The sequence below is a fragment of the Thermobispora bispora DSM 43833 genome, from assembly GCF_000092645.1.
GTDB lineage: Bacteria > Actinomycetota > Actinomycetes > Streptosporangiales > Streptosporangiaceae > Thermobispora > Thermobispora bispora.
Map to the genome: position 1 here is coordinate 229,565 of NC_014165.1, position 56,539 is coordinate 286,103.

The 56,539-nt window shown below is 71.8% G+C and carries 54 protein-coding genes and 1 tRNA gene (2 of these 55 cut by a window edge); 33 read left to right on the top strand and 22 right to left on the bottom strand.

From position 1 onward, the window contains the following. Positions 1-750, bottom strand: the 5' portion of a protein-coding gene (locus TBIS_RS00965; RefSeq protein ID WP_013130455.1) for a transcriptional regulator. The gene continues 525 nt to the left of window position 1, outside the view; the window shows 750 of its 1,275 coding nt (coding positions 1-750); its start codon is at positions 748-750; its stop codon lies beyond the left edge, outside the window. A gap of 620 nt (positions 751-1,370) precedes the next feature. Here TBIS_RS00965 and TBIS_RS00970 point away from each other — a divergent pair. After that, a complete protein-coding gene (locus TBIS_RS00970) occupies positions 1,371-3,647 on the top strand; it encodes an ATP-binding protein (protein ID WP_242384292.1) in 2,277 nt (758 codons plus the stop codon). A gap of 3 nt (positions 3,648-3,650) precedes the next feature. Here TBIS_RS00970 and TBIS_RS00975 read toward each other — a convergent pair whose 3' ends face one another. The 3 genes from TBIS_RS00975 to TBIS_RS00985 all read right to left on the bottom strand — a co-directional run bounded on the left by TBIS_RS00975 (position 3,651) and on the right by TBIS_RS00985 (position 5,785). Then, the gene (locus tag TBIS_RS00975; RefSeq protein ID WP_013130457.1) at positions 3,651-4,184 is read right to left on the bottom strand and encodes an ATP-binding protein; all 534 of its coding nucleotides are present in this window, start codon (positions 4,182-4,184) and stop codon (positions 3,651-3,653) included. Positions 4,185-4,733: 549 nt separating this feature from the next. Beyond that, a tRNA-Pro gene (locus TBIS_RS00980) sits at positions 4,734-4,810 on the bottom strand. Positions 4,811-4,840: 30 nt separating this feature from the next. After that, positions 4,841-5,785: a metallophosphoesterase gene (locus TBIS_RS00985; RefSeq protein ID WP_050760599.1), complete on the bottom strand. Its 945-nt coding sequence runs from the start codon at positions 5,783-5,785 to the stop codon at positions 4,841-4,843. A 73-nt stretch (positions 5,786-5,858) separates the two neighbouring features. On the opposite strand from TBIS_RS00985, the gene TBIS_RS00990 reads away from it, so the two are divergent. Further along, a complete protein-coding gene (locus TBIS_RS00990) occupies positions 5,859-6,314 on the top strand; it encodes a GatB/YqeY domain-containing protein (protein ID WP_013130459.1) in 456 nt (151 codons plus the stop codon). A gap of 90 nt (positions 6,315-6,404) precedes the next feature. Here the strand turns inward: TBIS_RS00990 and TBIS_RS00995 are convergent, their stop codons facing one another. Then, on the bottom strand, positions 6,405-8,546 hold the full coding sequence (locus tag TBIS_RS00995; RefSeq protein ID WP_241019804.1) for a transglycosylase domain-containing protein: 2,142 nt from the start codon (positions 8,544-8,546) through the stop codon (positions 6,405-6,407). A gap of 335 nt (positions 8,547-8,881) precedes the next feature. On the opposite strand from TBIS_RS00995, the gene TBIS_RS01000 reads away from it, so the two are divergent. Continuing rightward, positions 8,882-9,190, top strand: a complete 309-nt coding sequence (locus TBIS_RS01000; protein WP_013130461.1) for a WhiB family transcriptional regulator — start codon at positions 8,882-8,884, stop codon at positions 9,188-9,190. A gap of 182 nt (positions 9,191-9,372) precedes the next feature. Here TBIS_RS01000 and bagB read toward each other — a convergent pair whose 3' ends face one another. Both bagB and bagA read right to left on the bottom strand, forming a co-directional pair. Continuing rightward, entirely contained in the window at positions 9,373-10,500 is a 1,128-nt protein-coding gene (gene bagB / locus TBIS_RS01005) for an ATPase BagB (RefSeq protein ID WP_013130462.1), read from the bottom strand. A 51-nt stretch (positions 10,501-10,551) separates the two neighbouring features. After that, positions 10,552-11,580, bottom strand: a complete 1,029-nt coding sequence (gene bagA / locus TBIS_RS01010) for an ATPase BagA (protein ID WP_041431064.1) — start codon at positions 11,578-11,580, stop codon at positions 10,552-10,554. Positions 11,581-11,755: 175 nt separating this feature from the next. Here bagA and sp36 point away from each other — a divergent pair, with 175 nt between their 5' ends. The 5 genes from sp36 to TBIS_RS01025 all read left to right on the top strand — a co-directional run bounded on the left by sp36 (position 11,756) and on the right by TBIS_RS01025 (position 14,604). Continuing rightward, the gene (gene sp36 / locus TBIS_RS19395; RefSeq protein WP_013130464.1) at positions 11,756-11,911 is read left to right on the top strand and encodes a Sp36 family protein; all 156 of its coding nucleotides are present in this window, start codon (positions 11,756-11,758) and stop codon (positions 11,909-11,911) included. Further along, positions 11,908-12,369 (top strand): RidA family protein, encoded by a 462-nt coding sequence (locus TBIS_RS01015; RefSeq protein WP_013130465.1) that lies wholly within the window; start codon positions 11,908-11,910, stop codon positions 12,367-12,369. The genes sp36 and TBIS_RS01015 overlap by 4 nt, the downstream gene beginning before the upstream one ends. 116 nt (positions 12,370-12,485) lie before the next feature. After that, positions 12,486-12,659, top strand: coding sequence for a DUF4177 domain-containing protein (locus TBIS_RS18805; protein ID WP_013130466.1), 174 nt, complete (start codon positions 12,486-12,488; stop codon positions 12,657-12,659). A 190-nt stretch (positions 12,660-12,849) separates the two neighbouring features. After that, positions 12,850-13,737 carry an NUDIX hydrolase gene (locus TBIS_RS01020; RefSeq protein ID WP_013130467.1) on the top strand — a complete coding sequence of 296 codons (888 nt, stop codon included), beginning with the start codon at positions 12,850-12,852 and terminating at the stop codon, positions 13,735-13,737. A 75-nt stretch (positions 13,738-13,812) separates the two neighbouring features. After that, positions 13,813-14,604, top strand: a complete 792-nt coding sequence (locus TBIS_RS01025; RefSeq protein WP_013130468.1) for an MBL fold metallo-hydrolase — start codon at positions 13,813-13,815, stop codon at positions 14,602-14,604. Between the two features lie 87 nt (positions 14,605-14,691). On the opposite strand, the gene TBIS_RS01030 is transcribed toward TBIS_RS01025, so the two are convergent. Continuing rightward, entirely contained in the window at positions 14,692-15,351 is a 660-nt protein-coding gene (locus tag TBIS_RS01030; protein WP_050760600.1) for a Crp/Fnr family transcriptional regulator, read from the bottom strand. Between the two features lie 102 nt (positions 15,352-15,453). Here TBIS_RS01030 and nth point away from each other — a divergent pair, with 102 nt between their 5' ends. The 3 genes from nth (at position 15,454) to TBIS_RS01045 (ending at position 18,299) form a co-directional block, all read left to right on the top strand. Beyond that, on the top strand, positions 15,454-16,173 hold the full coding sequence (gene nth / locus TBIS_RS01035; RefSeq protein ID WP_013130470.1) for an endonuclease III: 720 nt from the start codon (positions 15,454-15,456) through the stop codon (positions 16,171-16,173). A gap of 103 nt (positions 16,174-16,276) precedes the next feature. Continuing rightward, complete coding sequence (locus TBIS_RS01040) at positions 16,277-16,924, top strand: NUDIX hydrolase (protein WP_013130471.1); 648 nt, start codon at positions 16,277-16,279, stop codon at positions 16,922-16,924. A gap of 190 nt (positions 16,925-17,114) precedes the next feature. Beyond that, positions 17,115-18,299, top strand: a complete 1,185-nt coding sequence (locus tag TBIS_RS01045) for a MarP family serine protease (RefSeq protein WP_013130472.1) — start codon at positions 17,115-17,117, stop codon at positions 18,297-18,299. Positions 18,300-18,417: 118 nt separating this feature from the next. Here the strand turns inward: TBIS_RS01045 and TBIS_RS01050 are convergent, their stop codons facing one another. From TBIS_RS01050 to acs, 4 genes are all read right to left on the bottom strand, one after another. Continuing rightward, complete coding sequence (locus tag TBIS_RS01050) at positions 18,418-18,864, bottom strand: DUF309 domain-containing protein (protein WP_242384293.1); 447 nt, start codon at positions 18,862-18,864, stop codon at positions 18,418-18,420. A gap of 416 nt (positions 18,865-19,280) precedes the next feature. After that, on the bottom strand, positions 19,281-20,186 hold the full coding sequence (locus TBIS_RS01055) for an alpha/beta fold hydrolase (RefSeq protein WP_013130474.1): 906 nt from the start codon (positions 20,184-20,186) through the stop codon (positions 19,281-19,283). A gap of 4 nt (positions 20,187-20,190) precedes the next feature. Beyond that, positions 20,191-20,661: a phage holin family protein gene (locus TBIS_RS01060; RefSeq protein WP_013130475.1), complete on the bottom strand. Its 471-nt coding sequence runs from the start codon at positions 20,659-20,661 to the stop codon at positions 20,191-20,193. Positions 20,662-21,236: 575 nt separating this feature from the next. Further along, entirely contained in the window at positions 21,237-23,216 is a 1,980-nt protein-coding gene (gene acs, locus TBIS_RS01065) for an acetate--CoA ligase (protein ID WP_013130476.1), read from the bottom strand. Positions 23,217-23,502: 286 nt separating this feature from the next. On the opposite strand from acs, the gene TBIS_RS01070 reads away from it, so the two are divergent. The 8 genes from TBIS_RS01070 to TBIS_RS19250 all read left to right on the top strand — a co-directional run bounded on the left by TBIS_RS01070 (position 23,503) and on the right by TBIS_RS19250 (position 32,045). Beyond that, positions 23,503-24,279, top strand: coding sequence for a Fic family protein (locus TBIS_RS01070; RefSeq protein ID WP_013130477.1), 777 nt, complete (start codon positions 23,503-23,505; stop codon positions 24,277-24,279). A gap of 1,427 nt (positions 24,280-25,706) precedes the next feature. Further along, complete coding sequence (ssd, locus tag TBIS_RS01075) at positions 25,707-26,747, top strand: septum site-determining protein Ssd (protein ID WP_013130478.1); 1,041 nt, start codon at positions 25,707-25,709, stop codon at positions 26,745-26,747. Positions 26,748-26,797: 50 nt separating this feature from the next. Beyond that, on the top strand, positions 26,798-27,991 hold the full coding sequence (locus TBIS_RS01080) for a TadA family conjugal transfer-associated ATPase (protein WP_050760601.1): 1,194 nt from the start codon (positions 26,798-26,800) through the stop codon (positions 27,989-27,991). Positions 27,992-28,450: 459 nt separating this feature from the next. Continuing rightward, positions 28,451-29,242: a type II secretion system F family protein gene (locus tag TBIS_RS01085; RefSeq protein ID WP_013130480.1), complete on the top strand. Its 792-nt coding sequence runs from the start codon at positions 28,451-28,453 to the stop codon at positions 29,240-29,242. 169 nt (positions 29,243-29,411) lie between these two features. Beyond that, positions 29,412-30,044 carry a type II secretion system F family protein gene (locus tag TBIS_RS01090; RefSeq protein ID WP_242384294.1) on the top strand — a complete coding sequence of 211 codons (633 nt, stop codon included), beginning with the start codon at positions 29,412-29,414 and terminating at the stop codon, positions 30,042-30,044. Positions 30,045-30,561: 517 nt separating this feature from the next. Beyond that, positions 30,562-30,987 (top strand): DUF4244 domain-containing protein, encoded by a 426-nt coding sequence (locus tag TBIS_RS19660; protein ID WP_241019807.1) that lies wholly within the window; start codon positions 30,562-30,564, stop codon positions 30,985-30,987. Between the two features lie 7 nt (positions 30,988-30,994). Further along, positions 30,995-31,369: a TadE family type IV pilus minor pilin gene (locus TBIS_RS01100; protein ID WP_148231423.1), complete on the top strand. Its 375-nt coding sequence runs from the start codon at positions 30,995-30,997 to the stop codon at positions 31,367-31,369. Positions 31,370-31,616: 247 nt separating this feature from the next. After that, positions 31,617-32,045, top strand: coding sequence for an Rv3654c family TadE-like protein (locus TBIS_RS19250; protein ID WP_273369847.1), 429 nt, complete (start codon positions 31,617-31,619; stop codon positions 32,043-32,045). Positions 32,046-32,167: 122 nt separating this feature from the next. On the opposite strand, the gene TBIS_RS01110 is transcribed toward TBIS_RS19250, so the two are convergent. After that, the gene (locus TBIS_RS01110; protein ID WP_041431843.1) at positions 32,168-34,618 is read right to left on the bottom strand and encodes a DEAD/DEAH box helicase; all 2,451 of its coding nucleotides are present in this window, start codon (positions 34,616-34,618) and stop codon (positions 32,168-32,170) included. Positions 34,619-35,022: 404 nt separating this feature from the next. On the opposite strand from TBIS_RS01110, the gene TBIS_RS01115 reads away from it, so the two are divergent. From TBIS_RS01115 to TBIS_RS01130, 4 genes are all read left to right on the top strand, one after another. Next, positions 35,023-35,373 carry an STAS domain-containing protein gene (locus TBIS_RS01115; RefSeq protein WP_013130486.1) on the top strand — a complete coding sequence of 117 codons (351 nt, stop codon included), beginning with the start codon at positions 35,023-35,025 and terminating at the stop codon, positions 35,371-35,373. A gap of 17 nt (positions 35,374-35,390) precedes the next feature. Then, positions 35,391-35,819 (top strand): ATP-binding protein, encoded by a 429-nt coding sequence (locus tag TBIS_RS01120; RefSeq protein WP_013130487.1) that lies wholly within the window; start codon positions 35,391-35,393, stop codon positions 35,817-35,819. A 370-nt stretch (positions 35,820-36,189) separates the two neighbouring features. Further along, on the top strand, positions 36,190-38,526 hold the full coding sequence (locus TBIS_RS01125) for a sodium-translocating pyrophosphatase (protein WP_013130488.1): 2,337 nt from the start codon (positions 36,190-36,192) through the stop codon (positions 38,524-38,526). 455 nt (positions 38,527-38,981) lie between these two features. After that, the gene (locus TBIS_RS01130) at positions 38,982-39,446 is read left to right on the top strand and encodes a SixA phosphatase family protein (RefSeq protein WP_013130489.1); all 465 of its coding nucleotides are present in this window, start codon (positions 38,982-38,984) and stop codon (positions 39,444-39,446) included. A gap of 269 nt (positions 39,447-39,715) precedes the next feature. On the opposite strand, the gene serB is transcribed toward TBIS_RS01130, so the two are convergent. Next, on the bottom strand, positions 39,716-40,936 hold the full coding sequence (serB, locus tag TBIS_RS01135; protein ID WP_013130490.1) for a phosphoserine phosphatase SerB: 1,221 nt from the start codon (positions 40,934-40,936) through the stop codon (positions 39,716-39,718). Positions 40,937-41,057: 121 nt separating this feature from the next. After that, positions 41,058-41,606, bottom strand: a complete 549-nt coding sequence (locus tag TBIS_RS01140) for a hypothetical protein (protein WP_148231425.1) — start codon at positions 41,604-41,606, stop codon at positions 41,058-41,060. Between the two features lie 570 nt (positions 41,607-42,176). On the opposite strand from TBIS_RS01140, the gene TBIS_RS01150 reads away from it, so the two are divergent. From TBIS_RS01150 to TBIS_RS01170, 5 genes are all read left to right on the top strand, one after another. Beyond that, positions 42,177-43,316, top strand: a complete 1,140-nt coding sequence (locus tag TBIS_RS01150) for a GAF domain-containing sensor histidine kinase (protein ID WP_242384295.1) — start codon at positions 42,177-42,179, stop codon at positions 43,314-43,316. Beyond that, positions 43,313-43,933 carry a response regulator gene (locus TBIS_RS01155; protein ID WP_013130493.1) on the top strand — a complete coding sequence of 207 codons (621 nt, stop codon included), beginning with the start codon at positions 43,313-43,315 and terminating at the stop codon, positions 43,931-43,933. The genes TBIS_RS01150 and TBIS_RS01155 overlap by 4 nt, the downstream gene beginning before the upstream one ends. Before the next feature lie 604 nt (positions 43,934-44,537). Then, positions 44,538-45,326, top strand: a complete 789-nt coding sequence (locus TBIS_RS01160) for an ABC transporter ATP-binding protein (protein ID WP_013130494.1) — start codon at positions 44,538-44,540, stop codon at positions 45,324-45,326. A gap of 110 nt (positions 45,327-45,436) precedes the next feature. After that, positions 45,437-46,183: a sulfite exporter TauE/SafE family protein gene (locus TBIS_RS01165; RefSeq protein WP_013130495.1), complete on the top strand. Its 747-nt coding sequence runs from the start codon at positions 45,437-45,439 to the stop codon at positions 46,181-46,183. A 6-nt stretch (positions 46,184-46,189) separates the two neighbouring features. Next, a complete protein-coding gene (locus TBIS_RS01170; RefSeq protein WP_013130496.1) occupies positions 46,190-46,441 on the top strand; it encodes a hypothetical protein in 252 nt (83 codons plus the stop codon). 224 nt (positions 46,442-46,665) lie between these two features. On the opposite strand, the gene TBIS_RS01175 is transcribed toward TBIS_RS01170, so the two are convergent. Then, positions 46,666-47,577 (bottom strand): Rieske (2Fe-2S) protein, encoded by a 912-nt coding sequence (locus TBIS_RS01175; protein WP_013130497.1) that lies wholly within the window; start codon positions 47,575-47,577, stop codon positions 46,666-46,668. A gap of 142 nt (positions 47,578-47,719) precedes the next feature. Next, entirely contained in the window at positions 47,720-47,926 is a 207-nt protein-coding gene (locus tag TBIS_RS01180; protein ID WP_148231426.1) for a hypothetical protein, read from the bottom strand. Positions 47,927-48,138: 212 nt separating this feature from the next. Here TBIS_RS01180 and TBIS_RS01185 point away from each other — a divergent pair, with 212 nt between their 5' ends. Then, a complete protein-coding gene (locus TBIS_RS01185; RefSeq protein WP_013130499.1) occupies positions 48,139-48,996 on the top strand; it encodes a helix-turn-helix domain-containing protein in 858 nt (285 codons plus the stop codon). Between the two features lie 60 nt (positions 48,997-49,056). Further along, entirely contained in the window at positions 49,057-49,263 is a 207-nt protein-coding gene (locus TBIS_RS01190; RefSeq protein ID WP_041431078.1) for a DUF397 domain-containing protein, read from the top strand. Positions 49,264-49,403: 140 nt separating this feature from the next. Here TBIS_RS01190 and TBIS_RS01195 read toward each other — a convergent pair whose 3' ends face one another. Both TBIS_RS01195 and TBIS_RS01200 read right to left on the bottom strand, forming a co-directional pair. Continuing rightward, entirely contained in the window at positions 49,404-50,852 is a 1,449-nt protein-coding gene (locus TBIS_RS01195; RefSeq protein ID WP_013130501.1) for a catalase, read from the bottom strand. A gap of 10 nt (positions 50,853-50,862) precedes the next feature. After that, entirely contained in the window at positions 50,863-51,348 is a 486-nt protein-coding gene (locus TBIS_RS01200) for a Fur family transcriptional regulator (RefSeq protein WP_013130502.1), read from the bottom strand. Positions 51,349-51,425: 77 nt separating this feature from the next. Here TBIS_RS01200 and TBIS_RS01205 point away from each other — a divergent pair, with 77 nt between their 5' ends. Both TBIS_RS01205 and TBIS_RS01210 read left to right on the top strand, forming a co-directional pair. Then, complete coding sequence (locus TBIS_RS01205; protein WP_013130503.1) at positions 51,426-52,559, top strand: CapA family protein; 1,134 nt, start codon at positions 51,426-51,428, stop codon at positions 52,557-52,559. A gap of 32 nt (positions 52,560-52,591) precedes the next feature. Continuing rightward, positions 52,592-53,281 (top strand): TetR/AcrR family transcriptional regulator, encoded by a 690-nt coding sequence (locus tag TBIS_RS01210; RefSeq protein WP_013130504.1) that lies wholly within the window; start codon positions 52,592-52,594, stop codon positions 53,279-53,281. 36 nt (positions 53,282-53,317) lie between these two features. On the opposite strand, the gene TBIS_RS01215 is transcribed toward TBIS_RS01210, so the two are convergent. Then, on the bottom strand, positions 53,318-53,719 hold the full coding sequence (locus TBIS_RS01215; protein ID WP_013130505.1) for a hypothetical protein: 402 nt from the start codon (positions 53,717-53,719) through the stop codon (positions 53,318-53,320). A gap of 155 nt (positions 53,720-53,874) precedes the next feature. On the opposite strand from TBIS_RS01215, the gene TBIS_RS01220 reads away from it, so the two are divergent. After that, complete coding sequence (locus TBIS_RS01220; protein ID WP_148231428.1) at positions 53,875-54,414, top strand: tetratricopeptide repeat protein; 540 nt, start codon at positions 53,875-53,877, stop codon at positions 54,412-54,414. A gap of 396 nt (positions 54,415-54,810) precedes the next feature. On the opposite strand, the gene TBIS_RS01225 is transcribed toward TBIS_RS01220, so the two are convergent. Together TBIS_RS01225 and clpB are read right to left on the bottom strand one after the other, a co-directional pair. Then, positions 54,811-55,935: a hypothetical protein gene (locus TBIS_RS01225; RefSeq protein ID WP_041431083.1), complete on the bottom strand. Its 1,125-nt coding sequence runs from the start codon at positions 55,933-55,935 to the stop codon at positions 54,811-54,813. Positions 55,936-56,176: 241 nt separating this feature from the next. Continuing rightward, a protein-coding gene (gene clpB, locus TBIS_RS01230; RefSeq protein ID WP_013130508.1) for an ATP-dependent chaperone ClpB crosses the window boundary here: on the bottom strand, positions 56,177-56,539 show its 3' end. 2,223 nt of this gene lie beyond the right edge of the window; only the last 363 of its 2,586 coding nucleotides appear in the window; its start codon lies off the right edge, out of view — the gene reads right to left on this strand; it ends in the stop codon at positions 56,177-56,179.

The window sequence follows — 56,539 nt, forward strand, 5'->3', positions numbered from 1 at the left end:
CGTGACCGGGAAACCGATCCTCCTCCGCCCGGATCCCGGCGGCGTGGGCGAGCCGGCCGCGCCGTCCGGCCCGGACGGCGCCTGCCCGGCGGCGTGCTCCGCGGGTACGGCGGCGTATGGAGGCCGTTCCGGGGAATTCGGTGCGTTCCCTGCGGCGTACGGCCGGGTCGCGGGCTCGGCGGCTCCGGCGGCGTCCGGACGGCCTTCGGCCGGGCGCTGCGCGGCTTCGCCGGAGACCGGCCGGTCGCCGGTGGCGTGCCCGGCGGCCTTCTGATCGTCTCCGGTGGTCCGCCCCACGGCTTCGCCCGGGCCGCGCTGGTCGTGCTCGGTGCTCTCGCCGGTGCTCCGGTGGTCCTGCCCGGGGGCCGTGCCGGTGCTCGCCTGGCTCCCGGTGGCCTGTTCCGCGGCTCCGGCGACGTGCCGCGCCTGCTCGGCCGGCGGTTCGCCGGCGGCGTCCCGCCGCTCCGCGGGAGCCGGCCGGGCGGTATCGGCCTCCTGGATATCGCGCCAGCGGGCGCGCCACGGCCCGGGATCCGCTCCGCACGCCTTCACGTAGCGCTCGACGAAGTCCCACGGCGGCAGCTCCTTGGGATTGAGCCGCCGGGAGATCGTGCTGGGGTGGTACCCCATGCGGCTCCCGATCGCCTCCAGCGACCGGTCGCCCCGCAGCCGGCGTAGGTCGTCGACGAACTCGGCGATCGGCCCCAGTCGCCGGTCGATCGGCTGATCCCTACGCCCACTCCGTGCCATGTGACCTCCGCCAGATACCGGCTCGTTCCCGGCCCGTTGCTCGGCGTTTTCCCCGCAGCCGATTCACGGGGTCAAAGGGTGCGAGGAACTGAACACATGCGCTGTTCGTGGACCGCCGGGCCCGCGACGTCATGATCTCATGTTTCGCGGAGAGAAGGACGTCCTCTGTGCAAGTCCGGGCCCTATTCGCCCGGAAACCCGGCGGTATTCGCACAGGCCCGGACTTCCATGCCTGCCTCGTCCCCGGCCGCCGTTCCGCGGCCACGTGGAAAAGCGGTCTTTGCGAGAACCCGTCATGCCGCTTTCCGGAAATCCGGAAGCCCGGGGCGGGCCGCCCGCCGGAGAACCTTGATCTCGATCGAGGTGGCCGGCCGTACGTGGGACGACGCCGCGGCGATCGCCGGAGCGGTGCGGAGCATGGGCCGCCCCTGGCCTGCCCGTTGATTCGCCCTTCGGAGCAAGCCGAAATTTTTGCTAAAGAGCACCAATCTTGGGGAGATAGCACGGTAGCGCGGTTTTTGGGGGTAGCGTAGGCCGGTCCGAACATCCGCGACGGGGGGCGGAAGGCCATGGCCGTGGTTCCGCTGAGAGCGGGCGCAGAGCACCGGCTACCGGCCGAGGTGACGAGCTTCATCGGGCGGCGGCGGGAGACCACCGAGGCCCGGCGTCTGCTCTCGGTCGCCCGGCTGGTCACCATCACCGGCGTGGGAGGGGTGGGGAAGTCCCGCCTCGCCCTCCGGGTCGCCCTCGACGTACGGCGGGCCTTCCCCGGCGGGGTGTGCTTCGTCGAGCTCGCCGATGTGGACGAGCCCGCGCTGATCGGTCAGGCGCTCGCCGACACCCACAGCATCCGGATCCCCCCGTCCCAGTCGCCGGTCGATGTGCTCATCGAGCACCTGGCGGATCGGCGGATGCTCATCGTGCTCGACAACTGCGAGCACCTCCTCGAGGACTGCGCCGTGCTCGCAGACGGGCTGCTGCGCGCCCTTCCCGACCTGCGGATCCTCGCCACCAGCCGGCAGCCGCTCGGCATCGCGAGCGAGCAGACCCTGGAGCTCGCCCCGTTGCCGGTCTCCGGGGCCGGGCCGCTGACGTGCTCCGCGGAGTCGGACGCGGTCCGGCTCTTCGCCGAGCGGGTCGCCGCCGTACGCCCGGATTTCGCGGTGACCGAGGCGAACCTGCCGGTCGTGCTGGAGATCTGCCGCCGCCTCGACGGGCTGCCCCTCGCGATCGAGCTCGCCGCCGTCCGGCTGCGCGCCCTCTCCGTTGAGCAGCTGCTGCAGCGGCTGGACGACCGCTTCCGGCTGCTCACCACGGGATCGCGCGCCGCGCCGCCCCGCCAGCGGACGCTGCGCGCGCTGATCGACTGGAGCCACGACCTGTGCACCGCGAAGGAGCGGCTGCTCTGGCAGCGCGCCTGCGTGTTCAGCGACGGCTTCACCCTGGAGACGGCCGAGGAGGTCTGCTCCGGCGACGGCATCGGCAAGGCCGAGGTCATCGACCTGATCACCGGGCTGGTGGAGAAGTCCGTGCTGATCAGGGAGGAGGGGTATCACGAGGCACGGTACCGGCTGCTCGACACGATCCGGCAGTACGGCAGGGAGCGGCTCGCCGAGTCCGGGGAGGAGGCGATCTGGCGGAGGCGGCACCGGGACCACTATCGCGACCTCGCGCGGAAGGCGTGGGAGCGGCACTTCGGGCCGGCCCAGCTCGACTGGCACGTACGGCTGCACGCCGAGGACGGCAACCTGCACAAGGCGCTGGAGTGGTCCTTCGCGGAGCCGGGCGAGGCCGAGACCGGCCTGGCCATGGCCACCCACCTCCTGCACCACTGGATCAGGTACCACCCGCGCGAGGGCCGGGGCTGGCTCGCCCAGGGTCTGGCGCTCTGCACGGCGCCGACCGTGCTCCGGGCCCGGGCCCTGTGGGGGTGCGCCTGGATGTCCCTCATGCAGGGGGACGAGGCGCCGGCCGCCGCGATGCTCGCGGAGTGCCGGGAGATCGCCGCCCGGACCGGCTCCGATTACGACCTCGCCTACGCCGACCTCTGCTCGGGCATGCTCGCCATGAGCCGGGGCGAGGCGGCCACGGCCGCCGTGCTCTACCGGAAGGCGGCGGACCGGTGCCGGCGGCTCGGCGATCACGTTGGGGTGGCGCTCGCGCTCATCCGGCTCTGCCTGGCGCGTTCGGTGCAGGGCCGCGGGGAGGAGGCCCAGGCCCTCGGCGAGGAGGCCGTGGCGGTCTGCGAGGCGCACGGGGACGTCCGGTACCGGGCGTACGCGCTGATGGTGCTCGGCATCGAGGCCTGGCGGCGGGGGGAGCTCCAGCGCGCCGCGGCGCTCCAGAAGCAGAGCCTGGAGAGCAACCGGGTCATGGACGACTACACCGGCTGCGGCATGAACCTGGAGGTCCTCACGTGGATCGCCGGGAGCGAGGAGCGGTACGCACGGGTCGCCCGCCTCCTCGGCATCCTGAAGAGCCCGCCGTGGTCGGACGACGTGTCGATGGTCGAGTTCCGGTGGCTCCGCCGGCACAGCAGGGTGTGCGAGGCCGAGGCGGTGAAGGCCCTGGGCACCAAGGCGTTCTCGGCCGAGGTCACGCGCGGCGCCCGGCTCGCCCCGGACGAGGCGGCCGGTTTCGTCCTCGAGCTGGAGGCCCCCGAGGAGCCGGTGCCCGCGGCGTCGAACGGGCAGGTGCCGCCGCTCACCCGCAGGGAGACGGAGATCGCCCGGCTCGTGTCGCGCGGCCTGAGCAACAAGGAGATCGCGTCGACGCTGGTCATCTCCCCGCGCACCGCGGAAGGGCACGTCGAGCACATCCTCGACAAGCTGGGCTTCAGCTCCCGAACCCAGATCGCCACATGGCTGAACGAGCAGACGAGGAACGGCAAGGCGTGACGGTCACCGCAGCCGGTCCGCCCTCAGCTCGAACCACATGACCTTGCCCGCGGCGGTCGTCCTGCCGCCCCACCGGCTGGAGAGGATGTCGATGAGCATCAGCCCACGGCCCCCCTCCTCCTCGAGGGTGAGGTTCTCGCTCGTGTCACAGCGGGGGATCTCGCCGCCGCTGTCCGCCACCTCGCAGCGCACGACCCCGTCCATGCGGGTGATCGTGAGCGAGATCGGGCCGGGCGTGTACCGCAGCGCGTTGGTGACGAGTTCGCTGACGAGCAGCATCGCCGTGTCCGAGAGGTGGCCCAGGCCCCAGGCGATGAGCTGGTCCCGGGTGAGCCGCCGGGCTCGGGCGGCCGCGTGCAGGTCGGCGGAGAGCCGCCACGACTCGGTCTGCACCCTGGAGCCGCCCATGATGCGGAGGACGAAGCGGCTGAACCGCCGGTAGAGCTCTGTCATGCCGAGCCACGCGGACCTGGGTTCACCGGCCGTGGTGAAGTGCTCGGCCATCTCCAGCCTGGGTGTGGTGGCGATGTGGCTCATATGGCACACCTCGCGATCCCCGGGCGGCGCGGCGCGTTCCGCGGGCCCGGCGGCCGGCCGTCACCGGCGCGCCCGGCCGCGTCGTGGGGTCTCCGCCCATGCCGTGACCGGAGTGCGAGCGAGAAGGCGGCTTCCCGGGCCTTCGTGGACGGTGGCTCATGGGACATGGGCGTCCCCTCTCTGCCATGACTCGATGACTCTTCCAGAGTGCCTGTGCGCCCACCGGAAGGGGGACCGGGAAATCCCCTAGATGTGTACCTATTCGTTCGCCTGCGTATGGGTAGTGCACGGGTCAACCGCGACGGGACACGGGTAGATCCGGCAAACGAGAGCACCGCTCTTGCCGTACGGCCCGCCGTCCCGGCGCGGAATCGATGGGCGAGGCCGGCGGGCGGCCGTCGCCCGGGGACCGGACCCGGCGAGCCGGGCCGGCCGGAGGAAAACCCGTAGGTGCCGGACCGGGCCCGCCCCGCGCCGGGGCCGGCGCGTACGGTTCCGTCCGCGACCACGACGAAGGCCCTGCCCGCGGTGCGGGCAGGGCCTTCGAGCTGGTCGGGGTGGCCGGATTTGAACCGACGACCTCTTCGTCCCGAACGAAGCGCGCTGCCAAGCTGCGCTACACCCCGGTGGGCGCGTCGCCCTGTGCCACGGCAAGTCTAGCGAACTTTGGCGGTACTTGTGCCACGCGCGCGGCCGACCGGCCGCCGGGGCACCAGAGTGAGCAGAGATGCCTCGGGCGGGCAGGCGAACCGGACCGGCGCGTACGGCGAGGTGCCGAGGCCGGCCGAGACGTGCAGCCACGCGCGGCCGTGCCGGCTGAGGCCCTTCACCCGCGCGGTGTCGAGCCCGCAGTTCGTCACCAGCGCGCCGTAGAACGGGATGCAGATCTGGCCGCCGTGGGTGTGCCCGGCGAGCAGCAGGTCGTACCCGTCGTCGGCGAAGCGCGTCAGGTTCCGCGGCTCGGGCGAGTGCATGACGCCGATCCGGAGGTCGGCGTCGGCCGGGGCCTGCCCGGCGATCTCGTCGTACCGGTCCCGGTCGATGTGGGAGTCGTGGATGCCGCCTACGTGCACGTCGAGGTCGCCGACCTTGAGCCGGGCGGTCTTGTTGTTCAGGTCCAGCCAGCCGGCGGCGGTCATCGCCGCGCCGAGCTCCTCCCAGGGCAGGTCCGGGGTGTTCCGCCGCACGTCCCCCTTGGAGGTGCGCCACAGGTAGCGGGCCGGGTTCTTGAAGTGGGGCGCGTACAGGTCGTTGGACCCGTACACGAACACGCCCGGCCGCTCCAGCAGCGGCTCCACCGCCCGCAGGTACGCCTCGACCGCGTCGGGGTGCGCGATGGTGTCGCCGGTGTTGACGATGAGATCCGGGTTGAGCAGGTCCAGGGAGCGCACCCACTTGATCAGCCTGGTGCGGCGGGGCGTGAGGTGCAGGTCGGAGATGTGCAGGATCCGGATCGGGCGCTGGCCCGGTTCGAGGACCGGCACGTCGAACCGGCGAAGGCGGAACCAGTTCCGCTCGAACACGGCGGCATAGCCGAGCCCGGCGGCGCCGAGCCCGAGCAGCGAGAGCGAAGCCGCGGCAGCTCTTCTCACACTGCACATCATGCCCGACACGGGAGAGGCCTCCCGCCAATCGCCTGTGAAGATCGGGTTGCGCTGGCGGCAAGATGGACGCATGAGTGCGTTGAAAGACAGGCTCCAGGCCGATCTGACGGCGGCGATGAAGGCGCGGGACGAGGTGCGGATGCGGACCATCCGCATGGCCCTCGCCGCCATAAACGTCGCCGAGGTCGCGGGCGAGAAGGCGCGCGAGCTCTCCGACGACGAGGTCATCAAGGTGCTGACGAAGGAGGCGAAGAAGCGGCGCGAGGCCGCCACCGCGTTCTCCGACGCCGGCCGTGCCGACCGGGCCCAGGCCGAGCTCGACGAGCTCGCCGTCCTGGAGGAGTACCTGCCCGCCCAGCTCTCCGACGAGGAGCTGAACAAGCTGATCGACGAGGCGATCGCCGAGACCGGGGCGCAGGGGCCCAAGGCCATGGGCCAGGTGATGAAGGTGCTCACCCCGCGGATCGCCGGCAGGGCCGAGGGGGCGCGGGTGGCCCAGGCGGTCCGGGCTCGCCTCTCCGGCTGACCGGCCCGCTGACGGATGAGCCGGTCCGGGCGGGACCGCGCTCATCCGCCGCGGCGGCCTCGCGGCCGCGGGCGCCGCGGCGGGCCGGCGTCACTCGAACGGGTTGTCGCCGCCGAAGAGGTCGAGCCTGTCCCCGGGGCCGCGGCCCCGCTCCCGGTCGCCTCCGCGGCCGCCGCGCTCATCCCCGCGGCCGTCCTTGTCCCGCTTCTTCGGCGGAGGCGCGCACTGCTTGCTGCACCCGCCGAACCGCGACATGTCCGGCGGCACGAACGACGACGGGGGAACGCCCTTGAGGGCCTCGAGGAAGGTCTCCTTCCAGATCGGGCCGGGGATGGTCGCCCCGTACACGGAGCCGTACCGGCGGCCGCCCATGACCTGCCCGCTCAGCGGGTAGCGCACCGGGCCGCGCGGGTCACCGAGGCTGACCGCACCGGCGAGGTCGGGGGTGTACCCCGCGAACCACGCGGTCCGCGACACGTCACCGGTGCCCGTCTTCCCGGCCGCGTCCCGGCCGATGCCGCCGACCCCGGCCATGGTGCCCTTGGTGAACACGCCCTGGAGGATGTAGGTCGTCGCGTCCGCGACCTCCGGCTCCACCACCTGCTTGCACTGCGGCTTGAACTTCGTCGACCGGCCGTACCGGTCGATGATCTCGGTGATGGCCATGGGCTTGCAGTACTTGCCCCGCGCCCCGAGCGTGGCGTAGGCGGCGGCCACGGTCACCGGGTCCATCTCGTTGAAGCCGAGGGTGAACGGCTCGAACTCCTGGAGCTTCTGCCCGTCGGCGCGCTTGATGCCGAAGTCCTTGGCGGTCTTCACCACGTCGCAGAGGCCGACCTTCTGCTCCAGGGTGAGGAAGAACGTGTTCACCGACTTCCAGGTGCCGGTCTGCAGGGTGAGGAAGCCGCCGCGGCCGCCCTCCGAGTTGTGCAGCGGGGTCCGGGTGTCGCCGACCGAGTTGCCCTGGCAGTCCTTGAAGTCGTGCGGGCTCCGCGCCACATAGGTCGGGCCGACGTTGAAGCCGTCGTTGAACTTGTAGCCCTTCTTCAGGGCGGTGACGAGCGTGAACATCTTGAAGGTCGAGCCGGCCTGGAAGCCCGTGCCGCCGCCGTGCTCGGCATCGGCGACGACGTTGATGGACATCTCCTTCTTTTTCCGGTTCGTCCCGAACTTCCGGCTGGCCGCCATCGCCTTGATGGCGCCGGTGCCCGGCTCGACGAGCGCCTCCGCGGCGACCGGGTTGTCGGTCGGGTGGACGTACTTGCGGATCGCCTTCTCGGCGGCGCGCTGCATCTTCCGGTCGAGCGTGGTCTTGATGGTGAGCCCGCCCCGGGCGAGGAAGTCCGAGCGCGCCTTCTGGGTCTTGCCGAACTGCGGGTTGTTGAGGATCTCGTTCCGTACGTAGAGGCAGAAGTACGGGAACTCGCTCTGCTCGCAGCCGCCGGGGATCGGCACGTCCTTGTAGCCGAGCTTCTGCGCCTTGGCCTTCTCGGCCTCCTCCGGCGTGATGATCTTCAGCTCGGCCATCCGGTCGAGCACCACGTTGCGCCGGGCCAGCAGGCGGTCGCGGAAGCGCTTGCCGCGGTTGGGGTCGGTCGCGTTCGGGTTCTGCACGGCTCCCGCGAGCGTGGCCGCCTCGGCGAGGTTGAGCTGGGAGGCGTGCTTGCCGAAGAACCGCTTCGCCGCCGCCTCGATGCCGTACGCGCCGGCGCCGAAGTACGCGATGTTGAGGTACCGCTCGAGGATCTCGTCCTTGGTGTACTTCTGCTCGATCGCCATCGCGTACCGGATCTCGGTGAGCTTGCGCGAGAGCGTCGGCGCGACGGCGGCGGCCTTCTCTTCCTCGGTCTCGGCCTTGTTGTAGAGAACCTGCTTGACGTACTGCTGGGTGATCGACGACCCGCCCTGGGTGACACCGCCGGAGACGATGTTCTTGATGAGCGCGCGGGCGGTGCCCTCCAGGTCCAGGGGCCCGTGTTCGTAGAACCGGTAGTCCTCGATCGCGACGATCGCCTTGCGCATGATCGGCGCGATCTTGTCGAGGGTCACCGACTCCCGGTTCTGGTAGTAGAACTGTGCGAATGGCTTGCCGTCGGCGTCCAGGAGGACGGTCTTCTCGGGCAGCGGTGGCTCGTCGAGCTCCTCGGGCGCGAGGTGGAGGGCCTCCGTGGCGGACTTGGCGGTCATGCCGACCGTGCCGACCGCGGGCAGCGCGATGCCGGCGGTCAGCACCCCCGCCACACCGGCGGCGCCGAGGAGCCGCAGTACTCCGCCTCGAACGGACGCTTTGGGTTTGCCGTTGGTTTGCACGTTTTCCAGGTTACGCCGGGTTCGTGACCGTATTCGAACTCACTGGACGACCGCAGATTACCCGGACGCGGGGGTAACTAGTCCATCCCGGCCATGTGGCCTGACATGACCATGTAAGAATTTGGTCCCCGTGGGGCCTGTCGCCTCAATCGGGTCCTTGCGTACGTTCTTCAGTGCGGCAACTGCAAAGGAGGCTCGACGCCCGCGCCCGTCGGCCGACACAACGACTGACCACCGAAGGGGAGTGGGGTCGAAACATGTGGATTACGGATTGGACCTCCCGTGCGGCCTGCCGAAATGCGGACCCCGATGCGCTGTTCGTGCAGGGAGCGGCCCAGAACCGGGCGAAGTTGATCTGCCGGGGATGCCCTGTCCGTACCGAGTGCCTTGCCGACGCCCTCGATAACCGGATCGAGTTCGGGGTCTGGGGCGGCATGACCGAACGGGAGCGCCGCGCACTGCTCCGGCGTCGGCCCGACGTCACTTCCTGGCGTGACCTGCTCGCGGCGGCCAAGGAAGAGTACGAGCGCAACCTCGAGCGTTCCAAGGAGCTCATCGCCGGCTGAGCGCCACAGCGTCGTGGCCTGCCGGCCCGGCCGATGAGATGGGAGGCTGACGGCGTGCTCAGCCTCCTCGTCCTGACCGCGAGCTCGCCATGACCACGAGCTCCTCGCCATGGCCGCGAGCGGTTGTCCGGTGAACCGGAGCGCCCGCCCGGAACGCGGGCGAGGGGGCGCGGGCATGCGCGTCACATCGCGAGCAGTTGCCCGATCTGACGCAGCCCATCCAGATCGTGCACGTCCTCGGGCATCGCCGGAACCCTGGCGACCGGGACGGTCGGGTGGGCGGCGGTGAAGTGCTCCTGCTCCCGCTGCTCACGCGCGGCGAGCTGCATCCGCTCGGCGTGCAGCCGGAGCACGGCGGCGGTGAGCTCGTGCTCGCCCCGCGCCTCCAGCTCCTCGGCGGCGGCAATGCTCCGCTCGGCGGAGAGCGCGGCCGCCGGGGACGCATGGACCCGGTTCACCACCAGCCCGGCGAGCGGCATCCGGTCTTCGGCGAGCCGTTCCACGAAGTAGGACGCCTCCCGCATCGCGTCGCGCTCCGGTGCGGCGACCACGAGGAACGCGGTGCCGGGCGCCTGCAGGAGCCGGTAGGTCTGCTCGGCGCGCTGCCGGAAACCGCCGAACACCGCGTCGAGGGCGGAGACGAACAACTGGATGTCCCGGAGCACCTGGGCGCCGATCACCTTGGTGAGGATCCCGGTCATCACGTTCAGCCCCAGGTTGAAGAGCTTGAACGCGCTCCGGCCTCCCGCCTTCGCCGGGGCGGTGAGGATCCGGATGAGCCGTCCGTCGAGGAAGCGGCCGAGCCGCTCCGGCGCGTCGAGGAAGTCGAGCGCCGACCGTGACGGCGGGGTGTCCACCACGATCAGATCCCAGTCGCCGGTACGGCTGAGCTGGCCGAGCTTCTCCATGGCCATGTACTCCTGCGTGCCGGAGAAGCTCGAGGAAAGCGACTGGTAGAAGGGGTTCGTCAGGATCTGGTGCGCCCGCTCCGGGTCCGCGTGGGCCTCGATGATCTCATCGAAGGTCCGCTTCATGTCGAGCATCATCGCGTACAGCTCGCCGCCCTTGGCGGTGTTGCCCAGCACCAGGCGCGGGGTGTTGTCCAGCTCGGTGAGGCCCATGGCCTGGGCGAGCCGCTTGGCCGGGTCCACCGTGAGCACCACCACCGACCGGCCGCGCTCGGCGGCCCGCAGGCCGAGGGCCGCCGCCGTGGTGGTCTTGCCGACTCCGCCGGCCCCGCAGCACACGATGATCCGCGTGCCGCGGTCGTCGAGGATCGCGTCGATGTCCAAGGTGGGCGCGGTCTTCACAGCTCACCCTCTCACTGCCGGAACCTGCTGAACGCCCTCACCCGGCCTCGGTCACGCGGCGCCCTGCGCGCGCAGCGCCTCGGCCAGCTCGTAGAGCCCGGCGCGGTCCACGCCGTCGGCGAGCAGCGGCAGCTCGTAGCAGGGGACGCCGGCCGACGCGAGCATCTCGCGCTCCCGCCGCTCCAGTTCGACCCGCTTCGCGTGCTCGATCACCTCTTGGGTGAGAGCCTCGGCGATCAGTGAGGCGTCGCCGCTCTCGTCGACGATCCCGGCGGCCTTGAGCCCCAGGGCCAGCTCACCGCTGTCGAACCGGTTCTCCCGGGCCGCGGCGAGCACCGGCTCGGACAGGAAGACCGGCCGGACCATGTTGATGACGATGCCGCCCACCGGCAGGCCCGCCGCCCGCAGCTCGGCGATGCCGTCGAGCGTCTCCTGGACCGGCATCTCCTCCAGCAACGCGACGAAGTGGACCGCGGTCTCGGGCGAGGCGATGACCCCGCGGACCATCTCGGCGTGGTTCTTGATCGGCCCCACCCGGGCCAGCCCGGCGACCTCGTGGGTCACGTTGAGGAACCGCACGATCCGCCCGGTGGGCGGGGCGTCCATCACCACGGCGTCGTACGCCCGCTTGCCGGACCTGTCGCGCCGCCGCACCGCCTCGCTGGTCTTGCCGGTCACCAGCACGTCCCGCAGGCCGGGGGCGATGGTGGTGGCGAAGTCGATCATGCCGATCCGGTCGAGCGCCTTGCCCATGCGCTTGAGGCCGTAGAACATCTCGAGGTACTCGAGCAGGGCCTCCTCCGGATCGATCGCCAGGGCGTACACCTCTCCCCCGCCCGGCGCGACGGCGATCTTCCGTTCCGCGTAGGGAAGCTGCGGGAGATCGAAGACCTGGGCGATGCCCTGGCGCCCCTCGACCTCGACCAGCAGGACCTTCCTCCCGCCCGCGGCGAGGGCGAGCGCGAACGCCGCGGCCACCGTCGTCTTCCCGGTGCCGCCCTTACCGGTGATGACGTGCAGCCGCACGCCCTCCCAGTCGGTGTCCCGGGCGCTGCCCGCCGCCGTCGGGTCGTTCACCATTCCTCCACGTCTCACCCGCCCTAGGGAAGGCTACCCAACGGTCAGCTCGCGATTCGCCCGCGGTTCCCCGGTCCCCGGGGGCCGGGCCGCCCGTGCCGGCCGTACCCCGCGGCGCGCCGGTCAGGCGGCGGTCAGGCGGCGGCCGGGACGGGGCGAGTCGCTACCCTGTGTACCCATGACGAAGTGGGAGTACGTCACGGTGCCATTGCTCACGCATGCCACCAAGCAGATCCTCGATAACTGGGGAGACGAGGGCTGGGAGCTCGTCGCGGTCGTTCCCGGCCCGAACCCGGAGCAGCTCGTCGCCTACATGAAGAGGCCGAAGCAATGAGCGCCCCGGAGCAGCGGCTCGCCGAGCTCGGCCTGGCCCTCCCCGAGGTCGCGGCCCCGCTCGCCGCGTACGTGCCGGCCGTCCGGTCGGACGCCTACGTCTACACCTCCGGCCAGCTCCCGCTGGTGGAGGGCAAGCTCCCCGTCACCGGCAAGGTGGGCGCCGAGGTGCCGGTGGAGGAGGCCCAGCGGCTCGCCCGCATCTGCGCCCTCAACGCCCTGGCCGCGGTCAAGTCCGTGGTCGGCGACCTGTCGTCGGTCGTGCGGATCGTCAAGGTCGTCGGCTTCGTCGCGAGCGCGCCGGGCTTCACCGGCCAGCCGCAGGTGGTCAACGGGGCGAGCGAGCTGCTCGTCGACGTGTTCGGCGAGGCGGGCAAGCACGCCCGGAGCGCGGTCGGCGTGGCGGTGCTCCCGCTGGACGCGCCCGTCGAGGTCGAGCTCATCGCCGAGGTCAGGTGACCGTCCCCGCCCGGACCGGGCCCCCGCGGCGCCTCACCGGGCGCCGCGGGTGGGGATCATGAAGGTGTCGTCCAGGGGAATGCCGCGCCACCCGCCGTCCGCTTTACCGTGGGCCCATGGCGAGGTGGGAGTACGCCGTGGTGGGCTTCGACTTGGGCACTTACCGTGGGGCCCAGCAGGTCCTCGATGACTGGGGGAGCGCCGGCTGGGAACTCGTCACAGTCATTCACCTCTACAACACGGAGTACAACTCCTCGTTTGTCGCGTTCCTGAAGCGGCGGACGGGGTGAGGGCCTCGGAGCGGCGCCTCGTGGGTCCTGCCTGATCCTCCCCAGGGTCTCTTCCGCCGGACGAGCCCGCCGAGGCCGGGCCCATCGCGGACGCCCGGCGGCCGGCCCCCGCCCAGGGCCATCCCGGCGTACGAGCAGTCCACGGGCAGGAGTAAGCTCCCCGGGACGGCTGGGATCAGAGGAGGCTGGAGTGCGTCTTCCCCTGCGGGGCGCGGCGGGGGAGCGGGCCAGGGACGTCCTGGCCGGGCGGGCGCCGGTGGTGCCCGCGCGGGACGCCGCGACCGTGGTGCTGCTCCGCGACGACCCCTTGGAGACCTTCCTGCTCCGGCGGAAGCAGACCCTTGCGTTCGCCGCGGGCGCGTACGTCTTCCCCGGAGGCGCGGTCGATCCCCGGGACGCCGACCACGCGATCGCCTGGGCGGGTCCGTCCCCCGCCGAGTGGGCGGAGGTGCTGCGGACCGATGAGCGGACCGCCCGTGGCCTGGTGTGCGCGGCGGTCCGGGAGACCTTCGAGGAGTCGGGCGTGCTCCTCGCCGGGCCGGACACCGGCTCGGTGGTCGCGGACACGAGCGGGGACGACTGGGAGGCCGACCGCCGCGCGCTCGTGGACCGCACGCTCTCGTTCGCGGAGTTCCTGGAGCGCCGCCGGCTCGTGCTCCGGTCCGACCTGCTTAAGGCGTGGGCGCACTGGATCACCCCGGAGGTCGAGCCGCGGCGGTACGACACCCGGTTCTTCGTGGCCGCCCTGCCGGCCGGGCAGCGGACCCGGGACGTGGGCGGGGAGTCCGACGGGGTGGTCTGGATGGAGCCGAAGACCGCCCTGGCCCGGGCCGCGGCGGGCGAGATGCACCTGATGCCGCCGACATTACGGACATTGACGGAGATCGCGGCCTTCGAGACGATCAGTGAGGTGCTCGCGCACGAGCGCGAGATCGTGACCATCATGCCTCCGGCCGTCGAGATCGACGGGGAGGTGGTCCTGCTCATCCCCGGCCCGGAACCCGGCTCGGAGACCGGCCCGGAGGCCGGCGGGGAGCCGGGCCCGGCGGAGGGCCGGCCTGCGGCGGAGCGGCCCTGACCGGGGCCGATCCCGGCCGGAGCGGCGCGCCGTGCCCCCTACCGGTGCGCCCCGCACCCACAGCGAGGAGACCACATGAGCGGCTTGCGGATACCGCTGGACGGCCCCGACGGGGCGGGCACGGAGCACGTGACCAACCTGCTGGCCCCCAACCCCTCGCCCTGGACGCTCGACGGCACGAACACGTGGGTGATCGGCGGCGGGGAGACGGTGCTGGTCGTCGACCCGGGCCCGGACGACGAGCAGCACCTGAAGCGGGTCGTCGAGCACCTCGGCGACCGCAGGGTGGCCGCGATCCTGCTCACCCACGGTCACCGCGATCACAGCGCGGGCGCCCCGGCGCTCGCCGAGATGGTACGGGCCCCGGTGCGGGCCCTCGACCCGAAGCACCGGCTGGGCGAGGAGGGCCTGCAGGACGGGGACGTGCTCACCGTGGACGGGCTGGAGGTCAGGGTGGTCGGCACCCCGGGGCACTCGTTCGACTCGCTCTGCTTCTGGGTGCCGGAGGACCGGGCGATGCTCACCGGGGACACGATCCTGGGCCGGGGCACCACCGTGATCGCCTCGGACGGGCACCTCGGGGACTACCTGCGCAGCCTCGACCGGCTCCGGGCGCTCGCCGAGACCGTGGAGGCGAGCGCGCTGCTCCCCGGCCACGGGCCCGTGCTGCCCGATCCGATCGCCGCGCTCGACGGGTACATCGCGCACCGGCGGAAGCGGCTGGATCAGATCCGCGAGGCGATCCGCCGGGGCGCCAAGGACGTCGCCGAGATCGTCGACATCGTGTACGCGGACGTGGACCCCTCGCTCCGGCGCGCGGCCGAGTGGTCCGTGCGCGCTCAGCTCGATTACCTCGAGGGCCGCTGACCCGGGGCGGGCCGCGGCGGTGACCCCGCCCCGGGCGTACCGGGCGACCGCTCCGCGCACCGGAGCCGGCGCGCGTCCGGGCGCCGGTCAGCGCGAGCGGTGGTGGAGCCGATCCCGGTCGAGGATGACCACGGCCTTGGCCTCGATGCGGAGCCAGCCGCGCTGCGCGAAGTCGGCGAGGGCCTTGTTCACCGTCTCCCGGGAGGCGCCGACGAGCTGCGCGAGCTCCTCCTGGGTGAGGTCGTGGTGCACCCGGACGCCGTCCTCGGTCTTCGTCCCGAACCGGTCGGCGAGGTCGAGGAGCTGCTTGGCCACCCGGCCGGGCACGTCGCTGAAGACCAGGTCGGCGATCACGTCGTTGGTACGGCGGAGCCGCTGGGCGAGGGCGCGCAGCAGGTGGACGGCGACCTCGGGCCGCCCGGTCAGCCAGGGCCGCAGATCGTCGTGGCCGAGGCCGGCGAGGCGGACGTGGGTGAGCGCGATGGCGGAGGCGGTACGCGGCCGCGGGTCGAAGAGGGACAGCTCGCCGAACATCTCCCCCGGCCCGAGCACGCTGAGCAGGTTCTCCCGGCCGTCCGACGAGGTGCGGGCGAGCTTGATCTTCCCCTCGAGGACCACGTAGAGCCGGTCGCCCTCTTCGCCTTCACTGAAGACCGTTTGCCCCTTGGACAGCTCGATCTCGGTGATGCTGGCGCGCAGTGCGGCGGCGCTCTCGGGATCGAGCGCGGAGAACAGGGGCGCCTTCATCAGGATTTCGTCGGTGCTCACGGTGTCTCCCTACCTCGCTTGCGCTCGTCACCGCCTCGGGCGCCAGCCAGAGTGACCCGTCTCCTCGCTTAGGCTTACGGCGTGTCCCGTAACCGCTCTGCGGCAGGAGAGTCCCGGCTCGCGCTCGTGCGCCGTGCCCGCAGGATCGACAGAATCCTGGCCGAAACCTACCCCGACGCCCATTGCGAGCTGGACTACAGCAGTCCTCTGGAGTTGCTGGTCGCCACGATCCTTTCAGCGCAGTGTACGGATAAAAGAGTAAATACGGTTACTCCGGTATTGTTCGCCAAGTACCGGACGGCGGCCGACTACGCCGCGGCCGACCAGGCCGAACTCGAGGAGATCATCCGGCCGACGGGCTTCTACCGCGCCAAGGCGTCCAACATCATCGCCATGGCCCAGGCGCTCTGCGAGCGCCATCATGGCGAGGTGCCCGATCGGCTGGAGGATCTGGTCCGCCTGCCCGGCGTGGGCCGGAAGACCGCCAACGTCGTGCTGGGTAACGCCTTCGGCATCCCCGGCATCACGGTGGACACGCATTTCCAGCGACTCGCGAGGAGGTTCGGCTGGACCAAGGAGACCGACCCCGTCAAGATCGAGCACGAGGTCGGTGAGCTGTTCCCCAAGTCGAGCTGGACCATGCTCTCCCACCGGCTCATCTGGCATGGACGACGCATCTGCCACGCCCGCAGGCCAGCCTGCGGAGCGTGTCCCATCGCCACGCTCTGCCCATCGTACGGTACGGGTCCGACGGACCCGGAGGAGGCTCGGAAACTGGTCAAGGCGGGCCCCTTTTCCTGAGCGTCACAAAGCTCGGCTACAACGATGGGAACAAGGCGTTCGAGCCTCGACGTTGTCCACGGCGCGATGATCGCGCCGCTGGAGGCGCACTGGAGGTGATGGCGTGGCTCCCGGGTGGTTGACGGATCTCGCGATCAAGGCCCGGCGGCAGCCGGTACCGCCGGCCCTGCGGCCACCCGCGGACGGAGCCGGCCGGTCCGCCGCGGTCCTCCTGCTCTTCGGCGAGAGCCCGGTGGGCCCGGACATCCTGCTCATCCAGCGCAGCACCAAGGATCGGGTGCACGGCGGCCAGCCCGCGTTCCCCGGTGGCGGCGTGGACCCCCAGGACGACGGCCCGGTCGCCGCCGCCCTGCGCGAGGCCGCCGAGGAGACCGGGGTCGACCCCAGCGGCGTCGAGGTCGTGGGCACCATGCCCGAGGTGTACGTCTGGCGCAGCCGGTACCGGGTCACCCCGGTGCTCGCCTGGTGGCACACCCCGAGCGCGGTGCACCCGGCCTCACCGGACGAGGTCGACGCGGTGGAGCGCGTCCCCATCGCCGAGCTCACCGACCCGGCCAACCGGTTCCTCCTCCGGTACCCCGGCGGGCTCCCCCCATCGGTCGCGTTCCGGGTGCGCGGGCTGCTCGTGTGGGGGTTCACCGCGCGGGTGCTCGACTCGGTGCTCAGCATCGGCGGGTTCGAACGGCCCTGGGATCGGACCCGGATCGAGGACATGCCGCCGGACGTGCTGATGCAGGTGACCCGGGCCTGATCACCGCCCGGAGCCCGGCCGTACAATCCGCGCGGTCCCCGGCGGCCGTCCCGATGCCCACCGGAACGCCCGCGCCGCCCGGCCCCGGGCCCTGCCGTACGCCATGGCCGAGCGGGCCGGGCGTCCCCGCGCCCGGGCCGAGTCGGCGTACCGGCCCGCATCCCCAGGGGCGGCTGGTTACCGTTGAACCGTGCGCGGTGATCTCCTGGACCTCATCTTGATCGGGCTGGTCGTGGCCTTCGCCGTGTCCGGGTACCGGCAGGGCTTCATCATCGGGGCGTTCAGCTTCATCGGGTTCGTCGGCGGAGCCCTGCTCGGGATGTTCATCGCGCCACCGCTCGCCGGGGCGATCGTGAACGGGGACATGGAGCGGGCGCTCCTCGCCATCGTGATCGTCTTCCTCACCGCCACCCTTGGGCAGTTCATCTGCTCCACGATCGGGGCGGTGGTCCGCAGCCACGTCACCTGGGAGCCGGCTCGGGTGGTCGACGCGTTCGGCGGCTCGGTGGCGAGCGGCCTGTCGGTCCTGCTCATCGCCTGGCTGTTCGGGTCGCTGATCGTCTCGATGAGCTCGCCCGTGCTCAAGGAGCAGGTGGTCGGCTCGATCGTCTGGCAGGCGGTCGACGAGGCGATCCCGGACAGCGTCCGGGCGCTGCAGAAGCCGTTCAAGGACTTCGTCGAGACCTCGGAATGGCCCCAGGTGATCACCTCGATCGGCGGGCAGAACGTGCCGCCGCCGGACGAGGGGGTGCTGCAGGGGAGCCCCGCCCTCGCCAGGGCCCGCAAGGCGATCGTCAAGATCGAGGGAACGGCGCCGAGCTGCCGCAAGCACATCGAGGGGACGGGCTTCGTCTACGCGCGGCACCGGGTGATGACCAACGCCCACGTCGTCGCCGGGGTCACCGAGGACCTCAAGGTCATCGACTCGACCGGGAAGCGGCACGCCGCCACGGTCGTGCACTACAACCCGGACAAGGACGTGGCCGTGCTGTTCGTGCCCGAGCTCCAGGTCCCCGCGCTCCGGTTCGACTTCACCGCGGAGCGGGGAGAGGACGCCATCATCGCCGGTTACCCCAAGGGCCGCGGGTTCACCCCGCTCGCCGCGCGGATCCGGACCAAGCTCCGGGCCGAGTCGGACGACATCTACAACCGGCGCAAGGTGGAGCGGGACGTCTACGTGATCCGCGGCAAGGTGCAGCCGGGCAACTCCGGTGGCCCGCTGCTCAGCACCGAGGGCCGGGTGTACGGAATGATCTTCGCGGCCGCGACCGACCAGGAGGAGACCGGGTACGCGCTCACCGCGCGGGAGATCCTGCCCGATGCCAAGAAGGCGAGCGCCGCGGTCGCCCGGGTCGGCACCCAGGAGTGCGACTAGCCGTACCCGCGGAACCCCGCGGGCGTGCCGAGGCGCGGCGAACCTTCGCGGACGGCAGGCCCGGCCGTGGGTGAATCCGGCCGTGCCGCCGGAACGTCACGATCGGAAGCCCTGATGCTCACCCGTTCGAGCCGTCCGCGGACGCCTCCGCCGTCGTGGCACGTTCCGGCTCCCCCGCCTGACGCAGGTGCTCCAGGATGACGCCGATCGCGGTCGCCGCGTCCACCTGGCCGGAGTCGATCTCGCCGGTGAGCCGGTCGCTCGCGATGGCGAGCGCCCGGAGGTCGAGGCCGTAAGGGCGGCGGGAGCCGTACGCGCTGAGCCGTGCCGAGCCGCGGGTGAGCAGGGTCGCGGCCCCCGGGAGGTTGCCCCGCTGCACATGGGTCAGCCCCACGCAGATCTGGGCGAGCCCTTGCCAGAGCTCCCGCTCCTCGGCCGGGCCGGTCTTCCAGCGCGCCTCGAACACCTCGTGGGCGTGGAACGGCCGTCCGGCCTCGAGCAACCGCTTCGCGTCCTCGATCGCCTGCAGCGGTCCCGGTGCGTAGTCATCGGGGATGCGGGGCACACCCTCGGCGCCATGAGGGAGCGGCCTGCCGTACTCGTCGCGAGGACGGAGATTACGGGGTCGGCCCGCTTCGTCACGGTCACGCATGGTCTCTCCGCAGGTCACGATGCGGCGCTGGGGCCGGCTGACTACGATCAGACGGGAGCCTCCGCATGATCACAAAATCGGCTGCCCAAGTGAAGCCGGGCCGCGGAGTGTCGGGCGATCACTCCGCGAAGTTGAGCATCTCAAAGCACATATTTACCGGAAGCCAGAAGATCACGCGAAAGCTTCCCCCAGGTAACGGTACTGGTCCCAAAGGGTGAGAGCGGGCGCGGGCCCGTGCGAGGCGGGCCTTGGGGCACGCGCGGGACGGCCCGGGCGGGCGTCCGTAACCGGGGGAGGCACGCGAGCGGGTCCGGGCTCGGGCGCCCGGGTCACAGGTCGGTGAGCCAGGAGATCAGCTCGGCGTTGAACGGCTCGGGGCGCTCCTCGTGCGGGAAGTGACCGGCGCCCTCGATCAGCCGCCAGCGGTACGGCGCGGCGACGTACCGGCTCGACCCCATGGCCGTCCGCGGCAGCAGGCAGGGGTCGAGCGCGCCGTGCACCTGCAGCGTCGGCGCCTCGATCCGGGCGCGCATCTGCTTGGCGTAGTGGAAGCCGTCCGGGCGGACCTGCGACCGGGCGAACCAGCGGTAGTACTCCAGCGCGCAGTTGGCCGCCGAAGGGATGAGCAGGGCCTTCCGGTAGACGTCGGCCACGTCCGCCGGCGGCCAGCCCGGCCCGGACCAGCTCTTCAGCAGCCGCGCCACGAGCGCACCGCCGTCGGCGGTCAGCCGCCGTTCGGGGAGGATCGGCAGCTGGAAGGCGAGGGCGTGCCGTACCGCCTTGAGCTGGCCGAGCGTGGTCCACAGGGCGGCCCGGAGGCGGAGCGGGTGCGGGGCGGAGACCACCACCAGGCGGCGCACCACCTTGGGGTCCATCACGCTCATCGTCCACGCGATCAGGCCGCCCCAGTCGTGCCCCACCACGACCGCCCCGGCCTCGCCCAGCGCGCGGATCAGCCCGGCGGCGTCGACGGCGAGGGTCGGCAGGTCATAGCCGCGGGGTGGCTTGTCGCTGGCGCCGTACCCCCGCAGATCGACGGCGACCGCGCGATAGCCCGCCTCCGCCAGCGCCACGAGCTGGTGGCGCCAGGTCCACCAGAACTGGGGGAACCCGTGCAGCAGCAGGACCAGCGGCCCCGTCCCCGCCTCGACCACGTGGAACCGGGTGCCGCCCGCGTGGACCGTGCGGTGGTGCCACGGACCTTCGATCTCGATGACGGCCTTCTCGGTTGACATCGGGTCACGGATTGTCACTGAGCACCGAAGCGGACGGTTCCGAGCGTTCCTGGCCCCGCTGGGAGGCCGAGGCGGTGCCGGCGGCGGGTTCCAGCGGAGAGGTCTCCCGGCCGGAGCCGCGGAGCCCGCGCAGCGTGCGGGTCGTGCGCTTCATCCCGGACAGGCCCTTGAGCCGCCGGTAGCCGACGAACACCAAGATCACCGCCACGACCAGATAGAAGGCGGTGACGATGACGAACGCCAGCCATGTCGCGACTCCGATGGCCACCAGCACATATGCGATCGCGAACGAGGACAGGATCAGGCACAGGTGCCCGATGAAGGCGGCCGCGCCGAAGAACCCGGCGGCCATGCCGACCCGCTTCGCGTCGAAGGTGAGCTCGGCCTTGGCCAGCTCGATCTCCGAGCGGACGAGGGTCGACAGGTGATGGCTGGCCTGGGCGATGAGCGCGCCGAGCGATTCGTCCTCGCGCATCAGTAGATCTCCTATCTGTGACTACCACACATCATGTCGTGTTCGCTTCGTGCGCGCACGCAGCCCTCGCGCCCGCGCGGCCGGCCCCGGCGGGGTCGCGGCCGCCGGGCGATCCGCCCGCGACCGCCGCGCCGAGGGCGGCCGCCGGGGTCTCCGGCCGGCCGAAACCCCTGGTCTGAGCTGCGGAAACGCGGGCCCATGCGGCCGCCGGCCGGCTCGGGGCGCGCAGGTGCCCGGTACGGCGCCTGCCGGTGAAGGGCAAGAGTTATCACATCAGGCCCGCGGCGGCCAGGTGATCACGATCACGCCACGTTCCGGCGGGTACGGCCGGCCCGCGCGGCACCGGGGTGCGGGATCGGCGCCTCCCGGCGATCGCCCCCGGCGTGGCGGGGCCGGGACGGGGAGCGCTCCGGTGCGGGCCGCGGACCGTCCCGGTCAAGGCAGAGGGCGCGGACGCCGTCACCGGCGCCCGCGCCCCTGGTTCACCGAGGCCCTCGGAGTTCACCGAGGTCTATGGGGTCGCATGGCCTGGCCGGGCCGGCCGGGCGGGTTCGCCCGTCCGGCCCGGCCCGGAATCAGTCCTCGCTGCTCTTGGCAGCCGGCAGCTTCTCGGCGATTAGCTTCATCACCGAGCTGTCGGTCAGGGTGGTGACGTCGCCGAGCTCCCGGTTCTCCGCGACGTCACGCAGCAGCCTGCGCATGATCTTCCCGGAGCGGGTCTTGGGCAGCTCCGGGACGACCAGGATCTGGCGCGGCTTGGCGATCGGGCCGAGCGTGCTGGCGACGTGGGCGCGCAGCTCGGCCGCGATGTCCTCGCTCTCCTCGGCCTCGCCGCGCAGGATCACGAACGCCACGATCGCCTGGCCGGTCACCGGGTCGGAGGCGCCCACCACCGCGGCCTCGGCGACCTTCGGGTGGCTGACCAGGGCGCTCTCCACCTCGGTGGTGGAGATGTTGTGGCCGGAGACCAGCATGACGTCGTCCACCCGGCCCAGCAGCCAGATGTCGCCGTCCTCGTCGCGCTTGGCCCCGTCGCCCGGGAAGTAGAGGCCCTCGAACCGCGACCAGTAGGTGTCGACGTACCGCTTGTCGTCACCCCAGATCGTGCGGAGCATGGACGGCCACGGCTCGCGGATCACCAGGTAGCCGCCACCGCCGTTCGGCACGGACTCGCCCTTGTCGTCGACCACGTCCGCGACGATGCCCGGCAGCGCCCGCATGGCGGCGCCCGGCTTGGCGTGGGTGATGCCCGGGAGCGGCGTGATCATGATGGCGCCGGTCTCGGTCTGCCACCAGGTGTCTACCACCGGGCAGCGGTTGCCGCCGATGTGCTCGCGGTACCAGACGTACGCCTCGGGGTTGATGGGCTCGCCCACCGACCCGAGGATCCGGAGCGACGACAGGTCGAACTTCGCCGGGATGTCGGCGCCCCACTTCATGAACGTCCGGATGGCGGTCGGGGCGGTGTACAGGATCGTGACCTTGTACTTCTGCACGATCTCCCAGAACCGGCCCCGGTGCGGGGTGTCGGGGGTCCCCTCGTAGATGACGCTGGTCGCCGCGTTGGCGAGCGGGCCGTACACGATGTAGGAGTGCCCGGTCACCCAGCCGATGTCCGCGGTGCACCAGTAGATGTCGGTCTCCGGCTTGAGGTCGAAGACCGCCCAGTGGGTCCAGGAGGTCTGGGTGAGGTAGCCGCCGGTGGTGTGCAGGATGCCCTTCGGCTTACCGGTGGTGCCGCTGGTGTAGAGGATGAACAGCGGGTCCTCGGCGTCGTGCGGCACGGCCTCGTGCTCGGCCGGCTGGCGGTCGACGATGTCGTGCCACCAGATGTCCTTGTCCGTCCAGTTGACCTCCTGGCCGGTCCGGCGCACGACGACCACGCGCTCCACACCCGGGCACTCGGCCACCGCCTCGTCCACGGTCGGCTTGAGCGGGTTCGGCTTGCCGCGCCGGTAGCCGCCGTCGGCCGTGATGACGAGCTTGGCGTTCGCGTCCTCGATCCGGTTCTTGAGCGCGGACACCGAGAAGCCGCCGAACACCACGGAGTGGATCGCGCCGATGCGGGCGCAGGCGAGCATCGCGATCGGCAGCTCGGGGATCATCGGCATGTAGATGGCGACCCGGTCGCCCTTGCGTACCCCGAGCTCCTGGAGCGCGTTCGCCGCCTTCGCCACCTCGCGCTGCAGCTCGGCGTACGTGATCGTACGGCTGTGCCCCTCGGGCTCGCCCTCCCAGTAGTAGGCGACCCGGTCACCGAGCCCGGCCTCGACGTGGCGGTCGACGCAGTTGTAGGCGACGTTGAGCTTCCCGCCGACGAACCACTTGGCGAAGGGCGCGTTCCACTCGAGCGTGGTGTGCCAGCGCTCGGCCCACGTCAGCCGCTCCGCGGCGCGCTCCCAGAAGGCCAGCCGATCCCGTTCGGCCTCTTCGTAAGCCTCCGCGGTGACGTTCGCGGCCGCTGCCAGCTCGGCCGGTGGCGCGAACCGCCGGGTCTCGGTCAGCAGGTTCGACAGCGTCTCCTGGGTCTCGCGACCTGGGGTCTCGGTGGCCACTCCGTACTCCTTCACGCGTCTCGCAGGGATGGGTCTGGCGTTCGGCCGCCTCAGCCAAGGTGTGTCAAAGTCGGACGGACTTCACTCCACCAGGACCGGGGCGTTATGTCCAATGACGTGCGTGTTGGGTCAAGTCGATCGGCCCGTTTCCTACCTCGGTGACGGCGCTGTACAGCGAAATCTAATGACGATCCCCGGGGCGTGGGCAGCCCTCCCGCAAGCCGTTTGCGCTCAACGGTGCAACCTCTTCGATGAACGACCATTCCGGGCCGATAAGGTCGCTGCCGTGAACGACCCGCTCGCCGTCATCGCCGAACTTCCGGGGGTTCCCGAAGCGGTACAGGAGGCCCGCGAGGCCGTCGACCGGCTCTACCGGCATCCGGTGCTGCGCCGGCGGAGCCCCGAGGTGTCGGCCGAGTCCGCCCTGCGCGGCGCCCGGGCCTCGGCCGCGATCGAGGGCGTGGACGTGCCGCTCGAGGAGTTGCGCCGCGGTGAGGTGACCGACCCGGTGGTGCAGGGGGCGCTGCGCGCCTCGACGGAGATCGGCCGGCTCACCTCGCTGTGGCGATCCGCCCCGCCCCAGGTCCTCGCCCGGCTGCACGCGGTCGCCGCCGTCGGGCTCACCGACGACCCCGGCCGGCCGAGGAGCACGCCCACCGACGCCGACCCGCTCGGCCTCGGCCCGGCCCCCGGACCCGAGGAGACGGCGGCGCGGCTGTCCATGCTCACCCGGCTGCTCACGGGCGACACCAAGGCCCCGGCGCTCGTCCTCGCGGCGATCGTGCACGCGGAGCTGGTCACGCTGCGGCCGTTCGGCGTGGCGGACGGCCTGGTGGCGCGGGCGGCCGCCCGGTTCACCCTGGTCGAGCGCGGGCTCGACCCCAAGTCGCTCTGCGCGGTCGAGGTGGGGCACGCCGAGCTCGGTGACGCCTATCCCGAGGCGTTGCGCTCCTATCAGACGGGCACCCCGGCCGGGCTGGCCGGGTGGATCCGGCACTGCGCGGACGCGGTCGTCCTCGGCGTCCGCGAGACCACGGCGATCTGTGAGGCCCTTTCCCGATAGGCGATCCGTGGGGTTGCCCCCGATGGGCCGGCATCGCCGTTCGATCGCGGCGTGGCCGGTGGGAGCGACGTACGGATGCGCGCGTGACCACGGCAGCCGCTGACGCCGTGGTGATGGCGGGGTCGTGGGGTCACGTTGATCGCCCAGCCGGTGCGTGGGCCAGCGGGAGCGGTGGCGTCCGGGAGTGACGCTGCAGTGGGGTCCCGGCGAGGCGTTACGTTGCGGACGCAGCCAGTGGAAGCGACGTGGCGGACGTGTGACGAGCACGCTAGCGGCGTGACGTGGTGATGGCGGGCTCCGTGGGGCGGGCACACGTGGAGCGCGTGGCCGGGAAGTGAGTGCCGATGCGTTCTATGAGCTCGCAGCGTGACACCGCAGTGGGCCGCGGGGCCTGCGAGCGTCTTGAGCGCGTTGTGCGCGTTGTGATGCCGGTGACACCAGAGAGAGCGTGCGGTCGGCGGAGTGGCGCCGTACTGGGCGCGGGGTCGGCCGCGGACATGACGTTGATCGCCCAGCCGGCGGGAGCGACCTGCGGAGGCACACGGCGAGCACGGCAGCGGGGTGACGCAATGGTGGGGTCACGGAGAGAGGTCACCTGAGTGCGCAGCCGGTGCGTGAGGCCAGCGGAAGCGGTGCCGCGCCGGAGTGACGCCGCGGTGAGCGAGTCGTCGGCGAGAACGACGTACGGAGAATGGCATTTCGGACGGGGGTAGGGGCAGGCCGAAGGCCAGCCCTTTGTCGGGCAAAGCGAACGGCGTCCCTAGAGATGAGACGCCGTCGCCCTGCACGCCCTCCCGGGTTACCAAGCGTGCACTGGTTTCCGCCGGTACGGGACCAGCCCGCCCGGCGCGCCTCCCGCGGCTGGTCGCGCGTGGGTTCCCGGTGGCCGTACACGAACCTTCGGTCCGTAATTCCGTTGTACGCCCGTATCTCGCCGTTGGAAAGAGGCCGGCGTCTGATCCTTTCAACGGGCTGTGCGGGCTCCGCGTTGTAGTGGCGTTAGGTGTGCTTTGTGGTTTATGGAACCTAATGCCCGGTTCTTGGGGTGTGGCTGGGCTGCGGAGAGGCCTCGGTCGACCGGAGAGGGGCGCTCCGGACGGTCCGTGGAGCGGGAATCACCGTCCCGCGATGAACACGAAATTACCTTGTTTTGGGATGATGCTCGACGAAAGCCTAGGGAATCGGCCAACATACGGTATGTCTCCCTAAGCGGTAGAACCGCTGGGCGTAGCCCGGCTGTTCGCGCTGACTGAACCTTCTTCGGTACGGAGCCGGCTCTACCCCCCGGGGCCGGACCGCTCGGCGACCCCCGCTCTCCCCCCGGCGGGGGTCGCTCTTTCCTGCATATCCACAGAGCGTCGTTCGGAGCCGAGGACTGACCCCGGAATCCGGGAAGGTGGTTCCCCCGACGGAGAGGGAGGCCACCGATGCAGCAGCCCTTGGCCATCACACATGATCAAGAGCTTCTCGACGATCTGCTTCGCATGGCCGTCGCGGCCGGAGTGGAGCTCGACGTCGCCCGGTCGGCCGCGCAGGCCAGGCCGTACTGGAACCACGCCCCGTTGGTGATCGTCGGTGGCGACATCGCCGGTGATCTCGCCGCCGCCGGCCTGCCGCACCGGGACCGGGTGCTCATCGTGACCCGGGAAACCGCGGACGTGGACACGTGGCGGACGTGCGTCGCGCTCGGTGCACAGGCGGTCTGGGAGCTACCCGAGGCGGAACGGATCCTCGTCGAGGAGCTGGGCGAGGCGGCGGACCCGCCCACCCGGGCGGGTGACGTGGTATGCGTCGTCGGCGGCAAGGGAGGCGCCGGGGCCACGGTGCTCGCCGCGGCACTGGCGGTGACCGCGTCCCGGGCCGGCCTGCGCACGCTGCTGATCGACGCCGACCCGCTGGGCGGCGGGATCGACGTGGTGCTGGGCCAAGAGGAGGCGACGGGGGCGAGGTGGCCGGACTTCGTGGGCCGGGAGGGCAGGGTCGGCTTCGCCGCGCTCCAGGACGCGCTTCCCACCTTCGGTGAGCTCACCGTCCTGTCCTGGCACCGGGGGGAGCCGGCCGAGATCCCCCGGCAGGCGATGCGGGCCGTGCTCGACGCCGGTCGCCGCGGGTGCGACCTGGTCGTCGTCGACCTGCCGCGCCACCTGGGAGAGGGCGGGGAGGAGGCCCTGCCCCGGGCGGCGCGGACCCTGCTCGTCGTACCGGCCGAGGTGCGCGGCGCGCTCGCCGCGGCGCAGACGCTGGCCGTGCTGCGCCGTCACACGAGCGAGCTGTACGCCGTGCTGCGCCAGGGCAGCCTCGACCCCGACGTGGTCGGCGCCTCGCTCGACATCCCCTGTGCCGGGGTCCTGCCGGAGCTGAGCGGCCTCACCGAGACCCTGGATCGCGGCGATCCTCTTCCGCTGGGCCGCGCCCCGCTCGGCGGGTTCTGTACCACCCTGCTGCGCACGCTGATGGAGGCGCGATGACGAGCCGCGCGCGTGGCGGCGCCGAGGTCATGGCCGGGGAAGGCGGGATGATGACCCGGCCGGCCGGTGATCGGACCGCGGCGCAGGCGGCCGTGCCGCCCGAGCTGGTCGAGGCGGTCAGGGTACGGCTGTCGCGGGCCGGTGCGCCGCCCACCGCCGCGCAGGTCGCCGCCGCCCTCCGCGCGGAGCGGGCGGTTCTGGGCGATGCCGAGGTGCTCGCCATCGGCCGCATCCTGCGCGCCGACCTCGTCGGCGCGGGGCCACTGGAAGGCCTGCTCGCCCTGCCCGGGGTGACGGACGTGCTGGTGAACGGGCCCCGGGAGGTGTGGATCGACGACGGGAGCGGGCTGCGCAAGACCGACGTGACCTTCTCGGGCGAGGAGGAGGTGCGGCGGCTGGCGCAGCGCCTCGCCGCCACGGCCGGGCGGCGCCTCGACGACGCCTGCCCGTACGTCGACGCTCGGCTGGCCGGCGGGATCCGCCTGCACGCCGTCCTCCCGCCGATCGCGCGGGACGGCACCTGCCTGTCGCTCCGCCTGCCGCCCCGGCGCACGTTCACGGTCGAGGAGCTCGTGCCCGGGGCCGGGGCGGAGCTCCTCCGCGCCATCGTGGCCGCCCGGATGGCGTTCCTCGTCACCGGCGGAACCGGAACGGGGAAGACCACCCTCCTGGCGAGCATGCTCTCCTGCGCCGACCCCGGGGAGCGGCTGCTCCTGGTCGAGGACTCGGCCGAGCTCAACCCACGGCATCCGCACGTCGTCCGGCTGGAGGCCAGACCGCCCAACCTCGAGGGCGCCGGAGGGATCACCCTCCGCGACCTCGTACGGCAGGCCCTCCGGATGCGGCCCGACCGGCTGGTGGTCGGGGAGGTCCGTGGCGCTGAGGTCGTGGACCTGCTGAGCGCCCTCAACACGGGCCATGAGGGCGGCTGCGGGACGCTGCACGCGAACAACCCGGCCGACGTCCCCGCCCGGCTGGAGGCGCTCGCCTGTGCGGCCGGGCTGTCCCGCGAGGCCGTGCACAGCCAGATCGCCGCCGCTCTCGACGTGGTCGTGCACCTCGTCCGGGCCCCGGGCGGCGGGCCGCGCCGGGTCGCGGAGGTGTGCCTGCTGGAACGGGATCCCTCCGGGTTCGTGACCGCCAGACCATCGGTGATCTTCACTCCCGAGGGGAGGGCGGTACCGGGCCCGGCGTTCGGCGCGCTCCGGGACAGGTGCCCGGTACCGCTGCCATGCCTGACCTGAGGATGTCCGACGGGGATGCGCCGACCGAGCGATGTCTTCCTCGGACGAGCCGACGGAGCCCTGTTCCACTCGGGGAAGAAGCCGTGTTCCACCCGGGGAGGAGATGCGCCGCGAGTGCCCGGTGTGGGTGGGCGGATCGTCATCGGTCAAGGTCCTGGTCCGGTGCGCCGGGGCACGGGTGGCGCGCGGATGCGGAGCCCGCGGATACGCGCCGGCGGCCGTCAATGGCGCCGGGCGACGGGGGACCGGACTCCGAACGGGTGATCGCCCGGACGGGGTCGCGGTGGTGGTGCGCCGGAGGACGACGGGCCGGGTGGCGGCGCGAGACCGGGCACCCGGATCGGACCGGGCCGGCGACCGGTCGCGAACCGTGCCCGTGGCCGGCGCCGGGTGGTCCGCCACCGCGGCGCCGGCGTCAGGTTCGGCGAGCCTCGTGCGAAGCCCTGGTGAGGTGTTGACGTGCTCATCCTGATCGCGCTCGCCATCGCCCTGGCCGTGTGGGTGGCGACCGGGCCGGATGCGGGCACCGTCCGGCTCGCCGCTTTGCGGAGGCCGTCGGCGAGAAGACCGTCCGGGCGGGTGCGCGGCCGGCCGGGGCCCGGCCATGCTTCCGCGCGTTCCGGGGTGCCGGCCCGCCGGGTGGGCGCCCGGTTCACCCTCAGGCCACGCAGGGCGAGGACCGCGGCGGCGTGGCGGGCGCTCTCGATCGAGCTCTGCCACGGCATCCACGCCGAGCTGGTGGCGGGACGCATGCCCGGGGAGGCGCTGGTGAACGCCATCGCCGCGGTGGAGCCGCCCGATCCGGCGGCGCTCACACCGGTGGTCGCGGCGGTGCGGGACGGCGGTGATGTGGCCGCCGCTCTGCTAAGCGCCGCCCCCGAGGAAGGCGGGGAGGGGCTCGTGCGGCTCGCCGCGTGCTGGCGGGTGAGCACCTCGGTCGGCGGCGGGCTGGCCGCGCTCGTGGATCGGCTGGCGGCGTCGCTACGGGAGGCGGAGGCCCACCGGCAGGAGGTCGCCGCACAGCTCGCCGGGCCGCGCGCCACGGCCCGCATGCTGGCGGCGCTCCCCCTGCTCGGGCTGCTGATGGCCACCGCGCTGGGCGTGAGCCCGTTGCCGTTCCTGTTGGGCAGCCCGGCCGGGCACGCCTGCCTGCTCATCGGGCTCGCCCTCGACGCGGCCGGTGTCTGGTGGACCCGCCGGTTGGCCGACCGGGCGATCGCCGCGCCGGTGACGGGGGGAGGGAGCCGATGATGACCGGGGGAGTCAGCCGATGACCCTGCTGATCGCGATGTCCGTCGCCGCGGCCGTGCTGCTCTGGCCCGTTCCCCGGTCGCCGGCCGGCCGGTTGCGGGCGCTGGTGACCGGTGGGCGGGGCGAGCGCGCGCCCGGCACGGCGGAGGGCCGGTCCGGCGGAGGTGTGATGCCGGCGCTCAAGGGCATGCCGGCGTTCACCGCACGGTGGGACAGGCTGGTGCTCGCCGCCGTGCCGGGATTGGCCGGCTTCGCGGTCATCAGCGGGGTGCCGGGGCTGTTCTTCGGTGCCCTGCTCGCCGGAGCGGCACTGGTGGCCGCCGGTCGGCGGGAGCCGGTGGAGGCGCGCCGCCGGCGCGCGCGGATCGCCGCCGACCTTCCCTTCGCGATCGACCTGCTCGTTGCCTGTCTGCGTGCGGGGCAACCGGTGGATCGCGCAGTGGAGGTGACCGCGGACGCGATCGGAGGTCCGCTGGCGGAGCGCATGTCGTGGGTGGCGGTCCAGCTGCGGCTGGGAGCAGATCCCGGTACGGCATGGGCCGGTCTCGCCGATGAGCCACCCGCCGCCCCGTTCGCGCGAACCATGATCCGAGCCGCCAAGGGCGGCGCCCCGGTCGCGGACGTTCTCGTGCGGCTAGCCGACGACGCCCGGCAGGCGGCCCGGGCCGCGTCCTCCGCGGCGGCCCGCAAGGTTGGCGTGCAGGTGGTGGCTCCCCTAGGGCTCTGCTTCCTGCCCGCGTTCGTGCTCCTCGGGATCATCCCCATGATCGCCGGACTGATCGCCCGTATCCCACTCCCTTGACCGGCGCCCTGACACCGCTCGCGCGAGCGGTGCCCTGACACCGCCCCGGCGAACGGTGCGGCCGCAGGTGATCGTGGGGCGGTAATCCACAGCTTGTGGATGGGGTGGTCCACAAGCTGTGGATTACTTGCGCCGGGGATTCGCGGTGATATCGACGGCAGTGCGGCGTTTCCGATAGGTCGCATCGACCCGATGGTCCGGCTGTCCACAGAACGCCATTCGCCTCCGGTCGGCCGGTGAGCGCTACGCCACCGTGGTCTCGGTACGCACACGCCGCCGAACGCGAGGAGGAGCAATGAGCGCAGCACAGGCCCACCAGGTCATCCATCCGCTGCCGGGCCTCTCGGCGGAACGGCCACCGGCCCATGTGGAGGAAACAAGCCGGTCCGGGGCCGCACCGGAGTCCCGGGGCGCGGACAGGCGCCGGTCAGGGCTTATCACCCTCCGCCGGGCTCGCCGCGCACCTGCGGCGCCGGCCGCAGCCGCGACGCCCGCCGCGATACACGGACGCGGGGCCATGACGCCGACGGTGCCTCCGGCATCGCTCACGACGTCTCCGGCATCGCTCACGGCATCGACCGTGTCGGCGACGGCCGTGCCCGGCGTGCACGGGGCCACGACGACCGTGTCTCCGGCGTCGCCCGAGCTCACCGCACCGGCCGCGCTGACGACGCCGCCGTCGTCTCCGATGCCGCTCTCACGACCGCCGGGCCGGATGCGCCGGCTGGTCTCGGCGGCACGAGAAAGGGTCAGGCGGATCGGCCTGCGATGGGTCCTGCTCGCCCGTGAGCGGCCCGACGCAGGCATGTCGACCGCGGAGTACGCGGTGGGCACGCTGGCGGCCTGCGGTTTCGCGGCTCTGCTGTGGAAGGTCGTCACCAGCGCCGAGGTCAAGTCCATGCTCATTGCCCTCATCCAGCGTGCCCTCAAAGTCGCCGGGTGATCCGCGAGTGCGCGCCGCACACCAGCGCGGACGGCCCGACCGCGGCTCGGTGACCGCCGAGGCGGCGGTCCTGCTGCCGGTGCTGCTGATCGTCTTGGGGGCCGCGCTCTGGGCGGTGGCGATCGTCGGGGTGCAGCTGCAGTGTGTGGACGCGGCTCGGGCCGGTGCCCGGGCCGCGGCCCGCGGCGAGGTGATCGACGAGGTGAGAAGGACGGTCCTGCGGGCGGTTCCCGCCGGGGCTCGAGTGGAGGTCATCCCCGGGACGGAGACGACCCGGGTCGAGGTCGTGGCGGTGGTCGAGCCGTTTCCCGGCGCGGTGCTCCCTCCGGTACGGGTGACGGCCGCAGCGGTGTCGGCCACCGAGCCGGGGGTTGTGCCATGAGTACGGGCCACCGAGCCGGGGGTTGTGCCATGAGCACCGATCACCGATCCGGGGCCGTGTTATGAGAACCGGAGGTCGTGCCATGAACGCGGCTTCGCGGTCCTCCGCGTGTCCCGGAACCGGCTCCGGGTCGCGGCCGCCCATCCCATGCGGTGACCACGACCGGCGATCGTCAGGTCGGCGTGTGCCGGCATCGCCCTCCCACGGCCGACCGGTCGGCCATGCCGGGGGGTGTGCCATGGCGCCCATGGGAGAACACCCGTGGACCGGCGCGGGACCGTTCGGGGACGCGCCCGGCATCCGGGCGGACCGGGGCCGGCGGCTCTCAGGAGAGCGCGGCTCCGCAACGGTGTGGATGATCACGGTCATCACCGTGATCTGGGCGGTGGCCACCGCGGTCGTCGCCGCGGGAATGGCCCGGGTCGCGAGGCATCGGGCGCAGAGTGCGGCGGACCTCAGCGCGCTCGCCGGGGCGGCCTGGGCGTTCAGCCGGCCGGCCCTGGCCTGCACGCATGCGAAGGAGATCGCGGACGCCAACGGTGTCGTGCTGGAGTCCTGCGCGATCTCCGAGGGAATCGCCGAGGTCGCGGTGTCGCTGCGGTTCACCCTGCCGATCGCCGGAGCTCGGAGCGTGAGGGCCACCGCGCGAGCCGGTCCGGTCACCGTTCAACGCTGAGCGCACGCCCATCAGGATGAGCGCTCTCCCCCCAGAACCTCGCGCTCTCCCTCAGAGCCTCAGGGAGCGCTCTCCGTCAGAGCCTCTGAATGAGCGCTCCCCTCTGAGCCGAGCAAGAACGTTCAGGAACCGAGCAGCACGTCGAGGAGCCGGATGGCACCGGTCTTGTCCAATGGCTCGTTGCCGTTTCCGCACTTGGGGGACTGGATGCACGATGGGCAGCCCCGCTCGCACTCGCAGGAGGCGATCGCCTCGCGGGTCGCGGTGAGCCAATCGGCGGCCCGGGCGAAACCCCGCTCGGCGAAGCCCGCACCCCCGTCATGACCGTCGTAGACGAACACGGTGAGCATGCCCGTGTCGGGATGGAGTTCGGTCGACACGCCGCCGATGTCCCAGCGGTCGCAGGTCGCGAAGAGCGGCAGCAGCCCGATGGAGGCGTGCTCGGCGGCGTGGGCGGCGCCGCCCAGATCGACCGGCCCGCCGTGCTCGGCCGAGCGCAACGGGGCGAGGGCGGTGTCGGGCAGGGTCCACCAGACCGCGCGGGTGCAGAGCGTGCGCGGGGGCAGATCCAGTGGCTCTTCGCCGAGGACCTCGCCCGTCTGGGTGCGCCGCTTGAGGTAGGAGACGACCTGCCGGGTCACCTCGACGGTCCCGAAGTGGAGCTCCCCCGGGCCGAAGGGCCGGGACCGGAGCGACTCGATCATCCGGATGTCGGTCACGTCCCGTGGGTAGGTCGCGTAGTCGGGGTCGGCCGGGCTCACCAGGGCCACCCCGGCCTCGAGGTCGAGGGACTCCACCTCGTAGGTCTCCCCCTGGTGGAGGTAGACGGCGCCCGGATGCACGGTGGTGTGCGCCGACGGCTCGTCCACCGTGCCGAGGAGCCGCCCGGTCCCGGACTCCACCACGTGGATCGGGTTCCCGCCCGAACCGCGGATGTCGGCGAGGTCGGCGGCGCGTTCCCGGTGGGTCCAGTACCACCCGCTCGGCCGCTGCCGCAGCATGCCGCGGCGGACCAGGTCGTCGACCACATCGCGCGCCGCCGGGCCGAAGATCTCCAGGTCGTCCTCGGTCAACGGGATCTCCGCGGCCGCGGCGCACAGGTGAGGCGCGAGCACGTAGGGGTTGTCGGGGTCGAGGACGATCGCCTCGACCGGCTGCCCGAAGACCGCCTCCGGGTGGTGGACGATGTAGGTGTCGAGCGGATCGTCACGGGCGATCAGGACCACGAGCGCGTCCTGACCGGTCCGGCCCGCCCGGCCCGCCTGCTGCCAGAGCGAGGCGCGGGTGCCCGGCCAGCCCGCGATGATCACCGCGTCGAGGCCCGAGATGTCCACGCCGAGCTCGAGGGCGTTGGTGGTCGCGAGCGCGGTCAGCTCCCCGGTGCGCAGCGCCTTCTCCAGCAGCCGCCGATCCTCGGCGAGGTAGCCGCCCCGGTACGCCGCCACGCGGTCCGCGAGCCGTCCCCCGGCCGGCCCGGCACCGTGGTCTCCGGTCGTCGTGTCTCCCGGGCCACCGGTCGTCGTGTCTCCCGGCCTACCGGTCGTCGTCCCTCCATGGCCATCGGCGGTCGTCGCGCCATCTCCCCTGGCCGATGTCCCTCTCCGGTCACCGGACGCCGCCTCTTTGTGATCGCCGACTGCCGGCGAACCGGCCGGTGTCGTGGCCGCGCCCGCGGGATCCTCGCCCACCTCGCCCACAGCCGTCGTACCGCCGGATCCGGACGCGGCCCCGGAGCCCGCCGGGCCAGGCGACCCCGCCGCGCCGGCCGATCCCACCGGGCCAGCCGTTCCGGTCGCTCCGGCCGAGAGTGCCGTGCCGTACGGCCCGGCCTCGAGGACGGCCTCCAGCTCCGTGAGATGCCGCTTCGCGGTGAGGGCCACGGTCTCCGCGCCGCGCCGGGAGCGGACGAACACCAGCGTGCGGACGCCCTCCACCACGAGATCGGTGAGCAGGTCGGCGGCCTCGGCCGTGGCGGTGCGCCGGATCGGGGCGCCCCGCTCCCCGCGCAGCTCGGTGAGCGGCGGCTCCCACAGGGCGAAGGTCATCGCTCCCCGCGGGGAGGCGTCCGCGGTCACCTCCGCCATGTCGAGGCCGGTGAGCCGCTTCCCCGCCGCACCCGGGTCGCTCGCCGTGGCCGAGGCGAGCAGGAACACCGGGCGGGAGCCGTACTTCGCGCAGACCCGGCGGAGCCGGCGGAGGATCTGCGCGACATGGGAGCCGAAGACACCCCGATAGCCGTGGCACTCGTCCACGACCACCAGCCGGAGCCTGCGCCAGAAGGAGGCCCACGATCCGTGCCGCGGCAGGATCGAGCGGTGCAGCATGTCCGGATTCGTCAGCACGTAGTTCGCGTGCCGGCGGACCCAGCTCCGCTCCTCGGGCGGGGTGTCCCCGTCATAGGTGGCCGCGCGCACCTCGGTGAGCCGCAGTTTCCGGATCGTGGCGAGCTGGTCGGCGGCGAGCGCCTTCGTCGGGGTGAGATAGAGCACGGTGCCGCCGGCGAAGATCTCGGTGATCGCCGGCACCAGGTAGGCGAGGGACTTCCCGGACGCCGTGCCAGTGGCGATGATCACGTTTTCGCCGCGACGGACGTGCTCCGCGGTGGCGAGCTGGTGCTCCCAGAGGCCGCTGATGCCCAGGTGGCGCAGCCGGCCGACCAAGGGCTCGGGAACCCAGTCCGGCCACCGCGCGTCCCCGCCTTCACGTGCGGGAACATGCTCCACATGGGTGACGAGCCCGCGGCGTGCCGGGACCGCGAGCAGGCGGCCGAGCAGCTCGCCGGCTCCCCCTTGACGTGAAGAAATGGCAGTCACTGGTTTCCAGTTTGGCATCTGTGGGGAGAGTCGCCCGGAGTCGTGATTTCGTATAGACACGGAGTCGAGGCGTGGTTGAATGCCGCGCGTCAGAGGGTGTGGTTCCGGACGCCTGGAAACCGCGTCCCTCCTCGACACTACGCACGTACGGCGCTGGAGGATCTGTGGACCTGAAGCTGGACCACCGGACAGAGGGCAACCTCACGATCGTCGATGTCGAAGGCGAGATCGACGTCTACACCGCGCCCAGGCTGCGTGAACTGCTCATCGACCTGGTCAACAAGGGCAACTTCCACCTGCTCGTCAACATGGAGAAGGTGGACTTCCTCGACTCGACCGGCCTCGGGGTGCTGGTCGGCGGGCTCAAGCGGGTGCGGGCGCACGACGGATCCCTTGAGCTCGTTTGCACCCAGGAGCGAATCCTGAAGATTTTCCGGATCACCGGTCTCACGAAAGTCTTCGGCATCTACGCCTCCGTGGACGAGGCCAAGGAAGCCCACGCGCGGGACAAGTGACGGCCGGAGAGCCGGACATGGCCACCGTCGAGCTGACGTTCAGCGCGCTGCCGGCCCACGTGCGCACGGCGCGGCTGGTCGCCGCAGCCGTCGCCCGGCGCACCGGCGTACCGGAGGCGATCCTGGACGAGGTACGGCTCGCCGTCGGGGAGGCGTGTTTACGGGCGGTGGAGGCGCACCGCCTCCGCTGCCCGGCGGAACCCGTCGTGATGAGGCTGCGTGACGACGACGGCCGGTTCGAGGTGACCGTCATCGACGCGGCATCGCGCAACGGCGTCTCACCACCGGCCGCTGAGGCGAACGGCAGCCCGCTTCCGGAGATGGGCGATCTCGGGCTCGCCGTGATCGCGGGGCTTGCCGACGACGTCGAAGTGGTGCCCCGTCCGGAGGGCATGAGCATCCGGATGAGCTGGCCGGTCTCACCCGGCGAGCCGACCGCGGCCTGAGCGAGATCGGGTGCCGCCTCAGGTGGCATCCGATCTCTCACCTGTGCCTTGTTGCATTTCGGACGTCCGAAAACCGGTGATGCGGTTGTGACGTAATCGAAGCGTTGCGTTGTCCCGCCCACCGCAAGATCCGGTCAAACGAGCTACAAAACTGGACAAAACTTTCGTCAAACCCGGCGACGGACGAAAGAAGGGGCCATAAGACCCTTCAGATCCGGGCTGCCGCTGCGTAGACTCCCCGCCACCGGCCAAGGTATTGCGGAAGCAACCGGAAGCGGCATCGCCTACCACCCGGAAGTGCGCCGCGATACCGCGAGGTTCGGCGGCGCCCCCCGGGAGGACCTGAACCTCGTATGGCCGAGGAGGACGTATGTCTGCCTTTCTGGCCGCTGCCGATGGTGCAGCGGTAGCCCTCAGCGGGTTCCATTTCACGCTCGTCATAGTGGTCGCGGTTGTGGCCCTCCTCGCCCTCGCCGTCGCCGGCGGGCTGGTCCGGGAGGTGCTTTCAGCCGGACAGGGCACCGAGCGTATGCAGAACATCGCTCGTGCCGTACAGGAGGGCGCTGCCGCGTACCTCGCGCGGCAGTTCCGGACGCTGGTCGTTTTCGTCGTCGTTATCCCGCTCTTGCTGCTCCTGCTGCCCGCCCCGTCGACCAGCGTGCAGATCGGCCGCTCCGTTTTCTTCGTCGTGGGTGCGCTGTTCTCCGCGCTCACCGGCTTCATGGGCATGTGGCTCGCGGTCCGCGGCAACCTGAGGGTCGCCGCGGCGGCGAAGGACCAGGGTGAGAAGGCGGCGTTGCGGATCGCGTTCCGCACCGGCGGTGTCGCCGGCATGTTCACCGTCGGGCTCGGTCTGCTCGGCGCCGCCATCGTGGTGCTCGTCTACAAGGGCGACGCGCCGAACGTTCTCGAGGGCTTCGGATTCGGTGCCGCGCTGCTCGCGATGTTCATGCGAGTCGGCGGTGGCATCTTCACCAAGGCCGCCGACGTCGGCGCCGACCTCGTCGGCAAGGTCGAGCAGGGCATCCCGGAGGACGACCCGCGCAACGCGGCCACCATCGCGGACAACGTGGGCGACAACGTCGGCGACTGCGCCGGCATGGCGGCCGACCTCTTCGAGTCGTACGCCGTCACCCTCGTCGCGAGCCTGATCCTCGGTAAGGCGGCCTTCGGCACCGAGGGTCTGGTCTTCCCGCTGCTCGTCCCGATGATCGGCGTGCTGACCGCGATCATCGGTATCTTCGCCGTCCGCACGCGCAGCGGCGACCGCTCGGGCATGGCGGCGATCAACCGCGGCTTCTTCATCTCCGCCGTCATCTCGGCGATCCTGGTGGCCGTCGCCGCCTTCGCCTACCTGCCGTCGAGCTTCGCCGAGCTCTCCGGGGTGAGCGAGGAGATCCGCGCGCTCACCGCCGATCCGCGGCTCATCGCGCTCGGGGCCGTGCTCATCGGCCTGGTCCTCGCCAGCCTGATCCAGCTCCTCACCGGCTACTTCACCGAGACCAACCGGCGGCCGGTGCGGGAGATCGGGGAGAGCGCCCTGACCGGCCCGGCCACCGTGATCCTCTCCGGTGTCGCCGTCGGTCTGGAGTCGGCCGTCTACTCCGCGCTGCTGATCGGCGCCGCGGTCTACGGCGCGTTCCTGCTCGGCTTCGGCAACGTGACCGTGGCCCTGTTCGCCGTCGCCCTCGCCGGTACCGGTCTGCTCACCACGGTCGGCGTGATCGTGTCCATGGACACCTTCGGCCCGGTCTCCGACAACGCCCAGGGCATCGCCGAGATGTCCGGTGACGTGGACGGCGAGGGGGCCCAGGTGCTCACCTCCCTGGACGCGGTCGGCAACACCACCAAGGCGATCACGAAGGGAATCGCCATCGCGACCGCGGTGCTCGCCGCGACCGCGCTGTTCGGCTCCTTCCGGACCGCGGTCGAGACCGAGCTCGCCGCCGCGACGCAGGGTGTGAAGGACGTGCTCGGCTCGTTCGCCTCGTTCAGCCTGTCGGTGGACGCCCCGAACGTCCTGGTCGGCCTGGTCATCGGCGCATCCGTCGTGTTCCTCTTCTCCGGCCTGGCGATCAACGCGGTCGGCCGCGCCGCCGGTCGCGTGGTGATCGAGGTCCGCGACCAGTTCCGCAACAAGCCCGGGATCATGGACGGCACGGAGAAGCCCGACTACGGCCGGGTGGTCGACATCTGCACCCGCGACTCGCTGCGTGAGCTCGCCACGCCCGGTCTGCTCGCCGTGCTCACGCCGATCGCGGTCGGCTTCGCGCTCGGGTACGCGCCCCTCGGCGCCTACCTCGCCGGTGCGATCGCGGCCGGCACGCTCATGGCGGTCTTCCTCGCCAACTCCGGTGGCGCCTGGGACAACGCCAAGAAGCTGGTCGAGGACGGCCACCACGGCGGCAAGGGGTCCGAGGCGCACGCCGCGACCGTGATCGGTGACACCGTCGGTGACCCGTTCAAGGACACGGCCGGCCCGGCGATCAACCCGCTGATCAAGGTCATGAACCTGGTCGCGCTGCTGATCGCGCCCGCCGTGGTCGCCTACGCGGACAACTTCGTGATCCGCACCGTGGTGACCGCGATCGCCGTCGTCATCGTCGTCGCCGCGATCGTCGTCTCCAAGCGCCGCTCGTCGGGCATCATCCCGGACTCCGGCGACGCCGGCGAGGTGAAGCGCGCCTCGGAGACCGTGGCCCGCTGATCGAACCCGGTCCGACGGCACCGGTACGGCACGTGCGCTGCGGTCCGCCTTGACCGGCCCGCCGGACCGGACCTGGCATCGCAAGGTCCTCCGCCTCCGGGCGGGGGACCTTGCGCGCTTTTTCCTGGTTCTTCTCCGCACGTCGTTCCCCCGTCGCCAGCGTCCCCGGCTCTCCGCCCTGTGGTTCCCCGGCGCTCCGCGGTACGCCCCCGGTTCGCGGCTGCCCCGCGATCCCCGGTCCGTGCGGTACGGCAGGCCGTGGCGCGGCGTGCCGAGGGACGCCCTGCCCCGGCCCCTTCCCGCGCGGGAGCGGTCGTTGCGCATGAACCCGCAGATCGCGGTGGCGAGCCCGGCCGACGCTCGCGTGGGAGTGGCCGTTGCGCGCGAACCCGCAGATCGCGGTTGCGGCGGGCGCTCGCGCGGGAGCGGCCCGGCGGATGCGAGAGGATGGTGCGGTGACCAGGTTGATCGTGATCCGCCACGCCGAGGCCGCGGGGGTGCTCGGCCTGCCCGACCGGGAGCGCCCGCTCACCGCCGCCGGGGAGAGCGCGGCCCGTGCGGCCGGCGCACAGATCAGGCCGCTGAAGCCGGAGCTCGTGCTGTGCTCGCCCGCCGTGCGCGCCCGCCGCACGGCCGAGCTGCTCGGCCTCGACGCCCCCATCGAGATCGAGCCGGTGATCTACCACGGGGATTCGGACGACCTCATCGACCTGCTCTGCCGTACCGACCAGGGGATCGGGACGCTGGCGCTGGTCGGGCACAACCCCGCCGTCTCCCGGCTCGTGTGGGAGCTCACCGGCCGGGAGTGCGATGCCTTCCCGCCCGGCGGGTACGCGGTGATCGATCTGAACGGTTCCTGGGCGGAGGCCGGTCCGGGCCGGGGCACGCTCGTCTCATTCCACCGCCCGCACCAGGGATAGCCACCCGGCGCCGGCCGCACCGGTCACTGGGCGCCGGCCGCGTCTCAGGGATGGTGATCAGGTCGTCGGCCGTACCAGGGACGGTCACTGGGCGCCGGCCGCGCCAGGACGGTCGGCCGCGCGCCGGTCCTCGCAAGATCACCGGGCCGTTCCGTGCTCGTCCGGGCCGGCGCCGTGGCCGGCCGCCTCGACGCCATGGCGGCGCACCCCTCATCCCTCGAAGCAGGCGCGGCAGATCCCGATCGCGGTGGAGCAGCCACCCAGAGGGATCACTTCGCGGGCTGGAGGCCGTCCTCGGCGTCGGCGGCCTCCACCTCCTCCCGGGAGATCCCCAGGAGGTAGAGGATCGAGTCGAGGTAGGGGACGTTCACCGCGGCGTCGGCCGCCTTCCGCACGGCGGGCTTGGCGTTGAACGCGACGCCGAGACCGGCGACGGCGAGCATGTCGAGGTCGTTGGCCCCGTCGCCGATCGCCACCGTCTGGCTGAGCGGCACCCCGGCCTCGGCGGCGAACCGTTCGAGCGCGCGGGCCTTCCCCGGCCGGTCGAGGATCTCGCCGACGAGCCGCCCGGTGAGCCTGCCGTCCACGACCTCCAGCGTGTTGGCGGCCGAGTAGTCGATGCCGAGCTCCGCGACGAGCCGGTCGGTGATCTGCGTGAACCCGCCGCTCACGATCGCGAAGCGGTAGCCGAGCCGCTTGAGGGTCCGGACCAGGGTGCGCGCCCCGGGGGTGAGCACGACCTCCTTGCTCACCGTGTCGAAGACATCCTCGGGCAGGCCTTCGAGCAGGGAGACCCGCTTGGTCAGCGACTCGGCGAAGTCGATCTCGCCCCGCATGGCCGACTCGGTGATCTTGGTCACCTCGTCGAGGCAGCCCGCGTGCTTGGCGAGCAGGTCGATGACCTCGTTCTGGATCAGCGTCGAGTCGACGTCCATCACGACGAGCCGCTTGGCCCGCCGGTGGAGCCCGCTGCGCTGCACGGCCACGTCGACCTTCTGGGCCGCGGCCTCGGCGGTGAGCGACGCGCGCAGCGCCTGCGGGTCGGCACCGGAGACCGCCATCTCGATGCAGGTGACGGGGTAGCTCGCCAGCCGCTCTATGCGGTCGATGTTGGCCCCGCTCGCTGCGATCCGGCCGGCGATCGCGGCCATGGCAGCGGGCTTGAGCGGCGCCCCGAGCACGGTGACATGGAGCCGGCCCCGGCGGCGCTTCTCCTTTGCCAGGGTGCCCGTGGCGATGTCCAGCTCCATGTCGAGGTCGGCGGCGACCTGTTCGACGGCCGCCCACAGGCCGCCTATGGTGCTGTCCACCTCTTCCGAGCCGCCACCCGGGTAGGTGACCAGCACCCCGAGGATGAGGCGGCCCCGGATGACGACCTGCTCCACGTCGACGACCGTGACCGGGAACCTGGCGAGCGCGGCGAAGAGCCGGGAGGTGACGCCAGGGCGGTCATGACCGGTCAGCGTGATGAGCAGCGAGCGTTGGTTCACGTTGTTTGAGGTTACTGCGCGGGCGGTCGTGGCCGTGCCACGGGTTTGCCCGCTTTCACCGTGATATCCGTGGACGAACGCCGCCGGGGCGCGCCGGGCTCCGTTCACCGTGGCCGTGGGCTCAGCGGACGAGCCTGGTCCTCGTCTTGATCCACCGGATTTCGTCGCCGGCCTTGCGCATCACGTACCGCGGGTCCTTGACGTGGTTGGGAATGAAGGAGCCCCCGAAGTACCCGTACAGGGTCCCGCGCGCCGAGCCGTTGACCCAGGCCTTGGCCCAGAGCGTGTAGCTCTTGCCCTTCTTCAGCCCGGGGAACAGGCACAGCGACCTGGTCCGCTCCCTGGTGCAGCCCTCGCGGTACCGGGAGCCCTTGGGGACGTAAATGCGGACCTTGTAGACGTTCTTCGGGAACTTGGCCGCGAAGAAGATCTTCTGACTGGTACGGCTCTGCCGGTTGGTAAGCGTGATCTTGTACGTGACGACGCGGCCGGCCCGCGCCCTGATCGGATACCGCACGCTGATCCAGCCGGGTGCGGCGGCCGCCGAGGATGCGGAGGATGCTGCGGAGGCGGCGGACGCGGCCTGCGCGGAGGTGGGGGCGAGCGCGGCCGGCGGGGTGGCCGCGGCTGCGGGGGACGCGCTGACCAGGGACGTTGCGCCGACTGTCACGGCAAAGAGCATCGATAAAGTGACCGGCGTTTTACGCATGGCCTTCAGCTTTACCCATTCGGGTAACGATTACATAAATCACCCGGTGGCCGAAGGGGACAGATAAGTGTCACCCGAATCCTCCAAAAAGTAACCATCACGTAAAGTGCCTGGTTAGTGAGAGTGAACGCATCGGTCAAACGGTCCGGATCGCCATTGACCGACGATTATTCGGGAGACTTCGAAGTTCTCCGGAACCATGCGCCGGACCTGGTGACGGGCCGTACGTCCGTCCGCGCATCCGCGGCTTGCGGAGACGCCGGCATCGCGGGGCGCCGGTGAGCGCGACGATCCGGACGGTGCCCGTCCGGGCGCCGGCGACGCACGCCCGGAGCAGGGCCCGGCCATCCGCGGTGTGAGCGACGCCGCGCAGGGGGACGATCTCCCGCCGGCGAGGAGCCCTGGATGAGTCCCATCCGGCTTCCCACCGGCGAACCAATGGGTGCGCCGCGGCGGAGGACCGCCGGCCGGGATCGGCCCATCCGGCCTCCCCCGCGCCCCGGCGGGCGAGCCGCGGCCTACCCTGAGGGCGTGCCCGACGCGACCCCTCCCGTGTCCGAGCGTGACGAGGTGCTGCACGCGGTGAGCTCGGCCGTGCTCGCCGTCACCAGCCACCTGTCGGTCCAGGAGGTGCTGCGGGTGATCGTGCGGTCGGCGCGCCGGCTCCTCGACGCCCAGTACGCGGCGCTCGGCGTGCCGGACAGCCAGGGCGCTTTCGCGGAGTTCATCGCCGAGGGGGTCACCCCGGAGCAGTGGGCGGTCCTGGGGACGACGCCGCGGCAGCACGGCATGCTCGACGCGATGCTCCGCATGGACGGGCCGGTACGGCTCGCCGACATCCGCAAGGACCCCAGGTTCGTCGGGTGGCCGCGGGGGCACCCGATCCTCAAGGACTTCCTCGGCGTGCCGATCCGCAACGGCGGTGAGGTGCTGGGGATCGTGTTCCTCTCCAACAAGCGGACGCCCGGCGGGTTCACCGAGGCCGACGAGGAGCTGCTCACGCTGTTCGCCGCGCACGCCGCGATCGCGATCACCAACGCCCGGCTGTACGAGCGGAGCCGTGAGCTCACGGTGATCGAGGAGCGGACCCGGATGGCCCGGGAGCTGCACGACGCGGTGACCCAGAAGCTCTTCTCGCTCCGGCTCACCGCGCGGGCGGCCGCCACGCTCGCCCGTACCGACCCCGCGCGGGCCGCGCAGGAGATCGAGCAGGTCGAGCGGCTGGCCGGGGAGGCGCTCGCCGAGCTGCGCGCGGTCATCGTGGAGCTGCGCCCGGCCGAGCTCGACCGCCACGGCCTGGTGGAGACCCTGCGCAAGCAGGTCGCCCTGCTCGACCGCGTCCACCCGGTGTCGTTCGCCTTCCACTTCGACGGCGACCCACCCCACGGCCTGCCGCCGGCGGTCGAGGTCGCGGTGCTGCGGGTGGCCCAGGAGGCGCTGCACAACGCGGTGCGCCACGCGAACGCCACCCGCATCGAGGTACGGCTGTCGCACCGCAGGCCGGTGCTGACCCTTCAGGTGTGTGACGACGGGCGCGGTTTCGACCCGGGACGGGTGCCCGGCCTCGGCCTCGCCTCGATCCGCGATCGCGCCGAGGCGGTGGGCGGGACGCTCACCGTGACCACCTCCCCCGGGCGCGGCACGGTCGTTCACTTGGAGGTGCCCACGTGATCCGCGTGCTGATCGCCGACGACCACCCGGTCGTCCGGCAGGGCCTGCGCACGTTCCTCGAGGTGCACGACGACATCACGGTGGTGGGGGAGGCCGCCGACGGCCTGGAGACCATCGAGCTGGCCCGCTCGCTCACCCCGGACGTGCTGCTGCTCGACCTCAAGATGCCGGTGCGGGACGGGCTCGACGTGCTCGCCGAGCTGCACGGCCTCGGCGTGCGGGTGATCGTGCTCACCTCGGTGACCGGCCGCGGCGAGGTGCTGCCGGCGATGCGGGCCGGCGCCGCGGGCTTCCTGTACAAGGACGTGGACCCGGAGGCCCTCGTCCAGGCGATCCGGGCGGTCCACGAGGGGCAGGTGCTGCTCGCCCCGGAGGCCGCGGAGGCCGTGCTGGGCGGCCCGGCCGCGCCGCCCGGCGAGCCGGAGATCGCGCTCACCGCCCGGGAGCGCGAGGTGCTGCGGCTGATCGCGGCCGGCCGGTCGAACCGGGAGATCGCCCGCGAGCTCTCCGTGGCGGAGAAGACCGTGAAGACCCACGTCTCCAACGTGCTCATGAAGCTCGGGGTGCAGGACCGCACCCAGGCCGCCCTCTACGCGGTACGGCGTGGCCTGGTGTGACCGCCCCGGCGGCCGTGGGGCGTGGCGTGCGGACGCCGGTGCACGTGGTGGGGCGATGAGCATGCGGCGTACCGCCCGTGCGGCCGGTGGTGGTCCTGGGACATGCCGGGTGCTTGGCCGGTGGGCCGTGGCGCACGTGCGGGGTGCCTTGTTGAGGCCGTGGTCGTGTGGCGGCGGGCGCCGGTCCGTGGGGTCGGCCGTGGTGGGCGGCAATGGTGTGCGTGTGGTGGGGTGATGGCCTGCGGCCAACCCGGTGGCGGTCGGCGGTGGTTGTAGGGCGGCACGCCGGGCTTGGCGGGTCATGGGCCCGTGGCGCACAGCCGGTGCGTGGGCCATGGACGCGCGGCGGACGCCGGCGTGCCGAAGGTCGACGGGAGGGGGCGCCGGCCGGGCCGTTCCGGTGGGCGCGTACGGTGGACGGGGCCGCGGCGGTGCGGGCGGGCCGCCGGACCGGTGCGCCGAGGCGGCCGGTGAGCCCGGAGTTGCCCCAGGAGACGCACGTGCCGGACAGTGGTGAAGCGCCACCCCACTTCTCCACCAGAGGTGGTGGGGCCTGTCATATGTTGTCTTCAGCGAAAAACCGACTGAGGGGAGGGGCCCAGACATGGGCGGTCAGGTGCTTCTGCTTCAGGACGTGACCGTCCGCAGGGACGGCGCCGCTCTGCTGCGCGGCATCGATTGGAGCGTCCTGGAGGGTGAGCGCTGGGTCGTGATCGGCCCCAACGGTGCCGGCAAGACCACGCTGCTTCAGGTCGCCGGGGCCCTGCTCTTCCCCTCGGAGGGGACGGTCGAGATCCTCGGGGAGGTGCTGGGGCGGACCAACGTCTTCGAGCTCCGGCCGAGGATCGGGCTGGCCAGCGCCGCGCTCGCCGAGCGGATCCCCCCGGACGAGAAGGTCATCGACGTCGTGCTCACCGCCTCCTATGCGATCTTCGGGCGGTGGAAGGAGGAGTACGACTCCAGCGACGTGTCCCGCGCGGTCGGTTTGATCGACCAGCTGGGCTGCGCCCACCTCATCCGGCGGCGGTTCGCCACCCTCTCGGAGGGTGAGCGCAAGCGCGTGCAGATCGCCCGGGCGCTCATGCCCGACCCCGAGCTGCTCCTCCTCGACGAGCCCGCCGCGGGGCTCGACATCGCGGCGCGGGAGGATCTGGTGCGCCGGCTGGGCGTGCTGGCCCAGGACCCCAAGGCGCCCACGACCGTGCTGGTCACGCACCACGTCGAGGAGATCCCGGTCGGGTTCACCCACGTGCTGCTGCTGCGCCAGGGATCGGTGGTGGCCCAGGGCCCGCTGGAGGCCGTGCTCACCCCCCAGAATCTCTCCGAGACGTTCGGGATGCCGCTCACCCTGGAGCGCTCGCGGGAAGGGCGCTGGTTCGCCCGCCCGCTGTGAGGTGACGAGCCCGCCCTGATGCGCCCACCCCGGATGGCGGGACCCTCCGGAAGGTGAATTCCGCCCTGCCTCTACGATCGGGCGAGAGCCGTAGGAGGGAGTAGAGAGCGGTGTCGCCGCTGGAGGCGTTCTTCGTCTTCTTGGCCGGGGTGGGCGCCGGCGGCATCAACACGGTCGTGGGGTCGGGCTCGCTCATCACCTTCCCGACCCTGCTCGCGGTGGGCCTGCCGCCGGTGGTCGCGAACGTCTCCAACAACATCGGGCTGGTCCCGGGCGGCGTCACCGGCGTGGTGGGCTACCGCCCGGAGCTCAAGGGCCAGCGGGAGCGGCTGCTCCGGCTGGGGAGCGCCTCCGTGCTCGGCTCGCTCGCCGGCGGGCTGCTGCTGCTCTGGCTCCCCGAGTCCGCCTTCCGGTTCATCGTGCCCGTGCTCATCGGGCTCGCCTGCGTGCTGGTCATCGTGCAGCCGCGGCTCAACCAGTGGCTGCTGCGGCTGCGCGTCCACCCGCACGGCGGGCCGTGGCTGTGGCTGGGCGTGCTCGCCGCGGGCGTGTACGGCGGGTACTTCGGCGCGGCGCAAGGGGTCGTGCTCATCGGGCTGCTCGGCAGCTTCCTCGACGACGACCTGCAGCGGATCAACGCGGCCAAGAACGTGCTCGCCCTGCTCGCGAACACGACGGCGGCCCTGCTCTTCGTGCTCATCGCGCCGGTCGACTGGATGGCCGTGCTGATGGTGGCGCTCGGCACGTCCGTGGGCGGCTACCTCGGCGCGCGGATCGGCCGCCGGCTGCCCACCCCGATCCTGCGGGCCTTCATCGTCATCGTCGGGATCGCCGCGATCGTGAAGCTGATCGCATGAGAGGGTATGTCCCTTCTCATGAAGGGTGACCGGGTGGAGATCGTCATCGATGCGGGAGGCACTCCCCGCACGTACGAGGTGGTCGCGAGGAAGGCGGGGCGCCGCATCGAGATCACCACCGGACGCGGTGTGGTGGAGGTCACCGAGGTCACCAGGACCGGGGCACCGGTCCGGAGCGCGAGGTTCATGGCGAGCCGCATCCTCGCCCTGGTCGAGCATCCGGCCGGGGACCGGGAGCGTCGCGGGGACCGCTCCTGACCCGGGGCGCGCACGTCTTCATCCGGGGGCGTCGTAGCGGGGCCGGGGCGTCGTACCGGGATGGCGCACCTGGCCCTGGACACCGTGGGCGAACGGCGTCGCGCCACGTGCCGGTCGCCGATCCGCCGCATGGCGGCCTGAAACGCCGCGGGCTCGGGCGGCGGGCGCGCTCGACGGCCCTGCCAGGGGGCCGTTGTGCGATCTTCTCTCCGGACGCCCGGGCGTCACATGGCCGGGCGGACCTGGACCACGCCGTCGTGCCGTAACCGGGTCTCGAACGCGGGCTGGGGCGAGGTGGCCGGGCCGTGCACGACGGAGCCGTCGCTGACGCGGAACGTGCTGCCGTGCCACGGGCAGACGATGCACGGCTCGCCCTCCTCGACGGTGACGCGGCCCTGGTGGAGCGGGCCCGCGAGGTGGGAGCACCCGTCGGCGAGCACGTGCACGGTGTCGCCGAGGCGGAGGACGACGAGGTCGATGTAGCCGAGCTGGCGCCGGACGGGGCGCCCGTCGGGGAGGTCCTTGAGCAGACAGAGGTCGTGCCAGCCGAGCAGGGTGAGGTGGCCGACCGACTCGGCGTGGTTCGCCCCGGCCGCCTGCCGGTAGGCGAGGTGCCCGCCGAGGAACCCGCCGATGCTCACCGCGCCGAGCCCCGCGAACGCGAGCACGCGGCCCGTCCGCTCCCGGCCGCCGAGCCGCATGAGGAGCGAGCCGGTGTAGAGGGCGGCGGCGGCGAGGTTGCTGAGGGCGTGGAAGACCCCGACCCGCTGCTGCTCCAGGTGGAGCGTGGACCAGTCGGTGATCCCGGCGGCCGCCGTGGGGAGGGCGGTGCCGAGGCCGGTGGCGATCAGCGCGCGCGAGGCGCGGGGATCGGCCTTGGTGACGTCGAGCACGGCGGTGGAGACCCAGCACCCAAGGCTCACCATGGCGAGCGCGGGGTGGAGCGGGTGGCCGAACGGGACGCCGTGCAGCATGTCGCGCAGCCGTCCAGGGCCGAGCCTCGTCCGGAGCGTCTTGCTGATCGCCCGGATGGGTGCGTCGAGGGTGGTGGTGCGCTCGAGGCCTCTGAGGAACTCCGGGGACGGAACCATGCGCGTCAGCCGGTGCGTCCGTGGCGGTCTGGTCTTCTCGTCCATCTCACGTCCCCCTCTTGCGAACACCTACCCGGACACACCCTAAGTGAACATTGTCCGTTATGTAACGCTATGAGGGGGTTACGAGGTGGCCGGAAGCCATCGAGGCCCGCCGGCCCGGGGGCGGGCTGTCCCCTCATCGCGGTCACGCGGTGAAGAGACGGCCCGCCTCCTCCACTTCGCGGATCAGATCGAAACGCGGATCGCGGTAGCGGCGGGCTCCGAACCCGATGCGCTCCACCGTCCAGTTCAGCCGCAATGCCCACCAGTCCTGATCGACGCAGAGGACCCGGTCGGCGTGATCCAGGCCGCCCTTGATCAGGGTGAGCAGCTCGTTGACGCGGGCAGGCAACTTCCCTACCATGGCGCCCTCCCGCTACTCGCGAGAATCCTTTTCACTACCGATCGTGACTCAGTGCAGCTATCACCGCAATACTCTGCGCAAGGCGAATTGAAAGGATCTTCTAGGCTTGCGGTGCAAATTTCACCGCAACGGAAAGGCCGCGGAGGGATAGCCTTTGGGCATGGGCCTTCCTGACTGGGCGGTGAAGGAGGTCGGCGAGCATGCCGGACCGCAGCAGCCCCACTGTTCGGCGGCGGCGGCTCGGGCAGGAACTGCGCCGGTTACGGGAGCAGGCCGAACTCACCGGTGATCAGGTGGCGGCCCGGCTGGGGTGGTCGGCGGCGAAGCTGAGCCGGATCGAGACCGCGCGGACCGTGCCACGCAGAAGCGATGTTGAGGCGCTTCTGATGATCTACATGGTAGATTCGGAGCAACGCCACGAGCTGCTCGCCTTGCACCGGGACGCCAGCCGAAAGGGCTGGTGGGAGAAGTACCGCGACACCCTGCCCGAGGAGTACACCACCTTCCTGGGGCTCGAGGCGGAGGCCACGGTGGCACGGCACTGGGAACCCCAGATCGTGCCGGGTCTGTTCCAGACCGAGGCCTACGTGCACGCGCTGATGGAGAGCAGCCAGCGGAGCACGCTCCAGGCTCCGGGAGACCTTCGAGACCGGATCCAGGTCAGGATGGCCAGGCAGGAGGCCATCCTCTCAGCGGAGCGCCCTCAGACGCTCTCCGTTGTGGTGGAAGAGTCCGTCCTGCTGCGCAGGTTCGGCGACAGCGCGGTGATGCGGGAGCAGCTCCAGCGCCTCATCGAGGTGAGCGAGCTGCCCAACGTCGACCTGCGCGTCCTGCCGCTGGACGCGGACCATTGCATAAACACCGGGGCGTTCATCCACCTCACGCTGCCGGAGTACCACGATGTGGTGTATCTGGAGGCACTGCTCGGAGGCCGGCTGCTTGAGGATGAGCAGATCGTCTACCGCTACGAGGTCGCCTTCGACTATCTGAAGGGCCGGGCCCTCGATGCGGACGCGTCCCGGAAGCTCATAGCGAAGACCATCGGCCGCTGGAAGTGAGCGGCCGGGTGAAGCCGCCTCGGAGCGCGAGTGATGATCTCCGGGGGGAGTGACATAGACATGCACGAAAGTGATCTATCCCAGCTCTCCTGGCGGAAGAGCAGCCGGAGCGCGATGAACGGCGCCTGTGTCGAGGTCGCCGTGCTCCCGGACGGCCGGGTCGGGGTTCGCGACAGCAAGAACCGGAGCGGACCCGTCCTCGTCTTCACCCCGGCCGAGTGGAGAGCGTTCATCGGCGGGGTGAAGGACGGCGAGTTCGACCTCTGACCCGGCGCACCCCGTCAGCACCCCGTCCGCCGTGCCACGGCCGGCCGTGGCACGGCGCGCCGGGGGAGGGCTCGTGAGAACAAAGAGGCGTACGGCTTGCGCCCGGGCGGGCGCAAGCCGTACGCGCGTCTCCGGCGCGCTCAGGAGACGCCCAGACCCTTCGCCACGGCCTGGCCGAGGTCCTTGTGGACGTTGGTCCAGTACTCGACGATGCGCTTCTTCATCTCGCCGGTGACCTCGGGGGCGGAGGCGTGGGTGACGATGTTGCTGACCAGGTGCTCCCGGTCGGTCTCGGAGAGCACGTTCTCCCACAGCGCCCGCGGCTGGACGAAGTCGTCGTCCTCCCGGTGCTTGGTGTAGGCGCTACGGATGATCTCGCCGGAGATGTGGTAGCTCTCGCCCTCGTAGAGCGAGGGGTCCGCCACCGGGCCGCCGTAGCTGTTCGGCGCGTAGACCGGGTCGGTCGGGTTCTTGTAGCGCATCGGCCCGTCGAAGTTGTAGCTGTGCACCGGCACCTTCGGCTGGTTGACCGGGAGCTGGTTGTAGTTGGGGCCGATGCGGTAGCGGTGGGTGTCCGGGTAGGAGAACAGCCGGGCCTGCAGCATCTTGTCGGGCGACGGGCCGACGCCCGGGACCATGTTGGACGGCTCGAACGCGGCCTGCTCGACCTCGGCGAAGTAGTTCTCCGGGTTCCGGGTGAGGATGATCCGGCCGATCGTGATCTCGGGGTAGTCCGAGTGCGGCCAGACCTTGGTGAGGTCGAACGGGTTGAAGCGGTAGTCGGCGGCCTCCTCGAAGGGCATGATCTGCACGTTCACCTTCCAGGAGGGGTGGTCGCCGCGCTTGATCGCGTTGTAGAGGTCCCGGATGTGGAAGTCCGGGTCCTCGGAGACCATCGCCTTGGCCTCGGCGTCGGTGAAGTTCTCGATGCCCTGCTCGGTCTTGAAGTGGTACTTCACCCAGTACTTCTCACCGGCCGCGTTGTACCAGAGGAAGGTGTGCGAGCCGTACCCGTGCATGTTGCGCCAGGTGCGCGGGGTGCCGCGGTCGGTGAAGAGGAAGGTCACCTGGTGCGCCGACTCCGGGGAGAGCGTCCAGAAGTCCCACTGCATGTTGTGGTCGCGCAGGTGGTTGTCGGCGCGCCGCTTCTGGGAGTGGATGAAGTCGGAGAACTTCTGCGGGTCGCGGATGAAGAAGATCGGCGTGTTGTTGCCGACGATGTCGTAGTTGCCGTCCTCGGTGTAGAACTTCAGCGCGAAGCCGCGGGGGTCCCGGACCGTGTCGGCGCTGCCCAGCTCACCGGCGACCGTGGAGAACCGGACGAAGAGCTCGGTCTCCTTGCCCTTCTGGAACAGCTTGGCCTTGGTGAACTGGCTGACGTCCTCCGTGATCTGCAGGATGCCGTACGCGCCCCCGCCCTTGGCGTGCACCACCCGCTCGGGGACCCGCTCGCGGTTGAAGTGCGCCATCTTCTGGATCAGGTAGTGATCCTGAAGCAGCAGGGGGCCGTTCGGGCCCACGGAGAGCGAGAACTCGTCGCTCGGCGCGGGAATGCCGGCGTCGGTGGTCGTGGTGGGTCGGTCGGTCATCGGCGCGCTCTCATCCCTGGGTCGTCGGATGTTCGTGGTCATGTGCTGACGGGACGCGGGCGCGGACCGTGCCCTCCACCTTGGGACGGCACTTGGGGCACCAGCCCCAGTAGATGACGTCCGCTTCATCGATCAGGTAGCCGGCGTCGCGGACCGGATCGAGACACGGTGCCTTGCCCACGGCGCAGTCGACGTCCGTGACCTCTCCGCACTCCCGGCAGACGAGGTGGTGGTGGTTGTCGCCCACCCGGGTCTCGTACCGGGCGGGGCTGCCGGCCGGTTCGATCCGGCGGAGCAGTCCGGCCTGGTGCAGGGCGTTGAGCGAGTCGTAGACGGCCTGGAGGGAGACCTGGCCGACACGCTGGCACACCCCCCGGTGGATCGACTCCACGTCGAGGTGGTTGCCCTCGCGGACGGTCTGCAGGATGGCCAGGCGCGCGGCCGTCACCCGCAGTCCCGCCTGCCGAAGCCGTTGGACGTCGTGCACGGTGGCCATACTAGCTCCTAAATTTGAACAACTCAATGAAAAGAATATCTCCGATCTTTTGGGGTCCGTTTCCCCGAGCTCGGCCGATGATGGCATCCTCATCAGTCGTGATCCGAAAGCCCCTCGCCCTGGCCGCGCTGTACGCCCTCCTCCTCACGGGCTGCTCCGCCGCGGAGGGCGAGCGCGTTCCCGGCGCCTCCGCCGAGCCCGCGGCCACCGGCGCCGCCGAGCCCACCCCGTCCCCCTCCCCGAAGCCGGTGCGCCGGCCGTACACGATCTCCTTCGCCGGGGACGTGCACTTCGAGGGCGTGCTTCGGGCGCGGCTCGACCGGAACCCCCGCACCGCCCTCGGCCCCATCGCCGCGGTGCTCCGCAAGGCCGACATCACCGCCCTCAACCTCGAGACCGCGATCACCACGGGCGGTACGCCGGCGCCCAAGCAGTTCACGTTCCGCGCTCCTCCGACGGCCTTCACCGCCCTCAAGGCGGCCGGGGTGGACGTGGTCACCATGGCCAACAACCACGGGATGGACTACATGGAGAGCGGCCTGCGGGACACGCTCGCCGCGATCAGGAAGTCCAGGTTCCCCGTGATCGGCATCGGCCGGAACGAGGCGGAGGCCTACCGCCCGTTCCGGAAGACGGTGAACGGCAACCGGGTGGCCATCATCGGCGCGACCCAGGTGCTCGACACCAATCTCATCGAAGCGTGGACCGCGAAGGGTGCCAAGGGCGGGCTCGCCTCGGCCAAGGAGGAGGCGCGGCTCATCCGTGCGGTGCGCGAGGCCCGGCGCAACTCCGACACGGTCATCGTGTTCCTGCACTGGGGCGCCGAGCTGGTCGAATGCCCGACCCCCGTCCAGCGGCAGCTCGCGGTCAAGCTCGTCCGGGCGGGCGCCGACGTGATCGTGGGCGGCCACGCGCACATCCTGCTCGGCGGCGGGTACCTCGGCCGCGCATACGTCCACTACGGCCTGGGCAACTTCGCCTTCTACAACTGGGGGCCGAAGACCGGGATGACCGGCGTGCTCACCCTCACCATCAACGGCCGCCGGATCCTCAAGGACGAGTGGACGCCGGCGCGGATCGAGGGCGGCGTGCCCATCCCGCTGACCGGGGCGGCCAAGCAGCAGGCGCTGCGGTCCTACCACGCGCTGCGCGGCTGCACCGGGCTCTCCGCCAAGCCGCGGGCGACGGCAACCGGATCGTCTCAGAGCTGAACCGCCGCCGCGGAAGGGGCGGAGCGGGCAAGATGGACAGCGTGTCCAGGCAGCAGTCTCCGCGGACTCCCGGTGACCCGCTGCGACGCCGCCCGGCCCAGCGCCGGAGCGCCCGGCGGGTGGAGCGGATGCTCGACGCCTGCGCCGAGCTGCTCGACGAGGGAGGCTACGACGCGCTGACCACCACCAGGGTCGCCGAGCGGGCCGGAGTGGCGATCGGCTCGGTGTACCAGTTCTTCCCGGACAAGCGGGCCCTGAGCCAGGCCCTCACCAAGCGCAACGTGGAACGGTTCGCCGCCCGGGTCGGCCGCCGGTTCATGACCGAGGAGTTCGCCGGGTGGTGGGACGCGGTGGACGCCATCATCGACGAGTACGTCGAGATGCACCGCACGGTCCCGGGCTTCCGCTCCCTCCACTTCCGCGAGGTGTTCGATCTCAACCTGCTGGAGTCGGTGGCGGACACGAACATGGTGATCGCCGGCCGGCTCCGGGAACTGCTCCTCGCCGAGTTCGGGATCGCCGACAGCGAGGAGCTCGACCGGGCCATGCTCGTCGCGGTCGAGGCCGGGGACGCCGTCCTCAAGCTCGCCTTCCGCCACGATCCGGACGGCGACCCCGAGTTCGTCGCCGAGGCGAAGCGGCTCATCCGCGGCTACCTCTCCGGCCAGCTCCAGGCGGCGCGGCGTACGGCCGGCCGTACCGACGCCACCGCGGGCGCGTGACGCCCGGGCCGTACGGCGTGCGGCGGGCGGTGGCGGTCACCGCCCCGGGGAGGTGGCCCGGTGACGATCGCCCGGTGACGTGAGCCGGGTCGGCACCTCGGTCGGCGCCGCGGTCGGCATGACGAACGTGTTCCAGATCGCCGGGGCGAACGTCCGCCCGGTGTCCTGCCACGGCCGGGTGTCCCTGGGCGGCCGGAGCGGCAGCTCACCGGAGGCCGCGGCCCGATCCCGGGTGGAGCGGCCGTAGGCGCAGCCCGTGGCCGCGACCGGGCGCACCGTGGACAGCTCCATCATCCGCAGCTTGGCCTGCAGCCGGGCGAGCTCCTGGCGCGCCTCGTGCAGCGCCTCGACCTGGGCGGAGATGTAGCCGGCGACCCCGGGGACGACAGCGGAGAGCACGGTCGCTGAGGCGAGAGCGCAGATCATCCGCCTTGACATGGCATACGGCTCCTCCACGAGCGGCTCACGTGGGGGCAATATGCCCGGTCGGTCACGAGTGGACACGTTGTGTGATTGAGCTTGTGTGAAACGTAGCCATGCCAATGCCGAGGATTGTCCCGACAGAACCGATTCAGGGCGCGTAGCCTCGGTCTGTGGCACACGTGACCAGTGAGCAGCTCAACCGGCTGCTCGACCAGGCCCTGCTCCAGGGCGATCACGACGCCCTCGCCGGGCGGCTCGACGCGCTCGCCCGGGAGTACGAGTCCGGCGAGATGTCGCGGGCGGCCGTCCTCGTGCTCGCCGCGGAGCAATGGCGCCTGGCCGGACGGCCGGAGATCGCGCTCGAGCGCTATCAGCAGGCCGCCGAGGACGGCGGTGACGTTGTGATCGACCCGCGTGCCGGGATCGCCGACACGCTCTTCGAACTGGGGCGCGCCGACGAGGCGAGGCGGGCGCTCGCCGAGCTGTGGGACGAGGGCGGCTGGACCCCGGACACCGCGCTGGCCGTGGCCGAGACGCTCGTGGCGTACGGTGATCTCCCCGCCGCTCACGAGTGGGCCACGGCGGGGGTGCGCGCGTGTCAGGGGCCCACCGCCACCCGGGACGCCCTGCTCCGCCTCCGGTACCGGATCCGCGTCGACCTCGGCATGCCGGAGGATCAGCTCGACGCCATGCTCGACGGCGCGGGCTGAGCGGCCGGAGTCGGCGCCCTCGGTGCGGGCGGCGTGCGGGCGGCTCGGGCCGGCCGCGCGATCCTCTGCCGTGCGATCCGGAAGCGGCCGAGGGATCGGCGCGCCGGCCGCGACGCGGGCTCGAGCGCCGCACGGTGAACGGGAACCGTACCGGGATCCCGGAACCCGGGGCCGGCGCGGTGAGACAGCAGGGGCGCGGGCCGCGGGCGCGGAACGGTGGGCGGAACCGTACCGGGATCCCGGAACCCGGGGCCGGCGCGGTGAGACAGCAGGGGCGCGGGCTCGAGCGCCGCATGGTGGGCGGACCCGTACCGGGATCCCGGAACCCGGGGAACGGCGCGGCGAAACAGAGAAGGGGCCGGCTGCGGCCCCTTCGGTCTTCTCCGGCCCCGGCCGCTACGGCAGCAGGCCCTTGCCGGTGTTCGCGAGGCGCGTCACCGCGCCGGTGGTGGCGAGGGCGGGGGCGGTGATGTCACCGGGCATGTCCACGATCCGCGGCAGCGGCTGCGTCTGGTGCTGGACCCGCGACTGCTGGGGCTTGCCCTGGAGCGCCGGCGTGCCGGCGCGCTCGGCCTTGCGGTGCGGCACCCCGTTCAGGGCCTTCCCCTTGACCTTCTTCGCCTCCGCCTTGACGTGTCCCTGCTTCTTCCCCGGCACGAGGCCGTGCTTCTTGTGTCCCGGTACGAGGTCCTTCTTGTGCACCGGCAGGTGGCCCTGCTTCTTGTGCGGGGCGGGCGCGGCGGGGTGGGCCTGGAGCCGCGACGGCCGCTCCGCGGTGGACGCCGTGGCGGGCTTGGCGTGGTGGCCGGGGTGGCCCATCTTCCCGGACGGGTGGGCCTTGGCCGCGTCCTTCACCGGACCGGCCTTCTTGCCGGGCACCGCCTTGCCCGTGTTCGTGCCGGGCGCCGCCTTGCCCGTCTTCACACCGGCCCGGGGCTTGGCGACCGTGCCCTCCCCGGTCGCGGGCCGCGGGACGGCCTGGGCCGGACGCCGCCCGTCGGCGGCGGGGGCCTGCTGGGCCGCCGGGCGGTTCTCATCCGCGCTCCCCGGCTGCGGCGCGACCGCACCGGCGTCCGTCCCCCTGCGCTGGGCGGCCGGCGCGCACCGCGGTTCCGGGGCGGCGGCCTTGATGGGCGCGATGTCCAGCAGGGGCACCGACGGCACCATGGGCGGCTGGGGAACGGTACCGGAGGCCGAGGGGTCGGCCTGCGCGGAGAGCGGGAGGCGCGCCGGAGCCTGCTGGGTGATCGGCGTGAGCGCGCCGAGCGGCTTGGCGTCGGGAAGCAGCGACCTGGCGTCGGGCAGCACCGGGGGGCCGCCCTTCCCGCCGGGCAGCGGCGGGAGGAGGTCCTTGGTGCCGGGCAGCGCCCGCGCCTTGCCCTGGGGGCCGAGGAGCTGATCCAGGGCCGCCGAGCCGGACCGCCCCGGCAGCGACGGGATGCCCCGCGCCGCCGCGGCCCCGGCGGTGTCGGCGATGCTCAGCAGGCCGACCGGCGGGGCGAGGGATACCTGCCTCGCCATGTGCGTGCGGGCGGGCGCGTCGCACCCGGTGGTGGCCGTGACATCCCTCGCCAGCGCCGGGCCGGTCGAGAGCCAGCTGACCCCCGCGGTGACGGCTGCTATCGCGAGGCAGCGCCCCCGAATCCTTTGTGATGCCTTGGACATCCACGTCCCCCTGACTGCTCTCAGTAGTCCGACGAACGCCGAACGTAGCAGCGGGGGAAAAGCGCGGGGCGCGCTTGCCGCAATGGTGGTGAGATCCTTACCGAGCGGGCCGGATGGTCAGCGCATCCCTTGCCGAATCCAGATCAACGATCACCTCATCGCCGTCCCGGATGTTGCCCGCGAGCAGCTCCTTGGCGAGCTGGTCCCCGATCGCCGTCTGGATCAGCCGGCGCAGCGGGCGGGCGCCGTACATCGGGTCATACCCGGTCAGCGCGAGCCACTCCCGGGCGGCGGGCGTCACGGTGAGCGTGAGCCGCCGCTCGGAGAGCCGGCGGGCGAGCCGCGCGACCTGCAGGTCCACGATCTTGGTCAGTTCCTCGGTGCCGAGCGGGTCGAAGATGATGATGTCGTCGAGCCGGTTGAGGAACTCCGGCTTGAACGCCGCCCGCACGGCGTTCAT

What these genes read in the sequence shown, in the direction of transcription:
- TBIS_RS00990 (WP_013130459.1), top strand. Translation starts at nt 5,859, where the DNA reads ATGAGTGCGTTGAAAGACAGGCTCCAGGCCGATCTGACGGCGGCGATG.
- TBIS_RS01175 (WP_013130497.1), bottom strand. Translation starts at nt 47,577, where the DNA reads ATGGACGAGAAGACCAGACCGCCACGGACGCACCGGCTGACGCGCATG.
- TBIS_RS01215 (WP_013130505.1), bottom strand. Translation starts at nt 53,719, where the DNA reads ATGTCAAGGCGGATGATCTGCGCTCTCGCCTCAGCGACCGTGCTCTCC.
- TBIS_RS01120 (WP_013130487.1), top strand. Translation starts at nt 35,391, where the DNA reads ATGGCCACCGTCGAGCTGACGTTCAGCGCGCTGCCGGCCCACGTGCGC.
- TBIS_RS01210 (WP_013130504.1), top strand. Translation starts at nt 52,592, where the DNA reads ATGGACAGCGTGTCCAGGCAGCAGTCTCCGCGGACTCCCGGTGACCCG.
- ssd (WP_013130478.1), top strand. Translation starts at nt 25,707, where the DNA reads ATGCAGCAGCCCTTGGCCATCACACATGATCAAGAGCTTCTCGACGAT.
- TBIS_RS01195 (WP_013130501.1), bottom strand. Translation starts at nt 50,852, where the DNA reads ATGACCGACCGACCCACCACGACCACCGACGCCGGCATTCCCGCGCCG.
- TBIS_RS01015 (WP_013130465.1), top strand. Translation starts at nt 11,908, where the DNA reads ATGAGCGCCCCGGAGCAGCGGCTCGCCGAGCTCGGCCTGGCCCTCCCC.
- TBIS_RS01200 (WP_013130502.1), bottom strand. Translation starts at nt 51,348, where the DNA reads ATGGCCACCGTGCACGACGTCCAACGGCTTCGGCAGGCGGGACTGCGG.
- TBIS_RS01025 (WP_013130468.1), top strand. Translation starts at nt 13,813, where the DNA reads ATGAGCGGCTTGCGGATACCGCTGGACGGCCCCGACGGGGCGGGCACG.
- TBIS_RS00975 (WP_013130457.1), bottom strand. Translation starts at nt 4,184, where the DNA reads ATGAGCCACATCGCCACCACACCCAGGCTGGAGATGGCCGAGCACTTC.
- TBIS_RS01080 (WP_050760601.1), top strand. Translation starts at nt 26,798, where the DNA reads ATGACCCGGCCGGCCGGTGATCGGACCGCGGCGCAGGCGGCCGTGCCG.
- TBIS_RS01160 (WP_013130494.1), top strand. Translation starts at nt 44,538, where the DNA reads ATGGGCGGTCAGGTGCTTCTGCTTCAGGACGTGACCGTCCGCAGGGAC.
- TBIS_RS01030 (WP_050760600.1), bottom strand. Translation starts at nt 15,351, where the DNA reads ATGAAGGCGCCCCTGTTCTCCGCGCTCGATCCCGAGAGCGCCGCCGCA.
- TBIS_RS18805 (WP_013130466.1), top strand. Translation starts at nt 12,486, where the DNA reads ATGGCGAGGTGGGAGTACGCCGTGGTGGGCTTCGACTTGGGCACTTAC.
- TBIS_RS19660 (WP_241019807.1), top strand. Translation starts at nt 30,562, where the DNA reads ATGACGCCGACGGTGCCTCCGGCATCGCTCACGACGTCTCCGGCATCG.
- TBIS_RS01205 (WP_013130503.1), top strand. Translation starts at nt 51,426, where the DNA reads ATGATGGCATCCTCATCAGTCGTGATCCGAAAGCCCCTCGCCCTGGCC.
- TBIS_RS01185 (WP_013130499.1), top strand. Translation starts at nt 48,139, where the DNA reads ATGCCGGACCGCAGCAGCCCCACTGTTCGGCGGCGGCGGCTCGGGCAG.
- TBIS_RS01170 (WP_013130496.1), top strand. Translation starts at nt 46,190, where the DNA reads ATGTCCCTTCTCATGAAGGGTGACCGGGTGGAGATCGTCATCGATGCG.
- TBIS_RS01060 (WP_013130475.1), bottom strand. Translation starts at nt 20,661, where the DNA reads ATGCGCGAGGACGAATCGCTCGGCGCGCTCATCGCCCAGGCCAGCCAT.
- bagA (WP_041431064.1), bottom strand. Translation starts at nt 11,580, where the DNA reads ATGGTGAACGACCCGACGGCGGCGGGCAGCGCCCGGGACACCGACTGG.
- TBIS_RS01225 (WP_041431083.1), bottom strand. Translation starts at nt 55,935, where the DNA reads ATGGCGAGGCAGGTATCCCTCGCCCCGCCGGTCGGCCTGCTGAGCATC.
- sp36 (WP_013130464.1), top strand. Translation starts at nt 11,756, where the DNA reads ATGACGAAGTGGGAGTACGTCACGGTGCCATTGCTCACGCATGCCACC.
- TBIS_RS01055 (WP_013130474.1), bottom strand. Translation starts at nt 20,186, where the DNA reads ATGTCAACCGAGAAGGCCGTCATCGAGATCGAAGGTCCGTGGCACCAC.
- TBIS_RS19250 (WP_273369847.1), top strand. Translation starts at nt 31,617, where the DNA reads ATGGGAGAACACCCGTGGACCGGCGCGGGACCGTTCGGGGACGCGCCC.
- TBIS_RS00985 (WP_050760599.1), bottom strand. Translation starts at nt 5,785, where the DNA reads ATGTGCAGTGTGAGAAGAGCTGCCGCGGCTTCGCTCTCGCTGCTCGGG.
- TBIS_RS01125 (WP_013130488.1), top strand. Translation starts at nt 36,190, where the DNA reads ATGTCTGCCTTTCTGGCCGCTGCCGATGGTGCAGCGGTAGCCCTCAGC.
- TBIS_RS01000 (WP_013130461.1), top strand. Translation starts at nt 8,882, where the DNA reads ATGTGGATTACGGATTGGACCTCCCGTGCGGCCTGCCGAAATGCGGAC.
- TBIS_RS01190 (WP_041431078.1), top strand. Translation starts at nt 49,057, where the DNA reads ATGCACGAAAGTGATCTATCCCAGCTCTCCTGGCGGAAGAGCAGCCGG.
- TBIS_RS01090 (WP_242384294.1), top strand. Translation starts at nt 29,412, where the DNA reads ATGCCGGCGCTCAAGGGCATGCCGGCGTTCACCGCACGGTGGGACAGG.